This window comes from Pseudomonas sp., from assembly GCF_040514055.1.
Classification (GTDB): domain Bacteria; phylum Pseudomonadota; class Gammaproteobacteria; order Pseudomonadales; family Pseudomonadaceae; genus Aquipseudomonas.
Genome location: NZ_JBEVDL010000026.1, coordinates 229166 through 276167, shown reverse-complemented (window position 1 = coordinate 276167; position 47002 = coordinate 229166). Strand labels below are relative to the sequence as shown.

Here is a 47002-nt window from a genome sequence, read left to right as displayed (position 1 = left end):
AGATGAGCGCGCATCAGCACTCGATAATGTTGACCGCCAAACCGCCACGGGCGGTTTCCTTGTATTTGCTTTTCATGTCGGCGCCGGTCTGGCGCATGGTGCGGATGACCTTGTCGAGGGACACGAAGTGCTGCCCGTCGCCACGCATGGCCATGCGCACGGCATTGATGGCCTTGACCGAACCCATGGCGTTGCGTTCGATGCAAGGCACTTGCACCAGCCCGCCGATCGGGTCGCAGGTCAGCCCGAGGTTGTGTTCCATGCCGATTTCCGCGGCGTTTTCCACTTGTTGCACGGTGCCGCCAAGCACCTCGCACAGGGCGCCCGCCGCCATTGAACAGGCCACGCCGACTTCGCCCTGGCAACCGACTTCGGCGCCCGAGATCGAAGCGTTTTCCTTGTACAGGATGCCGATGGCCGCGGCGGTCAGCAGAAAGCGCACCACCCCGTCATCGTTCGCGCCGGGGATGAAGCGCATGTAGTAATGCAGTACCGCCGGGATAATCCCGGCCGCGCCGTTGGTCGGGGCTGTCACCACGCGTCCGCCATTGGCGTTTTCTTCGTTGACCGCCAGGGCGGACAGGTGGACCCAGTCCAGTACCGACAGTGGATCGCGCAGTGACGATTCGGGGTTCTTGCACAGGTGCCGGTGCAGCGCTGCTGCCCGGCGCTTGACCTTCAGGCCCCCGGGCAGGATGCCTTCGTTGCGGCAGCCGGCGGCGACGCAGTCCTGCATCACTTGCCAGATTTTCAGCAGGCCGGCGCGGGTTTCCGCTTCCGGGCGCCAGGCACTTTCGTTGGTCAGCATCACTTGGCTGATGGACAAGCCATAGGTGGTGCAGTGGCCCAGCAGGTCCTTGGCACTTTTGAACGGGAAGGTCAGGGGGGTGGCGTCTTCGACGATGCGGTCGGCACCGGCGGCGTCTTCATCGACGACAAAACCACCACCGACCGAGTAGTACTCGCGGCTGCGGATTTGCAGGCCCGCGGCGTCGAAGGCGCGAAAGATCATGCCGTTGGGGTGATAGGCCAAGGGCTTGCGAATCATCGCCAGGTGTTCTTTCTCATTGAACGCAATGCTGTGTTCGCCCAGCAGGTTCAAGCGACCATTGCCGCGAATGTCGTGCAGGCGGGCGGCGACGGTTTCGGTATCCACGGTGTCCGGGTGTTCGCCTTCCAGGCCGAGCAACACAGCCTTGTCGCTGCCGTGGCCTTTGCCGGTGGCGCCGAGTGAGCCGTACAGCTCGACTTTGACGCAAGCGGTCGCTGTGAGCAGCCCTTCACGGCGCAAACCTTCGGCGAAACGTGCGGCAGCACGCATCGGGCCGACGGTGTGGGAACTGGAGGGGCCGATGCCAATCTTGAACAGGTCGAACACGCTTAACGACATGGTTGTTCTCCGGTTTCTTGTTATAGGAATTGGCGGAAATTTTTCGGGCTGGTCACGATCCTGTGGGAGCTGGCTTGCCAGCGATGGCGGTGTGTCAGTCAACAGAAATGTCGACAGATCCACCCTCATCGCTGGCAAGCCAGCTCCCACAGGGTTTTGTGGTGTTATTGAAATCGGGTGCAGATAAATGCCCCCCTCATTCGTTTAAGCGTAGCTTTCGATCGACGGGCAGGCGCAAACCAGGTTGCGATCACCGAAGACGTTGTCGACACGACCCACCGGCGGCCAGTACTTGCCTTCGATCAGCGACGCGACCGGGTAGACCGCTTGCTCGCGGCTATACGGGTGCGTCCACTCGCCCACCAGTTCCGCGGCAGTGTGCGGGGCGTTTTTCAGTGGGTTGTCGTCCTTGTCCAGGGTGCCGTTTTCCACTGCGCGGATTTCTTCGCGGATGCGGATCATGGCGTCGCAGAAGCGGTCCAGTTCTTCTTTGGATTCGCTTTCGGTCGGCTCGATCATCAAGGTGCCGGCTACCGGGAAGGACATGGTCGGGGCGTGGAAGCCGAAGTCGATCAGGCGCTTGGCCACGTCGTCGACGCTGATGCCGCTGCTGTCCTTGAGCGGGCGCAGGTCGAGGATGCATTCGTGCGCCACCAGACCGTTGCTGCCGGTGTACAGCACCGGGTAGTGCTCTTCGAGGCGACGGGAGATGTAGTTGGCGTTGAGGATCGCCAGCTGCGAGGCGCGTTTCAGGCCAGCGCCGCCCATCATGCGGATGTACATCCAGGTGATCGGCAGGATGCTTGCGCTGCCGAACGGCGCGGCGCACACCGCGCCTTCCTTGCGGGCCATGTGTGCGTGGCCCGGCAGGAACGGCGCCAGGTGCGACTTGACGCCGATCGGGCCGACGCCCGGGCCGCCACCGCCGTGGGGGATGCAGAAGGTCTTGTGCAGGTTCAGGTGCGAGACGTCGCCGCCGAACTGGCCCGGGGCGCACAGGCCGACCATGGCGTTCATATTGGCGCCGTCGATATAGACCTGACCGCCGTTGTCATGGATCACGGCGCAGATATCGCGGATGCCTTCCTCGAACACACCGTGGGTCGAGGGGTAGGTGATCATCAGCGCGGCCAGGCGCTCCTTGTGCTCCTCAGCCTTGGCCCGCAGGTCGTCGATGTCGACGTTGCCACGGGCGTCGCAGGCGGTCACCACCACGCGCATGCCGACCATATTGGCGGTGGCCGGGTTGGTGCCGTGGGCCGAGGAGGGGATCAGGCAGATGTCGCGCTGATCGTCGCCGCGGCTCAGGTGGTAGGCACGGATCGCCAGCAGGCCGGCGTATTCACCCTGGGACCCGGCATTGGGTTGCAGGGAAATGGCGTCGTAGCCGGTGGCGGCGCAGAGCATGGCCTCCAGTTCGTCGGTCAGCTGCTGGTAACCCTGGCTCTGTTCGGCCGGGGCGAAGGGGTGCAGGTTGCCGAACTCGCTCCAGGTGACCGGGATCATCTCGCTGGCGGCGTTGAGTTTCATGGTGCAGGAACCCAGCGGGATCATGGTGCGGTCCAGCGCCAGGTCCTTGTCGGCCAGCTTGCGCAGGTAGCGCATCAGCTCGGTTTCCGAGTGATAGCGGTTGAACACCGGGTGCGCGAGGATCGCCGATTGGCGCAGCAGCGACTGGGGCAGGCGCGACGGGGTGCTTTGGGCCAGCGCGGCGAAGTCGGGCAGGGTTTGGCCGGCATCGGCGAACAGCTGCCACAGGGTCTCGACATCGGCCTGGGTGCTGGTTTCATCCAGGGACAACCCCAGCTGCTGGGCGTCGATCACCCGCAGGTTGAGGCCCTGGGCATGCGCCTTGGCGTGCAGCGCGGCGGTCTGCGCGCCGGTGGCCAGAGTGATGGTGTCGAAGAAATGCTGCTGCTGCGCCGGGCGACCCAGGGCGTCCAGGCCTTGGGCCAGGATCGCGGTCAGGCGCTGCACCCGGTGGGCAATGCGCGTCAGGCCCTGGGGACCGTGGTAGACGGCGTACATGCTGGCGATGTTGGCCAGCAGGACCTGGGCGGTGCAGATGTTGCTGGTGGCCTTCTCGCGGCGGATATGCTGCTCGCGGGTTTGCATGGCCAGGCGCAGGGCCGGCTTGCCGAAACGGTCGACCGACACCCCGACCAGGCGGCCCGGCATGTCGCGTTTGAAGGCGTCGCGGGTGGCGAAGTAGGCGGCATGGGGGCCGCCGAAACCCAGGGGCACGCCAAAGCGTTGGGCGCTGCCGATGGCCACGTCCGCGCCGAATTCACCCGGGGGGGTCAGCAGGGTCAGGGCCAGCAGGTCCGCGGCGACTGCGACCAGGGCGTTGGCGCTGTGGAAACGCTGGACCAGCGCGGCGTAGTCGCAGACCTCGCCATTGCTGGTCGGGTACTGCAGCAGGGCGCCGAAATAGGCGCTGACGTCGTCCAACTGCTGCTCGTCGCCGATCACGACCTCAATGCCCAGGGGCTCGGCACGGGTGCGCAGCACGTCGAGGGTCTGCGGGTGGCAGTGCATCGAAGCGAAGAAGGCGTTGCTGCCCTTGTTCTTCGCCAGGCGCTTGCAGAAGGTCATGGCTTCGGCGGCGGCCGTGGCCTCGTCGAGCATGGAGGCGTTGGCGATCGGCAGGCCGGCCAGGTCGCTGATCAGGGTCTGGAAGTTCAGCAGCGCTTCCAGGCGGCCCTGGGAAATTTCCGGCTGGTAGGGCGTGTAGGCGGTGTACCAGGCCGGGTTTTCCAGCAGGTTGCGCAGGATCGGCGCTGGCGTGTGGGTGCCGTAGTAGCCCTGGCCGATAAAGGTCTTGAACAGCTGGTTCTTGTCGGCGATGGCCTTGATCGAGGCCAGGGCCTCGGCTTCGCTCTGGCCGGGCAGGGCGTCGAGCACACTGCTGCCCTTGATGCTGTCGGGGATCACGCTGTCGCTCAGGGCTTCCAGCGAGTCGTAGCCGAGCAAGGCGAGCATGGCCTTTTCGTCATCCGCGCGCGGGCCGATATGACGGGCGATAAATTCGTTCTCGTTACCCAGTTCGCTCAGTTGTACGGTCATGGTGATTCCTCAGGCCTCGGCGTTGGCGGACAGCAGGCGGTCGTAGGCGTCCTGGTCGAGCAGCGCGGCGACGGCGGCGGCATCGGCCGGGCGGAAACGGAAGAACCAGCCCTTGCCCAACGGGTCTTCGTTGACCAGCTCGGGGTTGCCTTCCAGCGCGGGGTTCACTTCGAGCACTTCGCCGTCCAGCGGCATGGTGATATTGCTGGCCGCCTTGACCGATTCCAGTACCGCGACTTCCGCACCCTGGGTGTGGTTGTCCAGTTCCGGCAGTTGCACATACACCACGTCACCAAGCGCTTCCTGGGCATAAGGGGTAATGCCTACGGTCACCAGACCGTCGGTATCCAGACGCAGCCATTCGTGCTCGACAGTGAAACGCAACTCGCTCATGGGAACTCCTTAAGGGACGGGTCGCCCGTTTCTGACGCCGGGCGGGAATGCAACTGGGTTAAGTTATAGCAAATGAAGTGCCATTTAAATTAAATCCTTTAAAATCAGTTAGATAGAGAATTTTTGGGTGAATTGAGTTTTCTCTTTGTAGCGATATCGCTACAGCGCAAGCGACCTCGACATATGTATTTACGTCAGGGCCCCTAGAGCGCTGGGCTGCAGCGGGTTGTGTCGATTTCGTTACGCTGTAGTGATTTCGCTACGGCGTGCCGGGCAGTGGCCCGCTGGCGCGTCCGGATCGAAGCATCCTCCCCCTTGGATACCCGCCTTCGCGGGTATGACGAGGTTTTTGTGGACGGCTGTTAGGCGATTCCGGGCTCCGCGTGGCGCGGGATGATCGTTCCCACGCTCTGCGTGGGGATGCCGTCCTGGGCGCTCCGCGTCCACGCAACAGGCGCCGGGGGTGAGGAACCATATCCCTCGGCGCCTAACCCTTGCCAGGAATGCCGTACTTGCGCAGGCGATTGGCGATCGCGGTGTGGGAGGTCAGCAGCCGCGCCGCCAGTTGTCGGCTGGAGGGGTAGCTGACGTAGAGTTTTTCCAGCAGGGCCCGTTCGAAGTCCTCCACCGCCTGCTCCAGGCTGGCCACTTCGCCGTCGTTTTGCCGCGCCACCGAGGTGCCGGCGATATCCAGGTCACCGATATCCACCAGGGTGCTGTCGCAAATGGCGGCGGCGCGAAAGATCACGTTCTGCAACTGGCGGACGTTGCCCGGCCAGCGGTTGTCCAGCAGCGCCGGATAGGTGCCCGGTGCCAGCCGACAGGTCGGCCGCTGGATCTGCGCACAGGCCTGCTGCATAAAATGCCGGGCCAGCATCAGGATGTCCTGGCCGCGCTCGCGCAGCGGCGGCACCTCCAGGTTCAGTACGTTCAGGCGGTAGAACAGGTCCTCGCGGAAACCGCCTTCGGCGACCATCTTTTCCAGGTCGCGGTGGGTCGCGCTGAGGATGCGCACATTGACCTTGACTTCACGGTCGCCGCCGACCCGGCGGAAACTGCCATCGTTGAGAAAGCGCAGCAGTTTGGCCTGCAGGTAGGGGGACATCTCGCCGATTTCGTCGAGAAACACCGTGCCCTGGTTGGCCAGCTCCATCAGCCCCGGCTTGCCGCCGCGTTGGGCGCCGGTAAAGGCCCCGGGGGCATAGCCGAACAGCTCGCTTTCGGCCAGGTTCTCCGGCAGCGCGGCGCAGTTCAGCGCCAGGAAAGGGGCGCTGGAGCGCCCGCTGCTGGCATGGCAGGCGCGGGCCACCAATTCCTTGCCGGTGCCGGTTTCGCCGCGGATCAACAGCGGGGCATCCAGGCTGGCCACGCGCAGGGCACGGGCCTTGAGCGTGCGGATCGGCGCGGAGTCGCCGAGCAGCGAATCGAAGCCTTCGGCATGGTCGTGGTGCAGGGCGGCCAAGCGCTCGCCGATACGGCTGGGCGCATAAAACGTCAGCAAGGCACCGGTCAGGTGGGCGACGCCGCCCTGGATGGTTTCGCCGATCGGCGTGGCGTCCAGCAGCAGGGCCTGGCCATTGAGGGTGACTTCCCGCAGCGGCAGGCGAAAGCCCTGGTCAAGCAAGGCGCGTTGCAGCTCGCTGTCATCGAACAGCTCGCCCAGGCTCTGGCCCTCGGGTTCGCGTCCGCAGAGGGCGACCAGGGCCGGATTGGCCAGCAGCACGTGGCCGTCGCCGTCGACCGCCAGCACCGGGTCGCTCATGGCGCCGAGCAGGGCGTCGAGCTGCAGTCGCCGTTGCTGGCCCGGCAGGATGTCGACCACGTTCACCTGCTGCACGCCCTGCACCTTGAACAGCGCATCGCGCAGTTCGTCGAGCACCTGGGGGCTGAGGGTCGGCGCGTCGATATAGACATTGGGCGGCAGCATTTCCACCGCGTCCAGGTTGAGGTTGCGCCCGCCCAGCAGGGCCAGGACCTCCTGGGTGATGCCAACGCGGTCGATAAAGGTGACGTGGATGCGCATGGGTCGAGCGAAAGCCCTGTGCCTTAAAGCGGGCAATTATGCCCGGTCTGAGGGTGGATCGGGGAATTGCTCGGCGCCCAGCCGCGGGCCGTTTGGGCAACACCCGCGACGCCTGGGGGGATCTTGGCTACCGCCGCGGGCGATGCCCGGCCTGCCGGCGCCTTGCAGCCAGGCGCCGTGCTTGCGCCAAGCTGCCAGTGCGCTCCCGCCGACCACTAGAACGCGCTTTGCTCCTGGCTGAGCTGATATTCCTCGCCGCTGTAATAGGTCAGTACCCGCGGGTCCATTACCCGGCGCCACAGCGGTGGGAACAGCGCCAGCACCACCATCCCGGCATACCCGGCGGGCAACTGCGGGCTTTCGTCGCAATGCCGCAGCACCTGGTAGCGCCGCTTGGCGTGGGCGTGATGGTCCGAGTGGCGTTGCAGATGGAACAGGAACAGGTTGGTCAGCAGGAAGTTGCTGTTCCACGAGTGCCGCGCGGTGGTGCGCTCGTAGCGGCCATTGTCCAGCTTGCGGCGGTGCAGGCCGTAGTGCTCGACGTAATTGACGATCTCCAGCAGCGTCAGCGCGACCCAGGCCTGACCGAGGAAAAACAGCGCGCCGAGGGTGCCCAGGGCCAGGCCGAAGCCGACCAGCAAGCCCAGGCTGATCAGGTACCAGGTGATCAGTTCGTTACGCCAGTGCAGCGCCGGCAAGCCCCGGCGCTTGAGCCGTTGCGCCTCCAGCGCCCAGGCATTGCGCAGGTTGTGGTAATAGGCGCGAGGCAGGAAGTGATAGAGGCTCTGCCCATAGCGCGAGGAGGAGGCGTCCTCGGGGGTCGACACATGCACATGGTGGCCGCGTACATGCTCGATCTTGAAACCGGCGTAGCAGACCGCCGCCAACAGCAGGCCACCGGCAGCGCGCTCCAGCGCCGGGTCCTTGTGGATCAATTCATGGGCCACGGTGATGCCAATGGCGCCCAGCACCGTGCCGACCGAAAGCACCCAGCCGAGACGGCCCAGCCAACTCCAGCCAGGGTGCTCGGCGAAGGCCCAGGCGCTCCAGCCGAGCAAGCCCAGCAGCACCGGCACCGCCACCAGGCTCAGCAGCCGGTAGTAGCCCTGCGCTTCCATCCGCGGCACCTGTATGTCTTCGTCGGGGTTGGCTGGATCGCGGCCGACCAGCAGGTCAAGCAGCGGCACCAGACCGAACATCACCCCGAGCACCAGAAAGGCCCAGGCGTCGGCGTGGGGGCTTCCCACCGACAACTGGTAACTCAGCGGCACGCAGGCCACCGGCACCAGCCAGATCCAGTAACCGACCTTTTTCAGGGCCAGCATCCAATGAGAGGGCAGTCGTTCGAACATAAGGGGCTCCAGGTAGCGGCTTTATTGTAGGATTGTAGGACAATATTACTTTATGCCGGCCACCTGTCTGCGCCCTATCTTTCGATCGGAACCCCCATGGGCGTTCGGCTTGGCCGCGTAACGCCCTGTGTTACACTTGCGCCGCGTGTTTTCGACCCTGTAAGGACAATCATGACGTTCAAGGCACCGGACAGCCTCTCCGAGCAGATTGCTCATCACCTCGCCGAACGCATCATTCGTGGCGAGCTCAAGGAACGCGAACGCATCCAGGAACAGAAAGTCACCCAGGCCTTGAATGTCAGCCGGGGTTCGGTGCGCGAGGCGCTGCTGATCCTCGAGCGTCGTCATCTGATCGCCATCCTGCCGCGCCGTGGCGCCCATGTGACCGAACTGACGCCGCACAACGTGCAGAGCCTCTACGGCCTGGTCATGGAGTTGTACATCCTGCTGGGCAACGCGGTGGCGCAAAAATGGCGAGTCCAGGCCGACCTGGCGCCCTTGCTGGTGATCCAGGGCAAGTTGGTGGCTAGCGCCGAACGGCGCGATATCAGCGCCTTTGTCGAGCACAGTTTCGATGTGATGCGCGCGGCCTTTCCGTTCGCCGACAATCCCTACCTGCAGGAAACCGTGGAGAACCTGCTGCCGGCCATCAGCCGTACCTACCACCTGGCCCTGGAGCGGCGCAAAGGCGAGATGGGTCAGTTCCTTGAAGCCTTCGCCAGCCTGCTGCAGGCGGTGGTGGCCCGCGACCTGGGCCGCGTGCGCCAAGTGCTCGGTGAGTACGGCCAGCACAATTGCCAGCTGGTGCTGGCCGCGCTGGCCGAGCGCTAAGCCCGTGGAGGGGAGGGATTTATGCGCCTGAAATGCATCAAGCTGGCGGGCTTCAAATCCTTCGTAGACCCCACCACGGTCAATTTTCCCAGCAACATGGCCGCCGTGGTCGGCCCCAACGGTTGTGGCAAGTCCAATATCATCGACGCCGTACGCTGGGTGATGGGCGAGAGTTCGGCGAAGAACCTTCGTGGCGAGTCGATGACCGACGTCATCTTCAACGGCTCGACCAGCCGCAAGCCGGTCAGCCAGGCCTCCATCGAACTGGTGTTCGACAACTCCGACGGCACCCTGGTCGGCGAATACGCCAGTTACGCGGAAATCTCCATTCGCCGACGGGTCACCCGCGACAGCCAGAACACTTACTTTCTCAACGGCACCAAGTGCCGGCGCCGCGACATCACCGATATTTTTCTCGGCACCGGGTTGGGGCCGCGCAGCTACTCGATCATCGAGCAGGGGATGATTTCCAAGCTGATCGAGGCCAAACCCGAGGACTTGCGCAACTTTATCGAGGAAGCCGCCGGCATCTCGAAATACAAGGAGCGCCGTCGGGAAACCGAAAACCGTATCCGCCGCACCCATGAAAACCTGGCGCGCCTGACCGACCTGCGTGAGGAGCTGGAGCGCCAGCTCGATCGTCTGCACCGCCAGGCCCAGGCCGCCGAGAAATACCAGGAGTTCAAGGCCGAGGAGCGTCAGCTCAAGGCTCAGCTGTCTGCGCTGAAATGGCAGGCGCTGAACGAACAGGTTGGCCAGCGCGAAGCGGTGATCGGCCAGCAGGAAATCGCCTTCGAGGCCCTGGTGGCCGAGCAGCGCAATGCCGATGCTGGCATCGAGCGGCTGCGCGACGGTCACCACGAGCTGTCCGAGGGGTTCAACCTGGTGCAGGGACGCTTTTACTCGGTGGGGGGCGATATCGCCCGGGTCGAACAGAGCATTCAGCATGGCCAGCAGCGACTGCGCCAGCTGCAGGACGACTTCAACGAGGCCGAGCGTTCGCGCCAGGAAACCGAATCGCACCTGGGGCATGACCGCACCTTGCTGGCGACTTTCGCCGAGGAACTGGCGGAGCTCGAGCCCGAGCAGGCCCTGACCGTTGCCGCCGCCGAAGAATCGGCGGCGGCCCTGGAGGAGGCCGAGGCGGCCATGCACGGCTGGCAGGAAGCCTGGGATGCGTTCAACCAGCGCTCGGCCGAGCCGCGCCGCCAGGCCGAAGTGCAGCAGTCGCGGATCCAGCAACTGGAACACAGCCTCGAACGCCTGGCCGACCGTCAGCGTCGCCTGGCCGACGAGCGCGCCCAGCTGGCGGCCGATCCCGAGGATGCCGCGATACTCGAGCTGGCCGAACAGGTGGCCAGCAGCGAGCTGGACCTCGAGGCCCTGCAGGCCGACGAAGCGGGCATGGCTGAGCGCATCGAGCAGCTGCGCGCCGACCTGCAGCGCGCCGGCCAGGCGCAACAGCAGGCCCAGGGCGAGTTGCAGCGCCTCAACGGTCGCCTGGCGTCCCTGGAAGCCCTGCAGCAGGCGGCGCTCGACCCGGGCAGCGGGGCTGCCGAGTGGTTGCGCGACCAGCAGCTGAACGAGCGCCCGCGCCTGGCCGAGGGCCTGCGGGTCGAGCCGGGTTGGGAGCTGGCGGTGGAAACCGTGCTGGGCGCTGATTTGCAGGCAGTGTTGCTCGATCCTCTGACCGAGTTGCGCGAGCTGCCGCTGGACAGCTTTACCCAGGGTGACCTGCGCTTGCTCAGCCCTGGCCGGGCCGGCGCGCGCCAGCCCGGCAGCCTGCTGGACAAGGTCGACAGCGCCGTTGACCTGGGCCCCTGGCTGGGTCGGGTGCGGCCGGTGGAGTCGCTGGACGACGCCTTGCTGATGCGCGCCTCGCTGGCCGAGGGCGACAGCCTGATCAGCCGCGATGGCTACTGGCTGGGCCGGCATTTCCTGCGGGTGCGCCGGGCCGGGGTCACCGAAGGCGGGCTGTTGGCCCGTGGCCAGGAAATCGAGGCCCTGGGCCTGGAGCGCGACGAGCGCGAAGCCACCCTGCAGGGGCTGGACGAGGCGCTGCAGCATCTGCGTCAGGACCAGCGCCAGCAGGAAGAAGCCCGCGAGCAGCGCCGTCGCCAGTTGCAGCACGAAGCACGGCGCCAGGCCGAGCTCAAGGCGCAGTTGTCCGCCGGCCAGGCCAAGGTCGAGCAGCTGACCTTGCGCCGCCAGCGGCTGGAGGCCGAACTGGCCGAACTGGCCGAACAGCGCGCCCTCGAGCATGAACAATTGGGCGAAGGTCGGCTGCAGTTGCAGGACGCCCTGGACGCCATGGCCGAGGACACCGAGCAGCGCGAAACTCTGTTGGCCCGCCGCGACCGCTTGCGCGAAACGCTCGACCGGGTGCGCCAGGACGCACGCCAGCACAAGGACCATGCCCACCAGTTGGCGGTACGCCTGGGCTCTCTGCGCGCGCAGCACCAGTCGACCCGGCAGGCCCTGGAGCGTCTGGAATTGCAGGCCGAGCGCCTGCATGAAAAACGTGAACAGCTGAGCCTCAACCTGGATGAGGGCGCCGCGCCGCTGGAAGAGCTGCGCATGAAACTCGAGGAGTTGCTGGATCGGCGCATGGGCGTGGAGGACGAACTGAAGCTGGCGCGCCTGGCCCTGGAAGACGCCGATCGCGAGCTGCGTGATGTGGAAAAACGGCGCACCCAGGCCGAGCAGCAGGCGCAATTGCTGCGTGGGCAACTGGAACAGCAACGCATGGAGTGGCAGGCCCTGACCGTGCGGCGCAAGGCCTTCCAGGACCAGTTGACGGAAGACCAGTACGACCTGCATGGGGTGCTGGCGACCCTGACCCCCGAGGCCAATGAAAAAGCCTGGGAGGAAGAGTTGGAGCGCCTGGCCGCGCGTATTCAGCGTCTGGGCCCGATCAACCTGGCGGCGATCGACGAGTATCAACAGCAGGGCGAGCGCAAGCGCTATCTGGACGCGCAGAACGCCGACCTGGTCGAAGCCCTGGACACCCTGGAAAACGTCATCCGCAAGATCGACAAGGAAACCCGTAACCGTTTCAAGGAAACCTTCGACCAGATCAATGGCGGCCTGCAAGCCTTATTCCCAAAAGTATTTGGTGGAGGCAACGCTTATTTGGAACTCACAGGCGAAGATCTACTCGATACGGGGGTCACAATCATGGCGCGCCCGCCGGGCAAGAAAAACAGCACCATCCACCTGCTGTCCGGTGGCGAAAAAGCCTTGACGGCCCTGGCCCTGGTGTTCGCGATCTTCCAGCTCAATCCCGCGCCCTTCTGCATGCTCGACGAAGTGGACGCGCCGCTGGATGACGCCAACGTCGGTCGCTATGCCCGGTTGGTCAAGGAAATGTCGGAGAAAGTGCAATTCATCTATATCACCCACAATAAGATCGCCATGGAAATGGCCGATCAGCTCATGGGCGTGACCATGCACGAGCCGGGATGCTCGCGCTTGGTGGCAGTGGATGTGGAGGCAGCGCTGGCCCTGGTCGAGGCTTGACGCGACTGGCGCTATAAACTTGGCTTTTGGCATGCTAGCTTATTGCCCACGTATCGTTATATTGGGAAAAAACCTGTCAGAACAGCGGGTTGCCGGTCGTGATCGACCGATTGAAGAGGCATTGAGTGGTTGTGAGTGAAAATCGAGGGTTGGCCCGAGGCCACGCTCCATTATTTTTTTATTTCAGGGGTTACAGAACTACATGGAAATCGGTCTGCGCGAGTGGCTGATCGTCATCGGCATCATCGTTATCGCTGGCATCCTGTTCGATGGCTGGCGGCGCATGCGCGGTGGCAAGGGCAAGCTGAAGTTCCGACTGGATCGCAGCTTTTCCAACCTGCCAGACGATGACGAGGATCCGGCCTTGCTGGGGCCGCCGCGGGTATTGCCGCGTAACCAGGAGCCGCGGCTGGATGAGGAAGACCTGCCGGCGCTGAGTGCCCGCGAACTCAACCGCCGCCGTGGCACCGTGGTCGAGCCGCAGCAGGGTGACCTCAATCTGGAGGCCGATGAGCCGGTGCCGACCTTGCTGAACCCGGTACGCGACGAGCCGCCGGTTGGGTCCAGCCGTGCCGAGCCGCGCAACGAGTCGCGTGACCTGGCGCCGGTGGAGGAAGTGCTGGTGATCAGCGTGATCGCCCGCGACGAGCACGGTTTTATGGGCCCGGCGCTGCTGCAGAATATCCTGGAGAGTGGGCTGCGTTTCGGTGAGATGGACATCTTCCACCGTCACGAAAGCATGGCCGGTAATGGCGAGGTGCTGTTTTCCATGGCCAACGCGGTCAAGCCCGGCACCTTCGACCTGGACGATATCGAGGGTTTCAGTACCCGTGCGGTGAGTTTTTTCCTCGGGCTGCCCGGCCCGCGTCATCCCAAGCAGGCCTTCGACGTGATGGTCGCCGCAGCGCGTAAACTGGCCCATGAGCTCAATGGCGAGCTCAAGGATGACCAGCGCAGCGTGATCACGGCGCAGACCATCGAGCATTATCGCCAGCGTATCGTCGAGTTCGAACGCAAGCAGCTGACCCACAAACGCTGAGCGCGGCCTGCGGTTGCAGGCCGCTGAACAGGGCGGACGGTACCTTGCCGATCCGCCTGATAGGCTTTGTCAACAAGCAGCCGCGGCTGCTTTTTTCGTTTCGAGAGTGGCTCCATGACCGACGCCGTATCCCCCGCCCTGCAGGCCGCCGAACGTATCAGTCAGTTGCGCAGTGAGCTCGATGCGCACAACTACCGCTACTACGTGCTCGACCAGCCCAGTGTGCCGGATGCCGAGTACGATCGGCTGTTCAATGCCCTCAAGGCCCTGGAAGCCGAGCATCCCGAACTGATCACCGCCGAGTCACCGACCCAGCGGGTTGGCGGCCAAGCCTTGTCGGCCTTTGGTCAGGTGCGCCACGACGTGCCGATGCTCAGCCTGGGCAACGCCTTCGAGCAGCAGCAGCTGCTGGACTTCGACCGGCGGGTGCGCGAGGGCCTGGATCTGCCGTCCACCGGGCCGAGCGGGGACCTCTTTGCTGCGGCGACTGAAGTGGCCTACAGCTGCGAGCCTAAGCTCGACGGCCTGGCGGTCAGCCTGCTGTACGAGAATGGCCAGTTGGTGCGCGGCGCCACCCGCGGCGACGGCAGCACCGGCGAGGACATCAGCGCCAACGTGCGCACGGTGCGCAATATTCCGCTGCGCCTGCAGGGCAGCGGCTGGCCGGCGGTGCTCGAGGTGCGCGGCGAGGTCTTTATGTCCAAGGCTGGCTTCGAGCGGCTCAATGCCAGTCAACTGGCGATCGGTGGCAAGACCTTCGCCAATCCGCGCAACGCCGCCGCCGGCAGCCTGCGCCAGCTGGACCCGAAGATCACCGCCAGCCGGCCGCTGGAGCTGTGTGCCTATGGCGTCGGACGCAGTGATGGGACCTTGCCCGACAGCCATATCGGCTTGCTCGAGGCGCTGAAAGGCTGGGGGCTGCCGATCAGTCGCGAGCTCAAGCTGGCCGCGGGGGTCGAGGGCTGCCTGGCGTATTACCGCGATATCGGCGAACGCCGCCAGGCCCTGGCCTACGAAATCGACGGGGTGGTGTTCAAGGTCAACGACCTGGCCCAGCAGCGCGAACTGGGTTTTCGCGCCCGCGAGCCGCGCTGGGCGCTGGCCTTCAAGTTTCCGGCCAGCGAGGAGTTGACCGAACTGCTGGGCGTCGAGTTCCAGGTGGGGCGCACCGGCGCCATTACCCCGGTGGCCCGGCTTAAGCCGGTCAAGGTGGCGGGTGTGATGGTGGCCAACGCCACCCTGCACAACATGGATGAAGTGGCGCGCCTGGGGGTGATGATCGGCGATACGGTGATCGTGCGCCGTGCTGGCGATGTGATTCCCCAGGTGCTGGGGGTGATTACCGAGCGCCGCACGAGCGACGCGCGCGCGGTCGAGGTGCCCAGCCAGTGCCCGGTCTGCGGTTCGGCGGTGGAGCGCACCCAGCTGGTCAAGCGCAGCAAGGGCCGCGAGTCCCACAGCGAGGGTTCTATCTACCGCTGCGTCGGCCGCCTGGCCTGCCAGGCCCAGCTCAAGCAGGCGATCATCCATTTCGTTTCGCGGCGGGCCATGGATATCGACGGCCTGGGCGACAAGATCGTCGAGCAGCTGGTGGATACCGGCCTGATCCGCTCACCGGCGGACCTCTATTGCCTGACCCACGAGCAGGTCATCGAGCTGGACGGCTTCGCCGAGCTGTCCACACGTAACCTGTTGGCCGCCATCGAAGCCAGCAAACGACCGAGCCTGGCGCGTTTTATCTTCGCCCTGGGCATTCCCGATGTCGGCGAAGAGACCGCCAAGCTGCTGGCGCGTGCCCTGGGCTCGCTGGCGCGGATCCAGCGGGCCTTGCCCCAGGTGCTGACCTGCCTGCCGGATATCGGCGCCGAGGTGGCGTTCGAGATTCACGGCTTCTTCGGCGACAGCCATAACCTGGGGGTGATCGAGTTATTGCTGGCCCGTGGCGTGGAGCCCCAGGATCAGGGTGAGTTGCACCCGGAATTCGCTGCCTGCACCACGCTGGCCGGTTTTGTCGACAGCCTGCATATCGCCTCGGTCGGCCCGACCGGGGCCAAAAACTTGGCGGAAAAATTCGATAGCCTGGAAAAAATCATTGCCGCCGACTGGCTCGACCTGAGCGCCATGAAGGGCCTCAACGAAAAAGCCAAACAGGCGGTGCGGGCGTTTTTCGCCGAGCCCGCGAACGTTGCCCAGGCGCAGGCCATCGAGGCGCAACTGCGGGACTTCGGCATGCACTGGGACAGTGTACGCCAGCAGGTCGCGGGCTTGCCGCTGGCCGGCCAGACCTGGGTGCTGACCGGCTCTCTGGAAGTCATGAGCCGCGACCAGGCCAAGGACAAACTGGAGGCCCTGGGCGCCAAGGTCTCGGGCTCGGTCTCGGCCAAGACCCACTGCGTGGTGGCTGGTCCCGGCGCCGGCTCCAAGCTGACCAAGGCCAACGAATTGGGTTTGCGGGTGCTGGACGAAGACGCCTTTATCGCCGCGCTGGCTGGGTTTGGCGTGAGGCCGTAGGGGGGCGGAGCAGGGTGTTTTTTATGGTTTTTCGTAGGGAGGGTGAGCGACGCAAGCGATTGGCCCGGCCACCCCGGCGCGCCAGCCGCGTCGCGTGACCCACGGATGCCCAAGGCCGCGGGTTTCACCCGCCCTACCAGAGCAGGGTGTTTTTTCGTGGGGCAGATTATTTAGACCTGTCATACAGGGCATTTTCGGCCAAATGCTCCTCGTCATGCCGGGCGGCAGGTTAAGGCTTTTTATCCCTGCGGATATCTTTCCAGCCTACCTGCCAGGGGGTGCTTAGCCACAGGCGCAGGCGCTGGCCGAAGCCCAGTGGCGGATGCTCGGGCTCGACAGGCGGTGCGGGCTCCACGGCGGCGGGCTCGATGCTGTCCGGCATTTCGGTGACTTCCAGCAGCGGTAACTGGACAAGGGTCTGGGCCTGGCTGAAGTCGATCAATTCGACCGACAGCGGCAGGTGCTCGACGCTGCCGCCATTGAACAGGTGCAGCAGGTTGTCGGCCAGGCCGACGCGCAACTGGCCGAGCAGCTCGTGCATGGGTGGGCGCAGTCCGGGGTCGTTCAGCAGGCGGTCGAGGTCGTAGGCCAGGTCCTGGATTTCCCCGATGACCTGGTGGCGGGCGGCCCGCTCCTGGGTGGTCAGGCCCTTGAGCTGACGCAGCAGGTTTTCGCGCTCGTACGGCAGCTGCAGCTCGTCGACCACCTGGCCGCGCTGGCGTAGCAGCCAGCGCAGCGCCAGGGCCGTCCTGGCGCACCGGTGGAAGGCGTCGATCAGGTAGCGGGCATGTTCGAGCTGGACCTGCTGGTCGGTTTCGCCCTGTTCCAGCTGTTCGAGCAACAGCTGTACCTGGGCGAACTGGCTTTGCAGTTCGCGGTCCAGGTTGACCAGACGCAGGCGGATCTCGGGGCCTTCCATTGCCAGCAGCTTGCGGTCCAGGGCCTCCACCGTGACGTTCATCGGTGTTGCCGAGGTGGGATCGCCGGTCAGGTCGACCAGGCTTTCCAGGCCACTTTTCAGGGTTTCCAGCGAGCCGGCGATAAAGATCAGCCGTTCCAGCAGGACGCGACGGCGTTCCAGCTGTTGCAACATGCGCGCGGTGAGGGCGGGCGAGCTGTCGACCACAAGTCGGGTCCTGGGGAGGTGGGGATGCGCTGAGTTTAGCGCCCTGGCCTCGCGCCGTCGCCTGGGACTGAGGTGTCGTCGGGGCCGCGCATGCGCGCGGCCTTGGACGATGCCCACTGCGGCGCTGACGCCTCCGCAGTGGGCGCGCGCGTCAGTTGATGGCGTCGCTGAGGGCCTTGGCGGGCACGTACTTGATCACGCGTTTGGCGGCGATTTCGATCGCGGCACCGGTCTGCGGATTACGTCCGGTGCGGGCAGGGCGCTCGCTGGTCTTGAGCTTGCCGATACCGGGCAGGGTGATTTCGTCGTGATTTTCCAGGGCTTCGCTGACGATTTCACTCAGCTGCTCGAGGATGGCGCGGACCGTGGCCTTGGGCGCGTCGGTGGCTTCGGCGATATCGGTGATCAATTGGTCTTTGGTCATTGCCATGGTACTGCTCCATCGGGTCGGTTGGCAGGGCGCTGCAGCGGGGCGGCGCGGACACGCCGCCCCAGCGACTGCCGGGCCGGCACAGTAGCGCGCCTGACCCGCGCTGATCCAGTGTTAGTCGCATCGCCCCGGGCGAATGCGCGGCAGATCGCTTTTTGGCCGTGCGCCGCTGCGGTTATTCGCGCAGTTGCGCATCGCCATTCCAGGCACTGAGCACCAGCCGCAGCTGACCCTTGATTCCCGGTGTGCTGCGGCTGTCGAACGGCACGCTGACCTGCAGTTTGCCGTCGGCCCTAACGCTGGGGGTCAGGGGTTTCAGCGCCTGGTTCAACCCCTGGTCCTGCCAGGCGTACTCCAGGCGCCAGGCATCGGGGTCGTTGTCCCGGGCGGGGAAGAGCTTGAGCAGCAGGGCATTGCGAAACAGGTAGCTGCCCTCGAAATGCTGATCGACCCACAAGGTCCGCTCGATCTCGTAGTCGGGTACCCGCACGTTCAGCGTCATGGTGTAGGTCAGACTGTCGTCGTGGTGATTGACCTTGGCCCGGCGCGCCAGGAACACCGACGACAGGTAGCGGATGCCATGCCGTTGCGGGTCGTGCAGCCAGTCCTGGTGCGACAGGCAGGTCACCGAGTCCTCCTCGGCCGTGCGTCGGGTCAGGTACCAGAGTTTGCCCCGGGGCGCCGCCAGGGTTTCGATCTGGTACAGCGCATTGACCTGGCGCCCCGCCCGCTGCGCGGTGTCCACCGGCGCCGGCAGGCTGATCGCCTCGATGTCCAGCCACAGGTCGACGCGCACGTCGCCGAACAGAAAGCGCACCAGGTTCTGGTAGGCCTCCTCGCTGTTGACCAGCCCAAAGAAGCCCGAGTGGCTGCGGTAGGCGAACGCCTTGGCGCAGGGTTGCGCCAATTCCCCGTGGGCATCCAGGCTTTGCAGCGTGGCATTGGCGATGCGCACCAGGCCGTCGCTGCCGTGGCCAACGAAGGTGCGCGACAACCCCAGTGCCGCCTCGTAGTCCAGGCGATTGGTACCGACCATGCAGAACACCTGCTCGCTGGGGTAGCGCTCCTGGGGCAGCAGGTCGACGCGGCCATGGCGGGCATAAGCCTGCTCCAGGCCGAAGAAGGTCGCCAGCTTGTCGCGGTTGAAGCTGTCGATCGCGTTCAGGTTCAGCCAGCTGGGCGGGTTGACCCCGAGCATCTCGATACCGTTGTGCGGGGTGGCGTAGGTGAAGAGCTTGGCCACGTGACGCGCCGCGCCCAATGGGTCATGCAACGGATTCTGCAACAGGCCGCGACACACCAACCCGCCCATGGAGTGGGCCACCAGGTAACAGCGAAAATCTTCCTTGCCGATCCCGTTGTCCGGGTTGTCGCACACCAATTCCCGGACCCGCATGATCAGCTCGCCCAGGCGGCTGGCGAAATTCGCCAGGCTGGGCGGCTCGCCGAGGCCCAGCAGGCTGGAGGCCTGGTCGTAGAAGCGGTGGATGATGATCGAGCGACTGCTCAGGCGGTTGGCCGGATTGTCCTGCCATTCCGCGTCGAGTATGTCGTAGCCGCCCTGGTAGACGTCCTGGTAACCGAACTCGGAGACCAGGCGCACCAGTGGCGACTCGAAGACAAATTTACGCGGCGGCCGGTTGCGCTCGGCAACGGCGCGGTAGGTGGTGGAGCCGAGGTTGAAGCCGCAGAAGGGGTCGGCCGTGGTCTGGTCGATTTCCGCCTGGGTCATGGCATAGCCACGGACATAGATGATGGGGTGAAAGGGGCTGTGGGGGCTGGTCATGGAAAATCCCTCTCCGCAGGTGCGCCGTTGTGCCAGAGGGCCGTGTCGTGCCTGGCGCGAGGCAGCACGGCCATTAAGCTTAGCTGGCGATAATCTGCTGCGGCTACCGCCTGGCCGGTGAGGGTCCTGCTCGGACAGGCTGCCGGGCGGTTTCAGCACAGCCTCCGGCGCCAACCCCACGGCGTCTGGGCGCGGCCCGCCGCATCAGAGGCCGAGCAGGGCGCCGACCTGGGCACGCAGTTGCTCGACCAGTTCCGGGTCCATGTACTGGTACTCGTCTGGGATGTCCAATACGTGCACGGGCTTGTCGCGCATGGCCGCGGGGAACTCGGCGAGCAGTCGACCTTTGTGGCTGGACTCCATTACCAGAACAATGTCGGCCCACTCCAGGTCCGCGATGCCGACCCGGCGCCTCGCGCTGGCACTGGTGCCGGCCGAGCGCACGCTCAGGCCGGGGTGGCGCCGCCAGACCTGTTCCGCGGTGGGGCTGCGCCATTGGTTGCGGCTGCAGATAAACAGCAGGCGCAGCGGGGAGGAAGACGCGGGGCTGGGCATTGGCTTGGGCTCGGATCGGCAAAGCGCCAGTTTACCCGCTCGGCTCTGATCCGGCAGCCGCGGGGAGTGGCGGTTTTACTTCTGCGCGGCACGGGTTAATCGGCGTCGTCCTGGCGGGGGCCGGCTGGTCTACGCTTGTCGTAGGCCTCTGTCGTCCCTGTATTCGCGCCTGGCGCAGTGGGGCGGCAAAGGCCTATGGAATGCGGATGGGTTGTCGTCCCGAGTTGGGAGGCGTCCACGAGGGCGCCGCGCTGGAGTGGCCATTGGAGTGGGCATTATGCTGAGTGTGTTTGCGAACCTGGGATTTCGCTGGAAGATGGCCCTGCCGATCCTGTTGTTGGCGGCCTTGCTGGTGCTGATGGGCGTGCTGGGGATACGCGGCATCGATCATGTAGCCGACTCCAGTACGCGCCTCACCAACCGTTACCTGCCCGCCATCAGCCTGATGCTCAATGCCGACCGCGACCTCTATCAGGCATTCGTCGCCGAGCGCAGCCTGCTGCTGGACGCTGCGGGCGCGCGGGGTGAGGGGCTCAAGGCCGACCACGCGGAAAACATGCAGCAGGCCTATGACCGGGTGCACAAGTACCTGGCGATGAAGCCCGGTCGGGAAGCTGAAAACCTGGTGGCGCAATTCGACAGCGGCTTCGCGCGCTGGAAGGCCAGCTCCCAGCAGGTGGTGCAACTGGCGGGCAGCGATCCGGCCGCCGCCGCGCAGCTGAGTTTTGGCGACAGCGAGACCCAGTTCCAGGCGATGCGCGACAGTATCGACAAGCTCGGTGAGCTCGAAGATGCCGCGGCCAATGCCGAAGGCACGGTGGCCATCAGCGAGGGGCATTCCCTGAGCTGGCAACAGAGCCTGGTGATAGGGTTTGGCTTGCTGGTCTGTGCCGTGTTGATGCTGGGGTTTCCCTTATTGATTACCCGGCCGCTGCACACCTTGCTGCAGCGCATCGAACAGATCGCCGATGGCGATGGCGATCTGCGGACCCGTCTGGAGGTCAAGTCCCGGGATGAGCTGGGAAGGCTCGGGGACGCCTTCAACCGTTTTCTCGACAAGCTGCAGCCGCTGATTCGCGAGGTCGGGCGGGTCACCGGCGAGGTCGCCGATTCGGCGCAGCAGTTGGCGGGCATGGCGGCGACCAATGACCGGCTGATCAGCCGCGAGCATGTCGCAGTCGATCAGGTCAGCACCGCCGCCAGCGAGATGAGCGCGGCGGTGCATGAGGTGGCGCGCAGCGCGCAGCAGGCCTCGGACGCGGCGCGTCAGGCCGAGCGCCAATCCCAGGAAGGGGCACGGGTGGTCGGGGCGACCATCGGCTCGATCCGCCAGTTGGCCCTCGAGGTGGAAAGCGCCTCGGGCACCATCCAGACCCTGGAGCAGGAAACCGCCAATATCGGTGCGGTGCTGGCGGTGATCAAGGGCATCGCCGAACAGACCAACTTGCTGGCGCTGAACGCCGCGATCGAGGCGGCCAGGGCCGGTGAGCAGGGGCGCGGTTTTGCCGTGGTCGCCGACGAAGTGCGCGCCTTGGCGGCGCGCACCCAGGACTCGACCAAGGATATCCAGGAGATGATCGAGCGCCTGCAAAGCGGGGTGCAGAATGCGGTCAAGGCCACCCATTCGGGCAGCGTCAGGGCCCGTGAAAGCGTCGACCAGGCCGCTGGGGTCGATCAGGCGCTGGGCGCTACCGGCGATTCGGTGCAGCGCATCAACGATATGGCCGCACAGATCGCCACGGCGTGCGAGCAACAGAGCTCGGTGACCGAGGGTATCGCCCGCAGCATCAGTGATATTCGCGAGCTGTCCAACGAAGCGGCGCAGACCTCCGAGCGCAGCACCGCCGCCAGCCAGCGCTTGTCCGAGCTGTCCGGCAACCTGGCGCAGCTGGTCAAGCGCTTTCGGGTGTGAGCCGAGGGTCAGCCTGGCGGGGCGCGTCAGCGTCTCGCCGACACCCTGGCCAGGTTATCCAAGTGCTTGTCATAAATATGATTTTTAATCGGCGCTGGCTGTTGTAAGTTGCCGGCAAGTGGTTACAATGGCGCGGCTCGTCGCAAGGCGGGCTTCGTGATGGTGACCCCACCGGTCCCTCCGCAACGATCAGCCGTGAACCCGGTCAGGCCTGGAAGGGAGCAGCCGTAGCGGTGACATTGTGTGCCGGGGTGTGGCTGGTGGGGTTGCCTCCAATTTCAAGGCCCGCGGTTCTCGCCGCCTTGTCTGTTTTAATCTTTCGCCTGTGCGATTTCCTTTGTTTGTTGATGTTTTGCTCGTGCGGCACTCTGCCTGCAGCGTCGGCGAATCTTTCATTGTGCTCGTTGCTTGTTGACAAAGGGTCTGTCCGGCATCGCCTGACCTGCCTACGCCCTCGGCACCGATTCCTGCGGTGGCGGGTCCTGTTCGCTGCGCATCGGATGCAATTTGCCCCATGCTCCGATAGGATTAGCCGACTTCTGCCCTCCTGTTGCGACGGTTTTCGATGAGTTATCAGGTTCTTGCACGTAAATGGCGTCCGCGCTCGTTCCGCGAAATGGTCGGCCAGACCCATGTGCTCAAGGCCCTGATCAATGCGCTGGACAGCCAGCGTCTGCACCATGCGTACCTGTTTACCGGCACCCGAGGGGTGGGCAAGACCACCATCGCGCGCATTATCGCCAAGTGCCTCAACTGCGAGAACGGCGTCAGCTCCACGCCCTGCGGCGTCTGCTCGATCTGCAAGGAAATCGATGAGGGGCGTTTTATCGACCTGATCGAGGTCGACGCCGCCAGCCGCACCAAGGTCGAGGACACCCGCGAACTGCTGGACAACGTGCAATACGCGCCCAGCCGTGGACGCTTCAAGGTGTACCTCATCGACGAAGTGCACATGCTCTCCAGTCACTCGTTCAACGCCTTGCTCAAGACGCTGGAAGAGCCGCCGCCCCACGTCAAGTTCCTGCTGGCGACCACCGATCCGCAGAAACTGCCGGTCACCATCCTCTCGCGCTGCCTGCAGTTCTCCCTGAAGAACATGCCGCCGGAGCGGGTGGTCGAGCATCTGACCCACGTATTGGGCGTCGAGAACGTGCCCTTCGAGACCGACGCGCTGTGGCTGCTCGGGCGTGCCGCCGATGGTTCGATGCGCGATGCCATGAGCCTGACCGACCAGGCCATTGCCTTCGGCGAAGGCAAGGTCATGGCCGCCGATGTGCGCGCCATGCTCGGCACCCTCGATCATGGCCAGGTCTATGGCGTGCTGCAGGCCTTGCTGGAAGGCGATGCGCGAGGCCTGATCGAAGCCGTGCGGCATCTGGCCGAGCAGGGGCCGGACTGGAGCGGGGTGCTCGCGGAAATCCTCAATGTGCTGCATCGGGTGGCCATCGCCCAGGCCTTGCCGGAAGCGGTGGACAACGGCCAGGGCGATCGCGATCGGGTGCTGGCCCTGGCCCAGGCCTTGCCGGCCGAGGATGTGCAGTTCTATTACCAGATGGGACTGATCGGTCGGCGCGACCTGCCGCTGGCGCCCGACCCGCGCGGCGGTTTCGAGATGGTCCTGCTGCGCATGCTGGCGTTCCGGCCAGCGAGCGCCGACAACGCGCCCAGGGCGCCGTTAAAGCTCCAGGGAGTCAGCCCGGCCACGGCTGATTCCCAGGCGCAACCGGCGGCCGTAGTGGCGTCGGTCCCCGCGGTCGCCCCCACCGCTGTCCCGACGCCCGTTGTCGAGCCGCTGGTGCCGAACCTCGCGCCGGCCTACAGCCCCGAGCCTGCCGTCCCGGTCCCGGTCCCTGTCCCGGTCTCCGCGTTGGCGCCGGTCCCGCTCCCCGAGTCGGTTCCGTCCGCCGTCGCGGAGCCTGCGCCTACGCCCGCAGCGCAACCGACGCTGCCGACAGCGCTGAAACCAGCGGACGCCCCCAGCGCTGCGGTGGCCGCCATCGACCTGCCCTGGGAAGCGCCGACGCCAGCCTTGCCCCAGCAGCCGCCTGAGCCAGCGCCGGCGACAAGCGTGGCGGCCGCCGATAAAGCCCCGCCGTCCCCGCAGCCGCAGTCCGACGATGACGAGCCGCCCCTGGGCGATGACGACTATTACGAAATCGATGGCGAAGCCGACGCCTACCTCGATGCGCTGGTGACGCCCGTCGCCGAACCGGCCGCGGTCGAACCAGCGGCCTTGCCCGCCAGCGGCCTGGCCGCCGAATGGCTCGAGCTGTTCCCGCGCCTGGGACTGGCTGGCATGACCGGCAGCATCGCCGCTAACTGCACGCTGGTGGCCAGGGACGGCGACGTCTGGCGCCTGCACCTGGACCCGGCGCAAAGCGCATTGTTCAATCCTACCCAGCAGCAGCGGCTCAACGATGCGCTGAACCAGTATCATGGACGCCCGCTGAAGCTGGACATCGAGCTGCGCAAGCCCGAGCAGGAAACCCCGGCCCAGGCGGCGTCACGCTACCGCCAGGAGCGCCAACGCCAGGCCGAGGCGGCTATCCAGGCGGATCCGCTGGTGCAGCAGATGGTCCAACAATTTGCTGCGGTGGTCCGTGACGGCTCGATCGAGCCGCTGGAGCCGACCGCGAACCCAACGACTCAGAACGATGTGAGGTGATTCCCATGATGAAAGGTGGCATGGCCGGCCTGATGAAGCAGGCACAGCAGATGCAGGAAAAAATGCAGAAGGCCCAGGAAGAATTGGCCAACGCCGAAGTTACCGGGCAGTCGGGGGCGGGTCTGGTGACGGTGGTGATGACTGGACGTCACGACGTCAAGCGCATCAGCCTGGATGACAGCCTGATGCAGGAAGACAAGGAGATCCTCGAAGACCTGATCGCGGCGGCCGTGAATGACGCCGTGCGCAAGGTCGAGCAGAACAGCCAGGACAAAATGTCCGGCATGACCGCAGGGATGCAGTTGCCCCCCGGTTTCAAAATGCCCTTCTGATGATTGTGGGGGGTGTCCAGTCGGGGCGCCGGGCGGTGTTGCCTGCACGCTCGGAATCCTCATGTGCTTTAGCACACTGCGGTTCCTCGCCCGCAGGCGCCTTGCCCGGCACACCGCCTGATCACCCCTACAGCTGCTGCGCCCCGCGAATTTCTGTTCCGGATCCTGTTGTGTCTGCGCTGATCCAGGGCGTTGTGTCCAGTAGCCTGGAGTGGCGACCGCGTCACTCCCTGGTACGCGCTGTCCAACGCCCTGAGCCTCCCTTGTCGCGATCGAGTTCCTGTCATGAGTTTTAGTCCGCTGATTCGCCACCTGATCGATTCGCTGCGCATCCTGCCCGGTGTGGGGCAGAAAACCGCCCAGCGCATGGCGTTGAACCTGCTCGAGCGTGATCGCAGTGGCGCCTTGCGCCTGGCCCAGGCGTTGACCCAGGCCATGGACGGGGTCGGGTATTGTCGGCAATGCCGTACCCTTAGCGAAGACGAGCTCTGCCAGCAGTGCCTCGACCCGCGCCGTGACGACAGTGTGCTGTGCGTGGTGGAGGGGCCGATGGACGTTCATGCGGTCGAGCAGACCGGCTACCGCGGGCGCTATTTCGTGCTCAAGGGGCACCTGTCGCCCCTCGACGGCCTGGGCCCGGAGGCCATCGGCATTCCCGAGCTGCTGGCGCGCATCGAGCAGGGACATTTTAACGAAGTGATTTTGGCCACCAACCCGACCGTCGAAGGCGAGGCAACCGCCCATTACATCGCCCAGCTGCTGGCCGGCAAGGAGCTGGTGGCGTCGCGGATTGCCCATGGCATGCCCCTGGGTGGCGAGCTGGAACTGGTCGATGGCGGTACTCTGGCCCATTCCCTGGCCGGACGCCGTCCCATCAACCTCTGATCGAACCCGAGCCGATCAGGCTGGAAGATATATATGAGAAGCATTACCATTGTCGTCTGATTCAGGCGAAGTGGCGGATGGTTTTCAATGGCAGTCAAGGTGCTCTCCCGACACGACGCCTTGCAGCAGTTGTATCTGGACCATCATGGTTGGCTGCAGGGTTGGTTGCGCCGGCGTACTGGCTGCAGCCAGCGCGCGGCGGACTTGGCCCAGGATACCTTCCTGCGTCTGCTGAGCAAGGAACGCGACCTGTCGCCGCTGCGCGATCCGCGGGCCTACCTCTCGACCATCGCCCACGCGCTGCTGGTCAATCAATGGCGTCGTTTGGCGCTCGAACGGGCCTACCTGGAATCGCTGACCCAGCAATGCCCGGGCTATGCTCCGTCGCCCGAAGCCTGCGCACTGATCGTCGCCACCCTGATGGAGATCGATGCCATGCTGCGGCGCCTGCCCGGCAAGGTCCGCGACGCGTTTCTGCTGGCCCAGCTGGACGGCTTGACCTATGGGCAGATCGCCACCCGGCTGGGAGTTTCCGAGCGCATGGTCAAAAAATACATGGCCCAGGCCATGCTGCATTGCCTGCTGCTGCAGGACGCCTGACCCATGCTTCCCGACGAGGCGGCGGCCCGCGACTACGCCATCCTGATGCAGGCGGCGGAGTGGTTCGCCGTGCTCGGCTCGGAGCACTGTTGCGCTCAGCAACACCAGCAATGGCACGCCTGGCTGGCGTCCAGCCCGGAGCATGCGGCGGCCTGGCGGCGGGTGGAGGCCATCAGTGGCCAGTTTCAGCGGCTACCCGATCCGCTGCAGCGCGGCGCGGCGCGCAGTGCCTTGCAGCAGGGTGCCAGCACTCGCCGCCAGGCCCTGGGCCTGATGGCGCTGCTCTGCGGTGGCACGGCGCTCAGCCTGCTCACCGCGCGCTTCGCACCCTGGCAGGCGTGGACCGCGACCCTGCGCACCGGCACCGGCGAGGTGCGCGAAAGCCGGTTGGCCGATGACAGCCAGCTGTGGCTCAACAGCGGCAGCGCGGTGGACATCGACTATGGCCCGGACCTGCGCCGCCTGCAGCTGTGGCGCGGCGAACTGCTGCTTTTCAGCGCGCCCGACCGCGCCACGCCGGCGCGGCCGCTGGTGGTCGACAGCGCCTACGGGCGCATGCGAGCCCAGGGCAGCCGCTTCAGCGTACGTGAGGAAGCCGCCGCCACCCGGCTCACGGTGTTCCAGGGCGCGGTGGAAGTACGGCCACAGGGCGGCGGGGCATTGCAGCTGGTGCAGGCGGGGCAGCAGCTGTGTTTCGGCCCCCAGGCGTTCGCCCCGCTGACCGCCGCGCAGCAGGGTCGTCAGGCGTGGCGCCGCGGGATCCTCCAGGCGGACAATATGCGTCTGGACGATTTTATCGCCGAACTGGCCCCGCACTGCCCGGGCTACCTGGGCTGCGCCCCGGCGGTGGCGCAGCTGCGCCTGGTCGGCGCCTTTCCGTTGGCCGATCCCCAGCGCATCTTCGCCGCGCTGGAGGCCAGCTTGCCGGTGCGCGTGGTGCGCCGCCTGCCCTGGTGGGTGAGCGTGGAGCCGCGCCACGCGTGAGGCGCTCGCCAGGGCGCGCCGCGGGTGTCGATGCCGCTCAGGGCCGGCAGCAAGATCCTATTGCGCGTCTGCCCACGGCTCACCATGGCCATCCAGGCTACTGCGGAGTCCGAAGGCGCGCCCTAACGAACATTTTTTTCACTGTCCGGTTCCCCTTTTTGCGTCTCGCCTGGCTTTAGCGGCAGAAGCCATTTGTCGTTCGTTTTTCCATCGAGATCATGAGGTTATCCATGCACACCTGCCCACCCCTGCGCCGAGCGCCACAGTTGCTGCGTGGCGCTGTCCGTGCCGCCTTTCTGGTCCTGCCGCTGGCCGCCGTTTCGCCGCTGCTGGTCGGCCTGGCCCAGGCCGAGGAGGCCGCCCACAGCCAACGCAGCTACGCAATCCCGGCCGGCCCGCTGTCCAGCGTGCTGAGCCGCTTCGCCAGCGAGGCGCAGGTTTTGCTGGCGGCCGAAGGGCGACTGACCGCCGACAAACAGAGCGGGGGGTTGCAGGGGGTATTTTCCACCGAGCAGGGTCTGGCGACTCTGCTCGCCGGCAGCGGCCTGCAGGCGGTGTCCGACGGGCAGGGTGGTTACGCGCTGCACCTGCTGCCGGCGGACGGGGCGCTGACGCTGCCGAGCACCTCGGTGGAAGGCTTCGCCCTGGGCAACGCCCTGGGCAGCATGAGCGGTTACCACGCCACCCACAGCAGCGTGGCGACCAAGACCAGCAAGGAGTTGGCCAAGACCTCCCAGGCGGTGTCGGTGGTCACCCGCGAGCAGATCGAGCAGCAGGGCTCGCGCACCGTCGCCGAGGCCACGCGCTACACCGCCGGCGTGCTCACCAATCCCTACGGCAACACCCATCGCTACGACTACCTGGCCATGCGCGGGATCAACGACGGCTCGGTGGACAACATCATCATCGATGGCCTCAAGTCCATGGGCGACCCGGGCTCGTTCACCAGCCTGCAGATCGACCCCTATTTCATCGAGCGCATCGATGTGCTCAAAGGCCCGTCCTCGGTTCTCTATGGCCGCAGTAACCCGGGGGGACTGGCCGCGCTGACCAGCAAGCGGCCGCAGTTCGAGCCGTCCGCGCGCATCGACCTGTCCTACGGCAGCCATGATTACCAGCAGACGGCCTTCGATGTCACCGGGCCCCTGGGCGAGCAGGTCGCCTACCGACTGGTCGGCCTGGCCAAGGACAGCGACGTGCAGGTCGATCATGTCGAGGAAACCCGCTACGCCCTGATGCCCAGCCTGGCACTGAACCTTAGTGAGGACACCTACCTCAACCTCTACGCCTACCTGCAACACGATCCCAATGGCGGCTACCACGGCAGCCTGCCGGCCTCCGGTACCCTGCAGCAACGGGATGGCGGGCGTATCTCCGGCCACTTCTTCGAGGGTGATCCGTCCATCGAAGAATTCACCCGCACCCAGCATATGCTGGGTTACGAGCTGGAGCACCGCTTCAACGACACCTGGAGCGCCCGGCAGAATTTCCGTTACCTGGCTGCCGAGTCGGAGAACAGCCAGGTCTGGGGCAATGGCTATGTGAGTGCCGACAGCAATGAGCTGGCGCGCGGCTTCAGTGGTGGCGAAGAGCGGCTGCACGCCTGGATAGTCGACAACCTGCTGCAGGCGGAATTCTTCACCGGCGCGGCGCAACACACGCTGGTGACCGGCCTGGATTACCAGTACTCGAAGAACAAGGTGCGCTACGACCGTGACTACAGCTCGCTGACCCCCCTGGACGTGTTCGACCCGCGTTATCCGGCCAATGACCTGGCTGACCTGGCCACCGTCAGCAGCGCCCTGCGCCGGCAGAAACAGGCCGGCCTGTACCTGCAGGACCTGGTCGAACTGGGCGGTTGGAACCTGTCCATGGGCTTGCGCCAGGACTGGTACGACGTTTCCATCGACGACGACCAGCAGAACAGCAAGGACGCCAACACCGGCGAAAAACTCAGCGGCCATGCCGGCCTGCTGTACGCCTTCGACAATGGTCTGTCGCCCTATGTCAGCTATTCCACCTCGTTCAATCCCACCTCCAACTACTCCGACGGCGCGCAGATCCTCAAGCCGACCACCGGCGAACAATGGGAGGCCGGCCTGAAGTTCCAGCCGCCGGGCACCGACGACCTCTACACCATCTCCTTCTTCACCATCGAGATGGAGAACCTGTTCGCCAAGGAAAACAGCTTCACCGACAGCTACGAGTACAAGGGCGTCGGCGGCATCGACTCCCAGGGCATCGAGCTGGAGGCGCGGGTGCAGGTCAGCGACAACCTTCAGCTGCTGGGCAGCTACACCTACAACCAGGTGGAATACAGCAAGTCCTACTACGTGTTCGACGGTGCTGGCGGCCTGCTGGACGCCAAGGGCCACACGCCATACCAAACCCCGGAGCAGATGGCCAGCCTGTGGGCCGATTACGCGTTCAATCAGGGTGTGCTGGCCGGCCTGACCCTCGGTGTCGGTGCCCGTTATGTCGGCGAAAGCTACGGCAGCGACCTGAACGACTTCCAGGTGCCGTCCTACACCCTGTTCGACGCGGCTGTCGGTTATGACCTGAGCAACCTAGGCCTGCAAGGCACCTCGGTACGAGTCAATGCCAACAACCTGACCGACGAGTACTACGTGGCCTCCTGCTACTCGGCCACCGCCTGCTACCTGGGCGAGGAACGCACGGTTGTCGCCACCCTGACCCAGCGCTTCTGAACCTTGCCAGAGGCAGCCGCTCCTCGCGGGGCGGTCGCCTCCAGCCGTTGGCATTGGCGGGGACCTTCCGCTGCACCCTTGGCTTGCCTGACGGAGCCTGACCGGGGGTGGTGTTCGGCCGGCGCAAACGCCAGGCCCGGCAACTGTCGGCCCTTGGACGCTCGGCGCGAGACGGTCATGGCCGATGCTTCGTCTTGAAAACCAAGCAAGCGCTAGGTATGGTTTGATCTTCCCACGACGGAGCTCGACCATGTCTTTTCAGGAATACTTCGATGACTCCCATCAATTGGTGCGCGACTCCGTGCGACGTTTCGTCGAGCGGGAGATTTTGCCCGGGGTCGATGCCTGGGAGGAGGCCGGGGAGTTTCCCCGGGAGCTGTACCGGAAAGCCGGTGCCGCCGGGATCCTCGGCATCGGTTACCCGGAGCGATTCGGTGGCAGCCACGAGGGTGATCTGTTCGCCAAGGTCGCCACCAGCGAGGAGCTGATGCGCTGCGGCTCCGGTGGCCTGGTGGCGGGGCTGGGTTCCCTGGATATCGGCCTGCCGCCGGTGCTCAAGTGGGCCAAGCCGGCCCTGCGCGACCGGGTGGTGCCCGAAGTGCTGAGCGGGCAAAGGATCATGGCCCTGGCGGTCACCGAACCCTCCGGTGGCTCCGACGTGGCCAACCTGAAGACCCGCGCGGTGCGCGACGGCGATCATTACCGCGTGACCGGCAGCAAGACCTTTATCACCAGTGGCGTGCGCGCCGACTACTACACGGTGGCGGTGCGTACCGGCGGCGAGGGTTTTGCCGGAATCAGCCTGCTGCTGATCGAAAAGGGTACGCCGGGCTTCAGTGTCGGGCGCCCGCTGAAGAAGATGGGCTGGTGGGCCTCGGACACTGCGGAATTGTTCTTCGACGATTGCCGGGTGCCGGTGGACAACCTGATCGGCGCCGAGAACATGGGCTTTGCCGGCATCATGGCGAATTTCCAGAGTGAGCGCCTGTCGCTGGCGCTGATGGCCAATATGACCGCGCAACTGGCCCTGGAGCAGAGCCTGAACTGGGCCCGTGAGCGTGAGGCGTTTGGCAAGCCGATCGGCAAGTTTCAGGTGCTCAAGCACCGCCTGGCCGAGATGGCCACGCAGCTGGAGATGTCGCGGGAGTTCACCTACCGCCAGGCGGCGAAGATGGCGGTCGGCAAATCGGTGATCAAGGAAATTTCCATGGCCAAGAACGTCGCCACCGATGTTGCCGACAAGCTGACCTACGACGCGGTGCAGCTGCTGGGTGGCATGGGCTATATGCGCGAAAGCCTGGTGGAGCGGCTGTACCGCGACAACCGGATCCTCTCCATCGGCGGTGGCTCGCGGGAGATCATGAACGAAATCATTGCCAAGCAGATGGGGCTTTAGGGCCTGGAGGGCGGCCTCCGCGCGCCCTCCAGCGACAGCCCGCCGCGAGGGGTGGCGGACGTTACCGAGGGGAGGGCGCCGATCTCAAGCGCGGACCAGGCTCACAGCGAGGTCCAGTTTTGCGTGAAAGGCCTAGGGGCACTGGTCACAGGCGCCGCATTGCCGCGAAACATGCCCCCGGCCCTAGAGGGCGGCCGTGCCTGGATACCCGCCTACGCGGGTATGACGGCCGGGGAGCGGCACAACAGGCTGATCAACCCAAAGAGGGGCGCGTGGTATATTCGCCGCCCTTAAATGGTGCGGATGTGGCGCGCAGTGAGCAGTTTCAAGTCCTGGTTGAAGTCATTTGTTCCCGATCCGGTCACCGTCAGCAAGGTGGAACGCCTATATGGAGTGCTGGGCGCCTTTCTCGGTCTGCTCGGTACCGAGTGGTTCTGCCGCCAGGCCCTCGGCCATTCCAGCCTGTGGCTGATCGCCCCGATGGGCGCCTCGGCGGTGCTGCTGTTCGCCGTGCCGTCCAGCCCGCTGGCACAACCCTGGTCCATCATCGGTGGCAATACCTTGTCGGCGCTGATCGGCGTGGGGTGTGCACTGTGGCTAGGACCGACGGGGCTGGCGGCGGCACTGGCGGTGGCGCTGTCCGTCGGTGCGATGTTCCTGCTGCGCTGCCTGCACCCGCCCAGTGGCGCGGTGGCCCTGACCGCGGTGCTGGGCGGGCCGGCCATCAGCGCGCTCGGGTGGGGATTCGTGGTCTATCCGGTGCTGACCCATTCGGCGTTGCTGTTGCTGTTGGCGTTGTTGTTCAACATGGCGGTGCGTCGACGTTATCCCCATCGCCACCTGGAACATGCCAACCCCCATAACACCAACGACCCGCTGCCCAGCGAGCGGCTGGGCTCGCTGCGCGATGACCTGAACCAGGTGCTGGAGGCGCGGGGTGAACTGCTGGACATCAGCCGCGATGACCTCGAGGAAATCCTCCAGGCCACTGAAGCCCTGGCCGCGCAACGGCGTTTTGGCGACCTGCGTTGCGCGCACATCATGTCCCGTGACCTGGTGACCCTCAGCCCTGAGGATTCGTTGGCACAGGCCTGGGCCTTGCTCCAGGCGCACCGGCTCAGCACCTTGCCGGTGGTGAGCACGCAGCGCCGTCTGGTGGGCATGTTGTCCCAGGAGGACCTGCTGCACTGTGCCCTGTCGAAGAGCGGCGCGGCCAGCGTTGGCGAGGCGATGACGACCCGCGTGCGCAGCGCGCGCGAGCAGTGGCCCCTGGCCAATCTGGTGCAGCTGCTGGCCGACAGCGGGGTGCATCACTTGCCCATAGTCGACGAGCAGCAACATCTGCTCGGCATGGTCAGCCAGTCGGACCTGCTGGCGGCCCTGTACAAACTGGCGGTGCGCGTACCGGCCTAAATCCGCGGGGCTTCCCGGGCAATAAAAAACCCGCCGAAGCGGGTCTTAGATGGGGTGCTGGTCCTTCAGCTGGTTTGGATCATCGGCCAGCACCCGTGAAATTTTCGTGAAAAAAATCAACCCCTGGCCGAATTGCCGCCCGATTGTGCCCAAAGCCGCCTTTTCAGACGAAAGGCCTCTAGCACGAGGCTTTCAGGGGTTGAAGACATGGCTAATGGCTAGTGCGGATTTTCTAGGCGCTGGGTCCTGTTGGCACGACTGGTCCGGTCGGTTAAAAACTGAATCTGCGGCCGTGGGCGTGTCAACCTGGCGCGGCTCGCGCTAGGCTAGTGGGCTCAGCCGTATAGGGATAAACCGATGTCCAGCGAGTCCGCCACCGCCCCCAGTCAAGATCCGCTCAGCAGCAGCGAAGCCCGTATCCTGGGCTGCCTGATCGAAAAACAGGCCACCACCCCGGAAACCTACCCGCTCACGCTCAACGCGCTGGTGACCGCGTGCAACCAGAAGACCAGCCGCGAACCGGTGATGAACCTCACCTCCGGCCAGGTCGGCCAGGGCTTGCGCAACCTCGAGGGGCGCGGCCTGGCGCGCCTGGTCATGGGCAGCCGTGCGGACCGCTGGGAACACCGCAGCGAGAAGTGCCTTGAGCTGGTGCACGGGCAGGTGATCCTGATCGGCTTATTGCTGTTGCGCGGTCCACAGACGCTTAACGAGCTGCTTAGCCGCAGCAGCCGCATGCATGACTTTGGGGACGTAGGCGACCTGCAGCACCAACTGGAGCGCTTGATCAGCCGCGGCCTGGCCTGCCTGGTGCCGCGCCAGGCCGGTCAGCGTGAGGACCGTTACATGCACCTGCTGGGCGATCCTGCCGATTTGCAGGCGGCCCTGGCGGCGCGCCCGACCGAGCGCGGCGAATCCGGCAGCGCGGCCGCGGGTCGACTGGAGGAACTCGAGGCCCGGATCGCGGCCTTGGAGACGCGCCTGGCCGATATGGAAAGCCGTTTGCCCGAGACCGACGCCTAACCCCTGTTATCCATTGGCCCGGCCGGGACGCGCGCGGAGCGTGCCTGGTCGGTTGTTTCGACACCCGTCACCCTTGTGCAAGGCTTAGGCTGAATGTCCCGACCCAGTACGTTGCACCTGCCCGCGGGCCCCTGGACCACCGTCCTGGACTGCCTGTGCGGGCATTTTCCCGCCATCAGCCGGGATTGCTGGCTGGATCGCATGGCCCGCGGCCGGGTGCTGGATGAAGACGGCCAGCCGATCAGTCCGCTGCGGCCGTACCGTGAGGGATTGCGGGTCCAGTATTTTCGCGAAGTGGCCAACGAGACGCCGATCCCCTTTGTCGAGACGGTGCTGTACGCCGACGAGCATCTGGTGGTGGCTGACAAGCCGCATTTCCTGCCCGTCACGCCCTCCGGCAGTTATGTCGAGCAGACCTTGCTGGCGCGCCTGACGCGGCGCCTGGATAACCCACATCTGGTGCCGCTGCACCGCATCGACCGGCTGACCGCCGGCCTGGTGCTGTTCTCGGCCAACCCGAGTAGCCGCTCGGCTTACCAGCGATTGTTCGCGATGCGGAAGATGGTCAAGTACTACGAGGCCATCGCCCCCGCGCTGCAGGCGCAGTCGTTCCCCCAGGTGCGGCGAACGCGGCTGGCCGCCGCGCAGCCGTATTTTCGCATGCAGGAGGTAGCGGGCGATCCGAACAGCGAAACCGCCATCGAGGTACTGGAGCGGCGTGGCGCCTGGTGGCGGTATGGATTGGCGCCGGTGACCGGCAAGAAACACCAGCTGCGGGTACACCTGGCGGCCCTGGGTGCCGGCATCTGCAACGACCCTTTCTACCCGAACCTGAGCGAGCAGGGCGCCGATGATTATCAGCGTCCGCTCAAGCTGTTGGCCCAGGCACTGTCGTTCGACGATCCGCTAAGCGGCCAGGCGCGGCGCTTCGATAGCCAGCTCAGCCTGGAGTGGTAAGCGGGAATATAACGGGCGCCGAGTCCCGCTGAATCGAGTCGAGTTCTTGCAGGGTGCGCCGCGCGCACTGGCGGATAAGCCCGCCCGAGCAAACTCACTCGTCATAGCCGCGAAGGCGGGTGGTATCCAGAGATGTTCAGTTCTCGGATGGTCAGGTTCAACGATTTCGCCGACCTCATCTGCTGTCGCGGTGCGCCGAGCGCGCCCATGCCACCGGGCATCAGGTCGATGCACTGAACCCACGGACGTGGCCTAGTATTTATCGAGCGGTGAAGAGGTGTCAGTGAAGGCCGCTAGGTGGCACGACAGATCAGTCTCGCATGGATAGTAGGGACTCTTTTGCGCACGCTAGATTCGCAAAAAAACATAAGGAGATGAAAATGTTAAAGCATACATTTCTTCACAAATTGTTCATTTCCAGCTCGCCCCATTCGCTTAGCCCAATCGCCGCACTGCTGTGGCAACAAAGGCCGCGAACGAGCATTGTCCGCCCGTTAGCGTTATGCCTTTTGGTGATAGGCGCCACGCCGGCGGTCACAATGGCCGCCGACCCTGTAGTAGCCGCGGTACCAGCCAACTGTGGTCCCGTTTTTCCGTTAAAGGCGCTTATCAGTGGCCATTACGTGTCGACGGAGATTGGCTTTGCCGGGGCCGGCAACGGACTTCTGCGGGCCCGGTCCCCCATTGCCGGCCCCTGGGAACGATATCGCTTCTGTTACCAAGCGCCTTATTACGGGCTTCGGTCCGAGATCAGCGGTCTCTACGTCTCGGTCGAAATCGGCTATGCCGGTGGCTACAATTCGCTGTTGAGGGCTCGGTCGCCGTATATCGGTCCATGGGAAAGGTTTAATTTCGTCTGTGAACTGTCTACTCCGAACCCTTGCTACCTGTATAGCCCTTTCAAAATATATGCTGCGGTCAATGGCCGTTGGGTCACGCCCGAGATTGGATACACCGGCGACAACTTCGGTATGCTCCGGGCACGGACCGAGGTCTTGGGGTCTTGGGAGCGTTTCTATGCCCGCTAATGTCTCGTTACAAAGTTGACGGGGCCGCACTCCATCGAGCGGTGAAGATGCAGGTAGTGAAAGCCGCTCGGTGGCACGGCAGGTCACCCGCATTGCTTTTGCCGTATGGCGACCGGGAAAACCCGTAACTCCCCGACATGATCGGTAAAAAGATTTGCGCAGGAACATAGACTCTACGAAACCAGCTTGCGCCTCGCAGGAACAGCGGGGGTGTCTAACCTTGCAGGCGATCCGTTGTGGATGCTCCCGAGCTAAACCCGGATATCCACCCCATTGCCCAGATTGGCCGGGTTGCTGGCCGGCAGGGGGATGGCCTGGATCAGCGCCAGGGCACTCTGGGCCGAAAGCTCCATGGCCTTGTCGAGCACCTTGAGGGACACCGCGGCGCCCGTTTGCGCGGCCTGGGCTGAGGATACAGCGCTGGCGAGACTGGACAGTTCCATAAGAGGACTCCGTGGCGGGTTAATCAATGGACCGGCTGCAGTGCGGCTCAGTTCCAGATAATGGGGCTGCAACCGGACAGCGAGTATCGGTTGCAGAATACCTGCCGAGACGCTGACCTCCCAGCCTGGTCCGGCGAACGGTGCTGTGATCGTCACTCTCCGAGCAACGCCGCAGCGGCGCCACGCCTGAGACGCAATGCCGGCACGCGGGCGGTCCCTGGCGGCGACGTTGCAAAAGGTTTTACTTGGCGCCCGGCCGCGTCCGCGCTATTACTGCGCTTTTCGGTTTGCCAGTGCCGAGGCCATCCCCATGCGCCCGGCCAAGGAGTCTTCGATGGCCAGTGGATTCAAGCAGGATTTCAGCCGCGCCGATGCGGCGCACCCCGTTAGCCTGGACGCTGTGCCGGTGACGGCCAACAGCGGCTGGAACCTTGAGCGTATCGTCAGCGAGCTGCGCGTTGCCCGTGGCGAATGGCGTGCCGAGCAGGGCCGTCCGCGCCAGCAGGATGGCCGTGAGCTGCCTTCCCGCGATGCAGTCTGCGAGGTGATCAAGGCGCTGCGTGGCGCGCTGTTCCCGATGCGCCTGGGCCCCCCGGACCTGCGCGAGGAAAGCGAAGATTTCTATGTGGGCCATACCCTGGACTCGGCGCTGACCGCCTTGCTCAAGCAGGTGCGGCTGGAACTGCATTACGCGGCGCGCCACCAGGGTGACAGCGAACCGGATATCGAAGCGGCGGCGGTGCGTATCGTCCGCGACTTCGCCGCAGCCTTGCCGGCATTGCGTCGACTGCTGGACACCGACGTGATCGCCGCCTTTCACGGTGACCCGGCGGCGCGCAGCGTCGATGAGGTGCTGTTGTGCTACCCGGGCGTGTTGGCGGTGATTCACCACCGCCTGGCCCATCATCTGTATCGCGCCGGGTTGCCGTTGCTGGCGCGGATCAGCGCGGAAATCGCACATTCCTCGACCGGTATCGACATCCACCCCGGTGCGACCATCGGCAAGAGCTTTTTTATCGACCACGGTACTGGCGTGGTGATTGGCGAGACGGCGATCATCGGCGAGCGGGTGCGCATCTACCAGGCGGTCACCCTGGGCGCCAAGCGCTTTATGACCGATGAATCCGGGCAGTTGCTCAAGGGCCAACCGCGCCACCCGATCGTTGAGGACGATGTGGTGATCTACGCCGGCGCGACCATCCTGGGTCGTATCACCATTGGCCAGGGCTCCTCCATCGGCGGCAACGTTTGGCTGACCCGCAGTGTGCCCGCCGGTAGCACCATCACCCAGGCCAACCTGCAAAACGACTGCAGCGCGAGCTGATCGCCAGGCTTTCCTTCGGGCCGCCCATTCACTACCCTGGCGACCCCACGGGGTCCCGCGCTGGCGCGGCGACCCCTGCGCCTTTTTGCGGACCCGAAACTCATGGATACCCTCGCGCAACTGCGCGCTGGCCACTTGGCCGGCAGCCGACGTCTGGACCTGAACTGCGGCCTGAGCGAATTCCCCCGGGAAATCTTCGAGCTGGCCGATACCCTGGAAGTGCTCAACCTCACCGGCAATGCCTTGTCCAGCCTGCCCGAGGACCTGGGACGACTGCGCCAGCTACGGGTGCTGTTCTGCTCGGATAACCGTTTCGAGGAACTGCCCGCGTCCATTGGTCAATGCCGACAGCTGGACATCCTCGGCTTCAAGGCCAACCGGATCCGCCAGGTGCCGGCGGCCGCGCTGCCGCCGTCGCTGCGCTGGCTGATCCTGACCGACAACCAGATCGAGGCGCTGCCCGAGACCCTGGGCAACTGCCGCAACCTGCAGAAACTGATGCTGGCCGGCAATCGGTTACAGGCCTTGCCAGCCAGCCTGGCGCAATGCGAGCGCCTGGAGTTGTTGCGCATTTCCGCCAACCGCCTGACAGCCTTGCCGAATGGGTTGCTCAGCTTGCCGCGCCTGGCCTGGCTGGCCTTCGCCGACAATCCCCTGGGCGAACGGCCGGCCGGCGCCAGCGAGGCGTTGCCGGAGGTGCCCTGGGCCGACCTGTGCCCGCAAGACGTGCTGGGCGAAGGGGCCTCGGGGGTGATCCAGCGCGCCCTGTGGCGCGATGGCGAGTCGTCGCCGCGCCCAGTGGCGATCAAGCTGTTCAAGGGGCAGATGACCAGCGACGGTTCACCCCAGGCCGAGATGGCCGCCTGCCTGGCGGCGGGTAGCCATCCGCGGTTGATCGGCGCACTGGGCCGCATCGGTGACCATCCCGAGGGCCGCGCCGGCTTGCTGATGCCGTTGATCGATCCGCTGTTCCAGCCCCTGGCCGGTCCTCCCAGCCTGGAATCCTGTACCCGCGACTGCTATGCCGAATCGCTGGTCCTGCCAGCAGCTGTCGCTGTGCGCCTGGCGCTGGGCGTCGCCCGCGCGGCCGCCCATTTGCATGGACGAGGTCTGCTGCATGGCGACCTGTATGCCCACAACATACTCTGGGACGGTCAGGGCGACAGCCTGTTGGGGGATTTCGGCGCTGCATCCTTTTATCCGGCGGCGACCGACGGCGCCATGCTGGAGCGCCTGGAAGTTCGTGCGTTTGGCATCCTGCTCGGGGAGTTGTTGGCGCGTTGCGTACTGGATGCCGACCTGTCACCGCAATTCGATGCCTGGCGTGTGCTGCAGGCCGCCTGTTGCCAGGCCGATGCCGGGGCACGTCCGGTGTTTGCGCACTGTATCGAGGTACTGGAGGTGCTGGGCGGCGCCTTGCCCTGAGGCCCAGCCACCCGCCTCAAGCGTTTTTGGGTTCGATCCGGCGTACCACCAGGGTACTGGCCAGTTTGTCATGCCACCCTTGCTTGCGCGGGTCGAACGCCACCCAGAACAGGCCCAGCCCCAGGGGAATGGCCGAGAGGTAATACCCCAGGTAACGGATCACCAGCTGACGCGGGGAGGCGACGCCCAGGCTTTGGGCATCGACGATGCGCGCGCCCAGCAGTTCCTTGCCCGGCGTGGCCTGGCGCTTGATCCAGAACAGCAGCACGGCCAGGATCGGCAGGACCCAGGACAACAGCAGGTCCGCGGGGCCCTGGATAAATGCCGTGCTGTCGAAATAGGCCCAGCCATAGATCATGACCAGCGGTGGCAGGATCACCAGCATCAGCAACAGGGAGTCGATCAGGCTGGCCGCGACCCGGGTCCAGAAACCGACGTATTCAAGGTCGTTTGAGATCTGTGGCACTCGCTTTCATTCCTGTCGATGGCAATGGAGTAGCTTACCCGGAACCTGTCGACGTTGGGGAGTCGTAGCGGGTCCGGCGGCCTTGTTGAGCCATGGCACGAGGGCAGGGCGCCGAACCCGAGGACACCTGCTTAACACCAGCTCCAGGCCTCCGAGCAGCCGGAGCCGGCGGCGCCGAAGCCGCCACTGCAGAGGATGCAGCCGACCCCGGCGGTCACCCCACAACAGGCGGCGCCCCCGGCGGCGGCCAGCCCCCAGCAGCCGGCACGGGCGATGCCGCACCAGATGCTGGCTTGGGTGCCACCGTCCACCGGGTTCTTCAGCAGGTTCGACAATTGCGCCAGCTCTTCGCCGCCTTTTTGCCAGTAATAGGCGTTGACTCGCAGCAGCAGTGCCTTGAACGGCTCCAGCTGCTGTTTGTCGCGCTCATGCAGGCTTTGGCACAGGCCAATATCCGCTTCGCCGGGGCTGCAGCGCACGTCGAGAAAATCCAGGGTCCGCTCCGTGACGGTGCCATTGGCCTCCACCAGGACGCGGGCGCTCGAACAGTGTTCCTGGGTCAGGGTCATCTTGTAGTCGGTCAGGTCGGTCTTGACCGCGATACCCAGCTTTTTGCCGCACTGTCCGGGTTCGCCGGTGGGCGAGTGGTAGCTGCGACCGCTGAGGGTCAGGAACAACTCGCCGTTGCGCCACAGCTGGAAGCGCTTGCTGGTGCTGTCCTGGGTACGTTCCACCTGGTTGACGAACATCAGGTCGTCGCTGCCCTGGCACGTCCCGGCGCGCATGATTTCACCCTGGGCGCTGTAGCGAATTTTCCAGTGTTTCAGTGGGTCGGTGCTGCTGGTGGGCGGTGGCGGAAAGGTCGGGCCGGTGGTGATGGGAAAACAGATCCGGCCGGCCGGAGTGTTGAAGCAGATTTCCGGAAACGGCGAGCTGGCGGGGGTGGTTGCCATGATGACCTCCTGGTCTGGGCGAACGTCCTGTAGTGATCGGCAAGCCCGGCTGCGGCGAATCAGTGACACCGCGTAAGCGGCCGACCTTGTGAAGTGCGATAGGCGCCTCGGGTCGTCGGGCGATTTCAGCCGATGACTGCTTCGCTGGGGCAGGCCAGGCGCCTGAACTGGTAATAGTCGCTTTTGCGCCGTTCGGCCAGGGTTCCGGTCGCGTCGGCTCGCTGGCAGCTGGCCGCGGGGTTCGACCGCCGAACTGAACGTCGCCGCGGTTTGGCGCTCCATCTCTAAAGGCCACTTGGAGGCCTCGAGCGAGGTGCCTATGAACGCTGTGCACGCGGCCGGTCCCCGGCCCACCAACGATATCGAACAGCTGCCCGATGGGGATGCAGAGCTGCCCCCGGTCGGCCCCGACGGTGGGGCCGCGGAGCGGCGAGAACCCTCTCCAGAGGTGAATCAGCCGCTGGTGGACCCGGCTACCGGTGAAGAACGCCAGGCACCGGGCAGCGACGAGGCGGGGCTGCCCAACTGAACCCTCAGGCGAGGGGCAGGGCCAGGCTGTCCAACGCCTGGTCCCGCTGCTGCAGTTTCCACATGCGCGCGTAAACGCCCGTGGCGGCCAATAACTGCTCATGGGTGCCCTGTTCGACGATGCGCCCCGCATCCATCACCAGGATACGGTCGGCGTCCTTCACCGTGGACAGGCGATGAGCGATCACCAGGGTGGTACGGCCCACCTTGATGCGGTCCAGTTCGTCCTGGATGGCTTTTTCCGAGTGGGAATCCAGGGCCGAGGTGGCCTCGTCGAAAATCAGCATCGAGGGATTTTTCAGTAGCGCCCGGGCGATCGCCACCCGCTGCTTCTCGCCGCCGGAGAGTTTCAACCCGCGCTCGCCCACGGCCGTTTCATAACCGTCGGGCAGGCCCAGGATAAAATCGTGCAGATGGGCGGCACGGGCGGCGGCCTCGACCTCCTCGCGGCTGGCCTGCGGGCGGCCATAACGGATGTTGTAGTAGAGGCTGTCGTTGAACAGCACGGTGTCCTGGGGGACGATGGCGATGGCCGCGCGCACCGAGGCCTGGGTCAGGGTGCGCAGGTCCTCGCCGTCGAGGCGGATATGCCCGGCCTCGATGTCGTAAAAGCGGTAGAGCAGGCGGGCCAGGGTCGATTTGCCGGAGCCGGAATGACCGACCACGGCCAGGGTGTGGCCGGGCTCGATCTCGAAGTCCACCCCGTGCAGGATGCGCCGGCGCGGGTCGTAGCCGAAATTGACGTTCTCGAAGCGTACCCGCGGCGGCTGCTGTCCCTGCAACGGCTGGGCGTCGGGGCTGTCCTGAACATCCTGGCGCTGGTCGAGCAGGCCGAACAGGCGTTCCATATTGGTCAGCGCCTGTTTCACCTCGCGGTAGACCATGCCCAGCAGAAACAAGGGCGCTGACAGCTGCAGCAGGTAGGCGTTGACCAGCACCAGGTCGCCGATGGTCAACTCGCCCGCCACCACGCCTGCCGCCGCGCGCCACATCATGGCGGTCACACCGACGGCGATCACCGCGGCCTGGCCGAGGTTGAGCACCGCCAGGCTGGTGGTCGACTTGACCTCGGCGTCTTCCAGGTGCCGCAGGTTATCGTCGTAGCGGCTCGCCTCGTGGTCCTCGTTGTTGAAGTACTTTACCGTCTCGTAGTTGAGCAACGAGTCGACGGCGCGTTCGTTGGCGCGGGTATTGGCCTCCACGGCGGCGCGGTAGTAGGTGGTGCGCCAGTCGGTGACGGCGAAGGTCCACAGGCTGTAGCAGACCAGGGTCGCCAGGGTGATCAGGGCAAAGCCCCAGTCATAGGCCCAGACCAGCACGGCGGTCACCAGCAGGACCTCGAGCAGGGTCGGCAGTATGGTGTAGAGCGTCCAGTCCAGCAGGTCGGAAATGGCGCTGCCACCGCGCTCGACATCGCGGGCGACCCCGCCGGTGCGCCGATCCAGGTGGAATTTCAGGCTCAGCCCGTGCAGATGGCGGAACACCTGCAAGGTTACCTGGCGCGAGGTGCGCGCCATCACCCGGGCGAACACCACCTGGCGCAGTTCGGTAAACAGCGTCACGCCGATACGCGAACAGCCGTAGGCCAGCAGCAGACCCACCGGCAACAGCAGCAGGCTGGGTTCCAGGTTCAGCCGATCGACCAGTTGTTTCAGCGCCACCGGCACATAGAGGTTGACCAGCTTGGCGATGACGATCAGCCCCATGGCCAGGGCAATGCGCCCGCTGAAGGGACGCAGGTAGGGCAGCAGCGCACGGATCACGCCGAGGTCGCCACGGCTAGCGGCTAGCGGTTGTTCGTTAGGCGCGCTGTTGGGCAATGGCGGCTTCATCCCGTCACCCGGTCACACGCGGGCCGGCAGTGAGCGGGGTGAGTGGTTGGCGGTAGCGGCATCCGATTGCCCATGGGGCGGCTCTCCTGGTACGTCACGAGGCGGCGAGTGTAAGACTTGAACCAGGCTTGAGGTCAAGTGATGGGAGCTGCAAACCGAGAGGCGCTTGATGGTTGTTCTGGAGCGTTGACGGACGCAGGCATGGCAGGGCTCTGGTAGGGCGGGCAACACCCGCGCATTCGCATTGGAAGGCGGCGTGGCGATGGGCTGGTAGAAACTGCCTTCACGGCCAGTAAGGGAGTGCTAGCAACTAAATCCTTGGGAACTGCTCGGAGCTACAGGGCAGATCTTAGCCACCGTCCGCGTGGGTTACGGCACGTGGGCTTATGCGCCACCCCGGATCCGCGCAGAGGCGCCTAACCCACCCTACGCACAACGCGTCAGCGAAGCCCGAAAGCAGGACGTACACTGCGCCAGTAGAAAGCTGCTTGGCGTTTTTCAGATTGTGCGGCGGTACGTCATGGCCTGCTGCAGGCGGATAAAGGAAGGGCGTTTTTCCAGCCCAGCGAATTATGTCGGTCTTGGCAATATGCCATGGTGCAGCGGGTGAAGAACCTTGAGTACTCAATATGGGTGGCTGCGCGAGCTGTGGGGCTTTGCTTGACCTTCAACGAGGGCGGCTGCCGATCGTCGAGTTCAGCCCCTGAAGCTGATGATCAGCAGTGACGATAGCCCTGCGCCTCGCACGCTGCCTGTTGCCTGCAGACCGTTTTTTCGGAAAGATCAATTTGAGTTTACTATTGGATACATATGCAGGTAAGTTGTGCCTAACCTGTGCAATCTTTTCTCCGTATAATTGACAGCTTTTATGAAAAGGCCTGAAGCGACTGCGCTAAAAAATCGGGGTGACTAAGCTCGAACACTTCAGCTCTGTCAGAGTTAATGCTTTTAGGTGCGTTGGGTGCAGCATGCGATCGGTATTTTGGCAGGGGTATTGATCTGGCCGTTTCAATACGCTGGAGGTTGCGAGGTGGCTAAGCAAAACCAAGATCGTATCTGGAGAGGCTGTTGCGCTGGCGACAGCAAAGGGTCAAGGCTTGAGCGTGCAGGTCTGGTCGATGCGAAGGAAGATAAATTATTTCGGAGAACGTGATTGCGATGAATGAGTTGCGCCCAAGGTGTCCGGTTTGTAATCAGAGATTATCGATAAAAAATATACAGCGTGAATTCAGTTGTCCCGATTGTGCGGAAGCACTCACCTCGAATGTAAATTATGTGTTCTATGCGAGTCTAATTGTTATTACTGTTCTAAAAATTCCGATTTACGCCATATTGGGAAAATATTCCGAATCGACCGGAGATTGGCTCTGGGTAGGCTGCTGGGCGATCTGTGGATGTCTGGTTTTTGCATGTTTTTTCATGGGGTTGTTGAAGATCGAATTAAAAGACAGCGATTCGAATAAACATATTTAACGCAATCAGCGGCGGAATCCGGGTGGTATTTATACATTCCGGTCGCGTTCAAGGCACGGGTCGCTGCGCCATGACTTCAAGCTTCAGCATTGGAGCAGTGCGTGGTGCAGCGAGGTCCTGGTAGATGCTGCATTCAGGGTCAGTGAAGGGGGGGGCTGGCAGGGTGCTACAGGGCGAACCTTGGCCCCCATCCGCGTGGGTTACGGCGCATAAGCCTGTCCGCCAGCCCGGATCCGCGCAGATGCGCCTAACCCAGCCTGCGCACAGCGCTTCAGCGAAGCCCGAAAAGAGGACGTAGACCGCGGCCAGTAGGCTGTAGGGGATGAAAGTTGTGCTGGAGCGTTGACGCGGCTGGGCTCTGGTAGGGCGGGTAACGCCCGCGCGTTCGAGGGTGGCGAGGGGAGGTAGATACTGCTTCACGGCTGGTAAGGGTATGCCAGCAACCCAATCCTTAGCCCCCGTCCGCGTGGGTTACGGCGCGTAAGCCTGTCCGTCAGCTCTTATCCGCGCAGAGTGCCTAACCCGCCCTACGCACAGCGCTTCAGCGAAGCCCGAAAGCAGGACGTGCACGGTGTAGGGGAGCAGCCGCGCCGCGGCCTCCCGGTGGGTGGCGCGGCGACGATCCCGGTGCTTTAGATTTCGGCGGGGTGTACGTGACCGAACAGTTGCTGGGAAAAAACGACCCGTTGCGCCGGGGTTTCCTCGGTGGCGCTTTTCTTGAACTCGGCCAGGCGTGCTTCCACCGCATGGGCGCGGTGCACCAGGCCGCAGTCGTTGGCGATCTGGATATTCAGGCCGGGGCGGGCGTTGAGCTCGAGGATCAAGGGGCCCTTGTCCTGGTCCAGCACCATGTCCACGCCGATATAACCCAGGCCACAGAGCTCGTAACAGCCGGCGGCCAGCTTCATAAAACCATCCCAGTTCGGTAGCTGCACACCGTCCACCGCGTTGGTGGTGTCCGGATGCTTGCTGATCTTGTTGTTCAGCCAGGTGCCGCGCAGGGTGATGCCGGTGGCCAGGTCGACGCCGACGCCGATGGCGCCCTGGTGCAGGTTGGCCTTGCCGCCGGACTGCCGCGTCGGCAGACGCAGCATCGCCATCACCGGGTAGCCCATCAGGACGATGATGCGAATATCCGGCACGCCCTCATAGCTGATGCTCTTGAAGATCGGGTCGGGGGTGACGCGGTATTCGATCAGGGCGCGGTCGCGATGGCCGCCCAGGGAATAGAGGCCAGTGAGGATGCTGGAGATCTGGTGCTCGATCTCCTCGTGGCTGACGATCTTGCCCGAGACGGTGCGGTAGCGTTCCTCGAAGCGATCGGCGATCACCAGGATGCCGTCACCACCGGCACCCTGGGCCGGCTTGACGACGAAATCCGGGCGGTCACCGATAATTTCCCGCAGCTTGTCGATGCCTTTTTCGGTGTCGATCACGCCGTACATTTCCGGCACGTCGATGCCGGCCGCAATGGCGCGGTGCTTGGTGATGATCTTGTCGTCGACGATGGGGTAGAGGTGCCGTTTGTTGTACTTCAGCACGTAATCCGCATTACGCCGGTTGATCCCCATGATGCCTTTGGCTTCCAGGGCCTTCCAGGTTTTCCACAGACCGATCATGGCTCAATCCTTCAGGAAGGCTTTGAAACGAAACAGTTCGGTCAGGCGGTAGCCGCGATAGCGACCCATCGCCAGCATAAAGCCCACCAGCACCAGCAGCACGCCGGGGAAGGTAAAGACGAAGTAGCTCAGCTCCGGCACGGTCATCAGCAGGTGTGCCAGGGTGGCGGCGAACAGGGTGCCGACCGCGACTTTCATGGCATGGCTGCCGCCACGTTCTTCCCAGGTGATCGACAGGCGTTCGATGGTCATGGTCAGGATCACCATGGGGAACAGCGCCACCGACAGTCCACGTTCGAGGCCCAGCTTATGGCTGAACAAGCTGATGATCGCGATCAGCACCACGACGAAGGTCAGTACCACCGACAGGCGCGGCAGCATCTGCAGTTTGAGGTGTTCGAGGTAGGAACGCAGGCTCAGGCCCAGGGCGGTAATGATGGTAAACAGCGCGATACCAAAGCCCAGTTGGGTTTCGCGGAACGCCAGGGCGATCAGCACCGGAGTGAAGGTACCCAGGGTCTGCAGGCCGATCAGGTTGCGCAACACCAGGATCACCAGCACGCCAATCGGGATCATCACCATGATCATAAAGGTCTGCTGGGTCGACAACGGCAGGCCGTACAGCGAGTACTCGAGGAACTCGGCATCGGTGTTTTCGTCGGTCAGCTTGGCCAGGCGGATGGCGTTCATCTCGCTGTTGTTCATGCTGAAGCTGACCTGGGCTTTTTTGCCACCCTCCACGCTGACCAGGGGCTCATCGCCGGTCCACCACATCAGGCGATCCACCGGCAGGCCTTGCTCGCCGGTTTCGGGGTTGAAATACAGCCAGCTGTCGCCATTGAAGCTGCGCAACCACAGCTCCGGGGTCTGCGGCTGGTCGGCCACCAGTCGAATGGTATGTACCCGCTCCATCGGTACGTGGGCGATCGACAGCAGCAGCTCGATGACCTTGGCCTTATTGGGCGTGGACGCATCGCCGGCCAGCAGCAACTTGACGTTGTCGTCGAGCTGGTTG

The 47002-nt window shown here is 64.6% G+C and carries 33 protein-coding genes, 1 other RNA gene and 1 pseudogene (1 of these 35 only partly in view); 20 read left to right on the top strand and 15 right to left on the bottom strand.

Translation table 11 applies throughout. The features are described 5' to 3' along the window. Positions 1 to 13: 13 nt before the first annotated feature. The 5 genes from ABWY06_RS07205 to ABWY06_RS07185 form a co-directional block, all read right to left on the bottom strand. Complete coding sequence (locus tag ABWY06_RS07205; protein WP_353924875.1) at positions 14 to 1390, bottom strand: L-serine ammonia-lyase; 1377 nt, start codon at positions 1388 to 1390, stop codon at positions 14 to 16. Positions 1391 to 1594: 204 nt separating this feature from the next. Next, positions 1595 to 4456 carry an aminomethyl-transferring glycine dehydrogenase gene (gene gcvP, locus ABWY06_RS07200; RefSeq protein WP_353924874.1) on the bottom strand — a complete coding sequence of 954 codons (2862 nt, stop codon included), beginning with the start codon at positions 4454 to 4456 and terminating at the stop codon, positions 1595 to 1597. A gap of 9 nt (positions 4457 to 4465) precedes the next feature. Beyond that, positions 4466 to 4849 carry a glycine cleavage system protein GcvH gene (gcvH, locus tag ABWY06_RS07195; RefSeq protein WP_353924873.1) on the bottom strand — a complete coding sequence of 128 codons (384 nt, stop codon included), beginning with the start codon at positions 4847 to 4849 and terminating at the stop codon, positions 4466 to 4468. Positions 4850 to 5336: 487 nt separating this feature from the next. Continuing rightward, positions 5337 to 6872, bottom strand: a complete 1536-nt coding sequence (gene gcsR, locus ABWY06_RS07190) for a transcriptional regulator GcsR (protein WP_353924872.1) — start codon at positions 6870 to 6872, stop codon at positions 5337 to 5339. 215 nt (positions 6873 to 7087) lie between these two features. Next, positions 7088 to 8224, bottom strand: coding sequence for an alkane 1-monooxygenase (locus ABWY06_RS07185; protein WP_353924871.1), 1137 nt, complete (start codon positions 8222 to 8224; stop codon positions 7088 to 7090). A 171-nt stretch (positions 8225 to 8395) separates the two neighbouring features. Here ABWY06_RS07185 and ABWY06_RS07180 point away from each other — a divergent pair, with 171 nt between their 5' ends. From ABWY06_RS07180 to ligA, 4 genes are all read left to right on the top strand, one after another. Next, positions 8396 to 9055 carry a GntR family transcriptional regulator gene (locus ABWY06_RS07180; RefSeq protein ID WP_353924870.1) on the top strand — a complete coding sequence of 220 codons (660 nt, stop codon included), beginning with the start codon at positions 8396 to 8398 and terminating at the stop codon, positions 9053 to 9055. A gap of 21 nt (positions 9056 to 9076) precedes the next feature. Further along, the gene (gene smc / locus ABWY06_RS07175) at positions 9077 to 12574 is read left to right on the top strand and encodes a chromosome segregation protein SMC (protein ID WP_353924869.1); all 3498 of its coding nucleotides are present in this window, start codon (positions 9077 to 9079) and stop codon (positions 12572 to 12574) included. Positions 12575 to 12776: 202 nt separating this feature from the next. Then, positions 12777 to 13613: a cell division protein ZipA gene (gene zipA / locus ABWY06_RS07170; protein ID WP_353924868.1), complete on the top strand. Its 837-nt coding sequence runs from the start codon at positions 12777 to 12779 to the stop codon at positions 13611 to 13613. 114 nt (positions 13614 to 13727) lie between these two features. Then, on the top strand, positions 13728 to 16124 hold the full coding sequence (gene ligA / locus ABWY06_RS07165) for an NAD-dependent DNA ligase LigA (protein WP_353924867.1): 2397 nt from the start codon (positions 13728 to 13730) through the stop codon (positions 16122 to 16124). A gap of 229 nt (positions 16125 to 16353) precedes the next feature. Here ligA and ABWY06_RS07160 read toward each other — a convergent pair whose 3' ends face one another. The 4 genes from ABWY06_RS07160 to ABWY06_RS07145 form a co-directional block, all read right to left on the bottom strand. Continuing rightward, positions 16354 to 17250 (bottom strand): hypothetical protein, encoded by an 897-nt coding sequence (locus ABWY06_RS07160; protein WP_353924866.1) that lies wholly within the window; start codon positions 17248 to 17250, stop codon positions 16354 to 16356. Positions 17251 to 17401: 151 nt separating this feature from the next. Then, on the bottom strand, positions 17402 to 17680 hold the full coding sequence (locus ABWY06_RS07155; RefSeq protein WP_353924865.1) for an HU family DNA-binding protein: 279 nt from the start codon (positions 17678 to 17680) through the stop codon (positions 17402 to 17404). A 175-nt stretch (positions 17681 to 17855) separates the two neighbouring features. Then, positions 17856 to 19466 carry an esterase/lipase family protein gene (locus tag ABWY06_RS07150; protein WP_353924864.1) on the bottom strand — a complete coding sequence of 537 codons (1611 nt, stop codon included), beginning with the start codon at positions 19464 to 19466 and terminating at the stop codon, positions 17856 to 17858. Positions 19467 to 19670: 204 nt separating this feature from the next. Then, complete coding sequence (locus ABWY06_RS07145) at positions 19671 to 20021, bottom strand: low molecular weight protein tyrosine phosphatase family protein (RefSeq protein ID WP_353924863.1); 351 nt, start codon at positions 20019 to 20021, stop codon at positions 19671 to 19673. Between the two features lie 277 nt (positions 20022 to 20298). Between ABWY06_RS07145 and ABWY06_RS25870 the strand changes: the two are divergent. The 13 genes and pseudogenes from ABWY06_RS25870 to ABWY06_RS07085 form a co-directional block, all read left to right on the top strand. Beyond that, a pseudogene (locus ABWY06_RS25870) lies at positions 20299 to 21075 on the top strand (MCP four helix bundle domain-containing protein); the annotation flags it as partial. A 78-nt stretch (positions 21076 to 21153) separates the two neighbouring features. Continuing rightward, positions 21154 to 21933, top strand: a complete 780-nt coding sequence (locus ABWY06_RS25865; RefSeq protein ID WP_502948164.1) for a methyl-accepting chemotaxis protein — start codon at positions 21154 to 21156, stop codon at positions 21931 to 21933. Positions 21934 to 22102: 169 nt separating this feature from the next. Beyond that, positions 22103 to 22199, top strand: an RNA gene (gene ffs / locus ABWY06_RS07135) — signal recognition particle sRNA small type. 299 nt (positions 22200 to 22498) lie between these two features. Continuing rightward, a complete protein-coding gene (gene dnaX / locus ABWY06_RS07130; protein ID WP_353924861.1) occupies positions 22499 to 24598 on the top strand; it encodes a DNA polymerase III subunit gamma/tau in 2100 nt (699 codons plus the stop codon). Positions 24599 to 24603: 5 nt separating this feature from the next. Next, on the top strand, positions 24604 to 24930 hold the full coding sequence (locus tag ABWY06_RS07125) for a YbaB/EbfC family nucleoid-associated protein (protein WP_353924860.1): 327 nt from the start codon (positions 24604 to 24606) through the stop codon (positions 24928 to 24930). A gap of 285 nt (positions 24931 to 25215) precedes the next feature. Continuing rightward, positions 25216 to 25815: a recombination mediator RecR gene (gene recR / locus ABWY06_RS07120; protein WP_353924859.1), complete on the top strand. Its 600-nt coding sequence runs from the start codon at positions 25216 to 25218 to the stop codon at positions 25813 to 25815. Between the two features lie 87 nt (positions 25816 to 25902). Then, complete coding sequence (locus ABWY06_RS07115; protein WP_353924858.1) at positions 25903 to 26415, top strand: sigma-70 family RNA polymerase sigma factor; 513 nt, start codon at positions 25903 to 25905, stop codon at positions 26413 to 26415. 3 nt (positions 26416 to 26418) lie between these two features. Next, positions 26419 to 27399: a FecR domain-containing protein gene (locus ABWY06_RS07110; RefSeq protein ID WP_353924857.1), complete on the top strand. Its 981-nt coding sequence runs from the start codon at positions 26419 to 26421 to the stop codon at positions 27397 to 27399. A gap of 230 nt (positions 27400 to 27629) precedes the next feature. Further along, a complete protein-coding gene (locus ABWY06_RS07105) occupies positions 27630 to 30107 on the top strand; it encodes a TonB-dependent siderophore receptor (RefSeq protein WP_353924856.1) in 2478 nt (825 codons plus the stop codon). Positions 30108 to 30357: 250 nt separating this feature from the next. Continuing rightward, complete coding sequence (locus ABWY06_RS07100; protein ID WP_353924855.1) at positions 30358 to 31503, top strand: acyl-CoA dehydrogenase family protein; 1146 nt, start codon at positions 30358 to 30360, stop codon at positions 31501 to 31503. A gap of 315 nt (positions 31504 to 31818) precedes the next feature. Further along, positions 31819 to 32916, top strand: a complete 1098-nt coding sequence (locus ABWY06_RS07095) for an HPP family protein (protein ID WP_353924854.1) — start codon at positions 31819 to 31821, stop codon at positions 32914 to 32916. A 357-nt stretch (positions 32917 to 33273) separates the two neighbouring features. Continuing rightward, positions 33274 to 33939: a YceH family protein gene (locus ABWY06_RS07090; RefSeq protein ID WP_353924853.1), complete on the top strand. Its 666-nt coding sequence runs from the start codon at positions 33274 to 33276 to the stop codon at positions 33937 to 33939. A gap of 93 nt (positions 33940 to 34032) precedes the next feature. Further along, the gene (locus ABWY06_RS07085; RefSeq protein ID WP_353924852.1) at positions 34033 to 34896 is read left to right on the top strand and encodes an RluA family pseudouridine synthase; all 864 of its coding nucleotides are present in this window, start codon (positions 34033 to 34035) and stop codon (positions 34894 to 34896) included. A gap of 1279 nt (positions 34897 to 36175) precedes the next feature. Here the strand turns inward: ABWY06_RS07085 and ABWY06_RS07080 are convergent. After that, positions 36176 to 36367, bottom strand: a complete 192-nt coding sequence (locus tag ABWY06_RS07080) for a YjfB family protein (protein ID WP_353924851.1) — start codon at positions 36365 to 36367, stop codon at positions 36176 to 36178. Between the two features lie 334 nt (positions 36368 to 36701). Between ABWY06_RS07080 and epsC the strand changes: the two genes are divergently transcribed. Beyond that, complete coding sequence (epsC, locus tag ABWY06_RS07075) at positions 36702 to 37691, top strand: serine O-acetyltransferase EpsC (RefSeq protein ID WP_502948161.1); 990 nt, start codon at positions 36702 to 36704, stop codon at positions 37689 to 37691. A 102-nt stretch (positions 37692 to 37793) separates the two neighbouring features. Beyond that, a complete protein-coding gene (locus ABWY06_RS07070) occupies positions 37794 to 39116 on the top strand; it encodes a leucine-rich repeat-containing protein kinase family protein (RefSeq protein WP_353924850.1) in 1323 nt (440 codons plus the stop codon). A 16-nt stretch (positions 39117 to 39132) separates the two neighbouring features. Here ABWY06_RS07070 and ABWY06_RS07065 read toward each other — a convergent pair whose 3' ends face one another. Beyond that, positions 39133 to 39582, bottom strand: coding sequence for an RDD family protein (locus tag ABWY06_RS07065; RefSeq protein ID WP_353924849.1), 450 nt, complete (start codon positions 39580 to 39582; stop codon positions 39133 to 39135). Between the two features lie 131 nt (positions 39583 to 39713). Then, a complete protein-coding gene (locus ABWY06_RS07060; RefSeq protein ID WP_353924848.1) occupies positions 39714 to 40535 on the bottom strand; it encodes a hypothetical protein in 822 nt (273 codons plus the stop codon). A gap of 319 nt (positions 40536 to 40854) precedes the next feature. Between ABWY06_RS07060 and ABWY06_RS07055 the strand changes: the two genes are divergently transcribed. Next, positions 40855 to 41064, top strand: a complete 210-nt coding sequence (locus ABWY06_RS07055) for a hypothetical protein (RefSeq protein ID WP_353924847.1) — start codon at positions 40855 to 40857, stop codon at positions 41062 to 41064. Positions 41065 to 41068: 4 nt separating this feature from the next. Here the strand turns inward: ABWY06_RS07055 and ABWY06_RS07050 are convergent, their stop codons facing one another. The 3 genes from ABWY06_RS07050 to rloB form a co-directional block, all read right to left on the bottom strand. After that, entirely contained in the window at positions 41069 to 42895 is a 1827-nt protein-coding gene (locus ABWY06_RS07050; RefSeq protein WP_353924846.1) for an ABCB family ABC transporter ATP-binding protein/permease, read from the bottom strand. A gap of 2105 nt (positions 42896 to 45000) precedes the next feature. Beyond that, positions 45001 to 45984, bottom strand: coding sequence for an alpha-L-glutamate ligase-like protein (locus tag ABWY06_RS07045; RefSeq protein ID WP_353924884.1), 984 nt, complete (start codon positions 45982 to 45984; stop codon positions 45001 to 45003). Positions 45985 to 45990: 6 nt separating this feature from the next. Then, positions 45991 to 47002, bottom strand: partial view of an osmotic stress tolerance membrane protein RloB gene (rloB, locus tag ABWY06_RS07040; RefSeq protein WP_353924845.1) — the 3' portion only. It continues 512 nt past the right edge of the window; the window shows 1012 of its 1524 coding nt (coding positions 513-1524); its start codon lies beyond the right edge, outside the window; it ends in the stop codon at positions 45991 to 45993.

Excerpts from the sequence above, each read along its gene's own strand:
- ABWY06_RS07205 (WP_353924875.1), bottom strand. The coding sequence starts at position 1,390 with ATGTCGTTAAGCGTGTTCGACCTGTTCAAGATTGGCATCGGCCCCTCC.
- gcvP (WP_353924874.1), bottom strand. The coding sequence starts at position 4,456 with ATGACCGTACAACTGAGCGAACTGGGTAACGAGAACGAATTTATCGCC.
- gcvH (WP_353924873.1), bottom strand. The coding sequence starts at position 4,849 with ATGAGCGAGTTGCGTTTCACTGTCGAGCACGAATGGCTGCGTCTGGAT.
- gcsR (WP_353924872.1), bottom strand. The coding sequence starts at position 6,872 with ATGCGCATCCACGTCACCTTTATCGACCGCGTTGGCATCACCCAGGAG.
- ABWY06_RS07185 (WP_353924871.1), bottom strand. The coding sequence starts at position 8,224 with ATGTTCGAACGACTGCCCTCTCATTGGATGCTGGCCCTGAAAAAGGTC.
- ABWY06_RS07180 (WP_353924870.1), top strand. The coding sequence starts at position 8,396 with ATGACGTTCAAGGCACCGGACAGCCTCTCCGAGCAGATTGCTCATCAC.
- smc (WP_353924869.1), top strand. The coding sequence starts at position 9,077 with ATGCGCCTGAAATGCATCAAGCTGGCGGGCTTCAAATCCTTCGTAGAC.
- zipA (WP_353924868.1), top strand. The coding sequence starts at position 12,777 with ATGGAAATCGGTCTGCGCGAGTGGCTGATCGTCATCGGCATCATCGTT.
- ligA (WP_353924867.1), top strand. The coding sequence starts at position 13,728 with ATGACCGACGCCGTATCCCCCGCCCTGCAGGCCGCCGAACGTATCAGT.
- ABWY06_RS07155 (WP_353924865.1), bottom strand. The coding sequence starts at position 17,680 with ATGGCAATGACCAAAGACCAATTGATCACCGATATCGCCGAAGCCACC.
- ABWY06_RS07150 (WP_353924864.1), bottom strand. The coding sequence starts at position 19,466 with ATGACCAGCCCCCACAGCCCCTTTCACCCCATCATCTATGTCCGTGGC.
- ABWY06_RS07145 (WP_353924863.1), bottom strand. The coding sequence starts at position 20,021 with ATGCCCAGCCCCGCGTCTTCCTCCCCGCTGCGCCTGCTGTTTATCTGC.
- ABWY06_RS25865 (WP_502948164.1), top strand. The coding sequence starts at position 21,154 with ATGGCGGCGACCAATGACCGGCTGATCAGCCGCGAGCATGTCGCAGTC.
- dnaX (WP_353924861.1), top strand. The coding sequence starts at position 22,499 with ATGAGTTATCAGGTTCTTGCACGTAAATGGCGTCCGCGCTCGTTCCGC.
- ABWY06_RS07125 (WP_353924860.1), top strand. The coding sequence starts at position 24,604 with ATGATGAAAGGTGGCATGGCCGGCCTGATGAAGCAGGCACAGCAGATG.
- recR (WP_353924859.1), top strand. The coding sequence starts at position 25,216 with ATGAGTTTTAGTCCGCTGATTCGCCACCTGATCGATTCGCTGCGCATC.
- ABWY06_RS07115 (WP_353924858.1), top strand. The coding sequence starts at position 25,903 with ATGGCAGTCAAGGTGCTCTCCCGACACGACGCCTTGCAGCAGTTGTAT.
- ABWY06_RS07110 (WP_353924857.1), top strand. The coding sequence starts at position 26,419 with ATGCTTCCCGACGAGGCGGCGGCCCGCGACTACGCCATCCTGATGCAG.
- ABWY06_RS07105 (WP_353924856.1), top strand. The coding sequence starts at position 27,630 with ATGCACACCTGCCCACCCCTGCGCCGAGCGCCACAGTTGCTGCGTGGC.
- ABWY06_RS07100 (WP_353924855.1), top strand. The coding sequence starts at position 30,358 with ATGTCTTTTCAGGAATACTTCGATGACTCCCATCAATTGGTGCGCGAC.
- ABWY06_RS07090 (WP_353924853.1), top strand. The coding sequence starts at position 33,274 with ATGTCCAGCGAGTCCGCCACCGCCCCCAGTCAAGATCCGCTCAGCAGC.
- ABWY06_RS07085 (WP_353924852.1), top strand. The coding sequence starts at position 34,033 with ATGTCCCGACCCAGTACGTTGCACCTGCCCGCGGGCCCCTGGACCACC.
- ABWY06_RS07080 (WP_353924851.1), bottom strand. The coding sequence starts at position 36,367 with ATGGAACTGTCCAGTCTCGCCAGCGCTGTATCCTCAGCCCAGGCCGCG.
- epsC (WP_502948161.1), top strand. The coding sequence starts at position 36,702 with ATGGCCAGTGGATTCAAGCAGGATTTCAGCCGCGCCGATGCGGCGCAC.
- ABWY06_RS07070 (WP_353924850.1), top strand. The coding sequence starts at position 37,794 with ATGGATACCCTCGCGCAACTGCGCGCTGGCCACTTGGCCGGCAGCCGA.
- ABWY06_RS07060 (WP_353924848.1), bottom strand. The coding sequence starts at position 40,535 with ATGGCAACCACCCCCGCCAGCTCGCCGTTTCCGGAAATCTGCTTCAAC.
- ABWY06_RS07055 (WP_353924847.1), top strand. The coding sequence starts at position 40,855 with ATGAACGCTGTGCACGCGGCCGGTCCCCGGCCCACCAACGATATCGAA.
- ABWY06_RS07050 (WP_353924846.1), bottom strand. The coding sequence starts at position 42,895 with ATGAAGCCGCCATTGCCCAACAGCGCGCCTAACGAACAACCGCTAGCC.